The following is a 56,518-nucleotide window of genomic DNA, read 5'->3' as shown; positions in this document are numbered from 1 at the left end:
GTCCCGCCTCCCCGGAAACACCGCCACCGCTACCACGGCGTATTGGCACCCCATTCACCCCTGCGCCCGGCGGTGACGGCGTACGCGGGCTTGCCGCTGGACCGCCCGGCCCCGCCCGTCACGCCACCGGCGCCGAAGACTCCGGCCGAGCCGAAGCGCGCCTCGCCGGCCGCGTACCTCTGGGCCGTCCTGCTCGCCCGCATCTATGCGGCGTTGCCTTGGATCTGCCCCGAGTGTGGCAGCCCCATGCGACTCATTGCGGCAGTGACCGAGCGGGAACCGGTGCAGCGGATCCTCCGCCACATCGGCGAACCCGCGCTCCCGCCGCCAATTTCACCGGCCCGTTCCCCACCCGAGGAACAGTCCTTCGACTGGGATCAAACCTCCGGCGATGAATCGGCAGGCGGTGAGCCGTCCTTCGAACCGCCGCCGGAATTCGAGTTTGATCAAACCGTCAGTTGGTAACCGGTTCGCTGCCAATACCCCACGCCGCCTCGCTCGCCGAGCAGGGCGCAGACCCTCTTGCGCCGGCGCCGGTTCGACCCCACCCAAAGGTCGTTGCGGACGCCTTCGGACGACGCACTTCCCCCGCCCGAGGCCGTCCGAGGCCCGAAATGGTCCCCCACGCTCCTTAGCTGATCGACCCAAATCGTTGACAAGTCCTCACCACGGGCGCATCCTCCATTCCCAATGGGCGGCGGCGTCCATTGAAATTCCTATCCATACGACCCGCGGATGACCCGGCCCCTCAAGACCCACGGCCGCTACGAGTACAGCGCGATCATCCGTCGCCCGGACTATTCCTGGCCGGACGGCGCGCAGCTCGCCGTCTACCTCGGCTTCAACGTCGAGCACTTCGACTTCGGCGGCGGGCTCGGCGCCGCGCTCGGCCCGCGCTGCCCGGAGCCCGACGTGCTCAACTACTCGTGGCGCGACTACGGCAACCGGGTGGGCGTGTGGCGCTGCCTCGAGCTGTTCGAGGAGCTGCGGCTGCCGCTCGGCGTCCTGATCAACACCGCGCTGTACGACTACTGCCCCGAGGTGGTCGCGGCGTTCGTTCGCCGCGGCGACGAGCTGATCGGCCACGGCCGCACGAACTCCGAGCGGCAGGGGGAAATGACCGAGGCCGAGGAGCGGCGGCTGCTCGAAGAGTGCCGCGATCGGATCGCGAAGGAGTCGGGGGTCCGTCCGGCGGGCTGGCTCTCGCCGTGGATCTCCGAGAGCTTCGTCACCCCGGATCTGCTCGTCGAGACCGGCTATCGCTATACGCTCGACTGGTGCCACGACGACCAACCGACGCGCTTCGCGACGCGCTCCGGCCCGTTGTGGTCGATCCCGTATCCGCAGGAGCTCAACGACATTCCGATGATCGTCGCGCGCCAGATGGACGCCCGCGACTTCGCCGACCTGATCGTCGACAACTTCGACGAGATGCTCGCGCAGAGCCGGCATCAGCCGTTGGTGATGGGGATCGCGCTCCACCCCTACATCGTCGGGCAGCCCTACCGCCTGCGCCACCTCCGGCGCGCGCTCGTGCACGTCGCGGGCCGCGCCGGGGTCTGGTTCACCACCCCGGGCGCGATTTGCGCGCACGTGGACGCGCTGCCCGGTTGAGCACACGCGCGGCGATTCGCGAAGCCGGCGAGCGAAACGGTGGACGGCGCTCGCGCGGTCGCGGCGAAGACGCGCCGGGCGCCATCGTAAGTCGCTGATTACACGATCACTGCTCGGCCCGCCTCGCCGGTGGGGCGGCCGCGTCGATCGGCGCATCTGCAGGCCGGGGCTGCCACACTTCTCGGCGTGATACGCTTATTGCGGATCTCGCGTCGCGCCTGAATCCCGCACGTCCCGCCGGTTCGATTGGAGCGGGCCAGGCGCTCATCGAGATTCCCTCCACCACGCTGCTGGCGGAACATACGAAGGAAGCGGAACGAGGCCGGGCCTACGCCGCGTATTTCGCGCTGACCCACGCATGCTGGCTCGTCACTTACCCCGCCATCGGGCACGGAGTAAGCAGGCTCGGGGCACCGTTGCCATTTACCTTGGCCGGGGCGGTCTGCCTGTTGATCGCTATCGCCGCGATCCTTTCACGGAAACCCCATTATGATCATGTACATGAACCTTAAGCTGGCTACAGCTTTTCCCTGAATCTCCGAAAGGCCGACCACAGCGTCAAGTCGTAAGCTATCTTCAGCAGTCCACAGGCCACTAACCCGGATATTTCATCACCTCACCACACGACGCCTACAAAACCGAGCATGGTGCTGACCGGAGGGTCGTCAACGGCGATTGGGCGCGATTTGGGGTCAATGGGTGAACCAATAGACAGACTTCCCCCTACCCCTGGGGTGTCAGCGTGCCCGGGGCGCACTCCGCTGAGCCTATCCGGATGCAAAGCGTTCGGCCACACGCCAGAAGAGGTCTTGCCAGGGGTAGGCATCAGGCAGGAGGAATCGGATGCGGCGGGTATTGCGTAGAACCACGCCGCCGACTTTGAGGAGCCTGACTCGAAGGGTTGCGCACTGGGCAGACGCCAGTTCGGGACCAGCGAGCCCGAGGCGGCGGAGGGTCTCCAGCAGAATATAACCGAGCGAGGCCAGGAGCAGACGGAACTGATTCGCCCACCAATGATGGCAACTGGTGCGGTCGGCGAACAGGCCCAACTGCTGCTCCTTGATCCGATTCTCCATGTCTCCTCGAGCGCAATACACGTCCTCGTAGAGCGCTTGAGGTTCTCCCTCCCGATTCGTGACCAGAAACCGGGGGTTCTCGCCCTTCGGGCCGTGCTCGGCTTTGACGATCACCCGGCGTGGATGTTTCCAGGTGCCGGCGGCATAGGCCATTTCGCCAAAGACCCGTTGTTTTTCGGACTGAGCCGCAAACCGGGCCTGCGCTTCCTGCCGCCAGGGTTCGGCCTGTTTCATGAGCCGGGAATTTTTAGCCAGACCCACGAGATACCCCACCCCGTTCCGCTCGCACCAGCCCAGAATCCGCCGCCGACAAAAACCGGAATCCGCGCGGAAGAGGAGAGTCACTTCGGGCCAGACGGCGCGAAGCCGTTGCACCAAGCACTTCAGGATCGCCCCAGCATGCCGAGCCGCGTCGATCTTCGACGGGCGAAGATAGGCAACCAACAGCTGATTACCGCAGAACACGTAAAGAGGCAAAAAGCAGTACTGGTCATAGTAGCCATGAAAGAATCGCCCCTCCTGAGCTCCATGAACCGGATCGTCAGTGGCATCGAAATCCAGAATCAGCCGATCCGGTGGTGTCTCGAACGAGGCGATGAATGGCTCCAGGAAAACCTCATGGATCACCTTGGCCGTCAACCGATCCATGCGGTTCTCCAACCGACACAACGTCGGGCTGGACGCTCCCGGTGACACCCGTTCGCAGGACGTCTGCAAGGCCAGGTCATGGCGCCAGGTGTCATGATCATCGAGGTCTTCATAGCCTTGGCACAACCCATACACCCGTTGTCGAAGCAAGTGCAGCAGAGAATGGCGGCAGCGGTTCGGATCACGAGGGTCAGGCAGGCGCTCGGCCACACGCTGCAAAAGACCGATCCGCCGATCAACCTGCCGCAACAACAGCACGCCCGCATCGCTGGTCACGTCGCCTCCCTCGAATTTCACTTCCACCCAGCGACACCCCACCGGCGCAAACAGCTCAATTTGTTCGGTACAATCTGTCACGGTGGAACCTCCTCTAATTCAACTTAGGCGCTTGAATTTTAAGGACTTTCAGGTTCCGCCGCCCTTCCCTCATGAAATATCCGGGCTAGCTGCCCTGCAGATGGCCCGCTGGCGCCGCCGGCCCGGCAAGGGCCTGCTGGTGCATTCGGATCGCGGCAGCCAGTACGCCTCAGGCCGCTTCCAGGCGCTGCTGAAGGACCAGGGCTACGTCTGCAGCATGAGCCGCAAGGGCAACTGCTGGGACAACGCACCGGCCGAGAGCTTCTTCCCTACCCTCCAAACGGAGCTGATCCATCAGCGCCGTTTCGAGACCCGGGAGCAAGCCAAGCAAGAGATCTTCGAGTACATCGAAGTGTTTTATAACCGGCAGCGCAAGCATTCGACACTCGGTTATCGAACGCCTGCCGAGTTCGACACACTGCACCGAAAAGCTGCCTGACCTTGTGTCCGGAAAACTCTTGCCAGATCATTTTCAGTCGGCCAGCCAGCTCCGGAACCGGGGCAGCACCAGTAGGCCGGGTATGGCGAACAGGGCACAGAGGATGAAGAAGTTCTGCCAGCCGACGGTCGTGGCCAGCCAGCCGGAGGGGGCGGCGGCGATCACGCGCGGCACGCCCATCAGGCTGGACAGCAGCGCATATTGGGTGGCGGTGAAGCGGCGGTCGGTCTGGTTGGCCATGAAGGCGATGAAGGCGGCCGTGCCCATGCCTGCGGACAGATTCTCGAAACTGATCACCGCGGTCAGGGCCGGCAACTGCGGGCCGGTGTGCACCAGTACGGCGAAGGCGGCGGTGGAAAGGAGCTGCAGCAGGCCGAATTGCCACAGCGTGCGGTAGATGCCGTAGCGCAGGATCAGCGCGCCGCCGGCCAGGCCGCCGAGCACCGTGGCCCAGAAGCCGAATAGTTTGACCACCGCGCCGATCTCGGTCTTGCTGAAGCCCATTTCCAGGTAGAACGGCGTGGTCATCTGCCCGGCCACGGTATCGCCCAGCTTGTACAGCAGGATGAACAGCAGGATCCAAACGGCCTCGCTGCGCCGGAAGAATTCGACGAAAGGCAGCACAACAGCGTCTTTCAGGCTGTTCGGGTGAGCTTCGCTTGAGGCGGCTTCCGGGAGTAGCAAGGTCACGAGGATGCCGGAGGCCATCAAAACCGCCATCAGGCCGTACGTGTCGGAAAAACCGATCCAATCGGCCAGGATCAGGCCGCCGCCCGATGCCAACAGCATGCCCAAGCGATAGCCGTTGACATAGAGCGAGGCGCCCAGGCCCTGTTCGCGATCGTGCAGGCTTTCGCGCCGGTAGGCATCGATCAGGGTGTCCTGCGAGGCGGAAAAGAAGGCGACGGCCAGCGCCAGTGCCGCCAGTATCGGTGCCGATGCCCCCGGACCGTATATCGCAAGCCCGGCGATCGACACCGCCAGCAGGAGCTGCATCAGCAGCAGCCAGCCGCGCCGCCGCCCCAGCCGAGGCCAGTGAAAGCGGTCGAACACCGGCGCCCACAGGAATTTGAGGGTGTAGGGCAGGCCGACCAGAGCGAATAGGCCGATGGTGGTCAGATCGATACCGCGCTCCTTCATCCAGGCCAGCAGCACCGAACCGGTGAGAAGCAGTGGGGCGCCGCTATAGAAGCCCATGGCGAAGGCGGCCAGCATACGGCCGTTCAGAATGCTGCGCGCGATCGGTTCAGAAGGCGAGGTCATAGTCGATCGTAAGCGGCGCGTGGTCGGAAAAACGTTCGTCCTTGTAAATCGCTGCGGAGCGGATCAGACCACGCAGGGCAGGACTGACGACTTGGTAGTCGATGCGCCATCCGACGTTCTTGGCCCAGGCCTGCCCGCGGTTGGACCACCAGGTGTACTGCTCCGGTTCAGGATTCACCACGCGGAAGGCATCGACCCAGCCCCTTTCCTCGAACACCCGGTCCAGCCAGGCGCGCTCCTCCGGCAGAAAACCGGAATTCTTTTGGTTCGAACGCCAGTTCTTAAGGTCGATGGGCTTGTGGGCGATGTTCCAGTCGCCGCAGAAAATGTACTGTCGGCCGGAACGGGCGCATTCGTCCAGAAAGGGGAGGAAGCGGTCGAGGAAGCTGAACTTGACGCTTTGGCGCTCCTCGCTGGTCGAACCCGAGGGAATGTAGAGGGACACCACGCTCAGCGTGCCGAAGCGGGCCTCCAGGTAGCGCCCTTCCGCGTCCATGTCGTCCCACCCCAGTCCCTGGATCACTTCGTCGGGTTCCTTGGCGGCGTAAAGGGCCACGCCGCTGTAGCCTTTCTTCTCGGCTTCCAGGTAATAGCAGGCATAGCCTTCCGGCCAGAACAGCTCGTCGTTGAGCTGCGCTGTCCGGGCTTTGATTTCCTGCAGACAGACGATGTCGGCATTCTGCTTCGGCAGCCAGTCGAAAAAGCCCTTGCGGGCGGCCGAGCGGATGCCGTTCACGTTCAGGGTGATGATTCTCATGGACGGGTCAGGGAGTGTCGGGCGGTGCGGCTTGCTGCGATGATCCGATTACAGTACCATGCCAGATTTCGTCCGTTCGAGCCCCTTGGAGTATCTCGTACCATGAAGCCAGACATCCATCCAGAATACACGACGGTGACCGTAAGCTGCAGTTGCGGAAACACCTTCGAAACCCGATCCACGGTGGGCAAGGATTTCCACGTCGAAGTCTGCTCGGCCTGCCATCCATTCTATACGGGCAAGCAGAAGATCGTCGATACCGCCGGACGCGTCGACAAATTCCGCCGCAAATACGGCCGCGGCTGACGAAAGGGGGGCAGGGCGGGCAGCCGCTGCTCGTGCGGGGCTCAGCCCCTCTCCCCGTTTCCCGTGCCGGCCGGTTTCCCGAGCAGGGTGCGCAGTTCCCGTATCGATGCCGCACCTTCCCTGTTGCCCGCGGCGGCAGCCCGCCCGGCCGGCGTAGCCGGGAAGATGCACAGTTCCATCGGTGTCTCGTCCACGTAGAACGACAGTGCGGGGAATGCCGTGTTCTCACCCCGGAGGCGGCATCGGCAGGAGGTTTCGCGGAACGGTAAATGGGCGTCGAGCAGTTTGCGCATGACTTCTTCTGGCGCATCCGCAAACACCTGTAGTGTGATCACACTGTGCCGGCCGGCGGTCCCCTCCAGCGCCGCGCCGGTGAGGCGCGGATCGAACTCCGCGAGAAACTCCATGGCTTCCAGAGCCAGGACACGCTGCCTGGCCAGCTCGGCGTTCTGAGTGGCCGGCCGGAACAGCCGGTTGTACTCGATCAGGGCGGCGTCGATTTCCTCCGGTTCCGGCAATCGGTGTTTATCGATCGGGCCAAACCGCGCAACAGCCTTGTTCAGCGCCAGCTGGGGGTTGTCGATGCCTTGCTCGGCCATCAGGCGGGCAGCCGCCCAGGCCAGGTGAGCGCGTGTTTTCTGCCTGGTTTTCACGTTCCGTTCCCGTCTTCAAAACAAGGATTCCATCGGCTTTGGCGTTTCCGCCGGCCGCATGGGTGGAGCTTCCTCGACTTCTTCATCGCCCGGGAGGGCAGATTCCGGTGCCGCCGCGGCTGAAGCATCGGCCCGGGATTCCTCGGAGGCGGCTTCGGGTTCCTCACTAGTGGCGTTGAAGGCGGGAGGGGGCGTCGGCCGTGGCACCATTTCCACGATCCCGCCGGGGATGCTGGCGGGCAGGCGGTTGCCGGTTGCGGGATCGACCCGAGCAGACATGATCCCGGCAGGCTGGGGAAATTTGCGCTCGGGAACGTCGCGCAGTATTTCCTTCATAAATTCCATCCAGATGGGCAGCGCGGTTTGTCCGCCGGTTTCCTTGTCGCCGAGGGTCTGGTACGAGTCGAATCCTACCCAGGCCACCGTGACGAGGCCGGGCACGTAGCCGTTGAACCAGGCGTCGCGGTACTGATTGGTGGTGCCGGTCTTGCCCGCCAGATCGGAACGTCCGAGCTCCCGCGCTTTGGTGGCGGTGCCCCGGCGAACCACATCCTGCAGCATGGAATGCATCATGTAATGGACTTCTGCCGAGATGACCCTTTTCGCCCGGTTCGTCGTGGATCTTCCGTCGGCGCAGTCCAGGCAGGCGAGGGCTGGCGTGGCCTGATACAGCAGCCGGCCGTTTTGGGTTTCGATGCGACTGATGAGGAAGGGGTCGACGCGATAACCGCCGTTGGCGAAGACGGCATAGACCTGGGCCATCCGAAGCGGGGATGCAGTGCCGGAACCCAGCGCGAGCGTGAATGAGCGGGGCAGCTCCTCTGGCGTGAAGCCGAATTTTTCGGCCAGCTCGATCACTTTGGGCAGACCGACCGCACGCAGCAGGCGGATGGACACCATGTTGCGCGATTTGGCCAGGGCCTCCCGCAAGGGGGTGGGGCCGGCATATTTCATCGAGTAGTTGTGTGGCCGCCATATTCCCCCCGGGGACGCGGGGTCCGGAAAGGATAGCGGAGAGTCGTTGACCACACTCGCTGGAGTGAACCCCGATTCCAAGGCGGCGGCATACACCACCGGCTTAAACCCTGAGCCGGGCTGGCGTTGGCCCTGGGTGGCGCGGTTGAACTTGCTGAGACGATAGTCGAAACCACCGGCGACGGCGATGATGGCGCCGCTGTCGGCATCCAGTTCGACCAATGCACCCTGGACCTTCGGGATCTGGGTCAGCACCCAGTGGCCTTCCGCGTTCTTGCGAATGCGGATCACGTCACCGGGCTTGAGCACTTCCTTGACCGACGGGGGAGGTGCGCCATGGGCGTCGACACTGATGAACGGCTTGGCCCAGCGGACGGCGTCGTAGGAGAGTTCGGGTTCGCCGTGATTCACGGTATAGAGCCCCGCGGCCGTGTCGGTGACGGTGAGCACCAGCGCCGGGACAGTGTCGCCTGCGGGCCCTTGGTCTTCCAGTATCTGGTTCCACGCTGACTTGGCTTTCACCTGCTTGAGATCAATGTGAACCTTGGCTTTGCGGTAGCCGTGCCTTTCGTCGTAGCTTCGCAAGCCCGACTGCAGTGCCGATTCCGCCGCCCGTTGCGCATGGCTGTCGATGGTGGTGTAGACCGCGTAACCGCTCTCGTAGGCATCCTCGCCATATTGCTGATACATCTCTGCGCGTACCATCTCGGCGACGTAGGGAGCATCCAGTTCGATGGGACGGGTATGGATGCGGGCGGTGATCGGTTCATTCAGGGCTTTCTGGTAGGCCTCATCGGTGATGAAGCGTAGCTTGCGCATGCGCCGCAGCACGTAGTTGCGGCGGATCTGCGCCCGTTCGGGGTTGGCGACCGGATTGAAGGCGGACGGTGCCTTGGGGAGTCCTGCGATCATCGCCATCTCACCGAGGGTCAGCTCGCCCACATGTTTACCGTAGTACACCTGGGCCGCCGCCTCGATGCCGTAGGCGTGCTGGCCGAAATAAATCTTGTTCAGATAGAGTTCGAGAATCTGGTCTTTGGGCAGTTCCGAATCGATCCGGATCGCCAGCATGATTTCCTTGACCTTACGGAGAAAGGTCTTCTCACTGCTCAGGAAGAAGTTGCGCGCGACCTGCATGGTGATCGTGCTGCCGCCCTGGCGTTTTTCGCCGGTGCGGGCGAAGGTGAGCACGGCGCGCAGGATGCCCTGGTAATCCACCCCGACGTGGTCATAGAAGCGGTCGTCTTCGGCGGCTATGAAGGCGTGGACTAGATCCGGAGGGACGTCACTGATGGCGACGGGGCTGCGCTTTTTTTCACCGAACTGCGCTATCAACTTTCCGTCGCGGCTGTAGACCGACATCGGGATCTGATAGCGCACCTCCTTCAATACAGCGATGTCCGGCAATTGCGGTTCGAGATGGCGGTACAGCCCGAACAGCCCCAGAGCGATGATCAGGGCAACGACCAGCATGACTTCGAACGTCACCAGCCAGTAACGGGGCCTTCTGGGCTTTCGGGATGAAATTGCCACGACTTTAGTTTTGGCGATGGCGGTAAGTCCCGTCGGCATTCGACAGGCGTTCACCGGAGAGGATTTTGTAGAAGGAACGGACTTATATTTATTAAGGTTTGCATGATACTCCAGTTGCCCGAAGGGAGTGAACCGCTCCGGCGGACTTCTTCGGCCGATCGCTAGGTACCGTCCTCCAGCAGGTCCCGTTTTGGGGTATCCTAGAACTATCAATAATATTGTTTTCCAGTAGCATGTCGCAGCTTCTCGCGCCTCTTTCGATTTTTTTGTGACTATCAGGCATGTGGGGTTTCGGAAGGAAGAAACCGCCTCTGCTGGGGATCGACATCAGCGCGGCGGCGGTCAAACTGCTCGAACTGAGCAGAAAGAACGGCGGCTACCAGGTGGAAAGCTACGGCGTCGTGCCTTTGCCCCGCAACACGGTGGTCGATAATACCATTGCCGAGCCGGACAATGTGTCGGCCGCGGTACGGGCGGTGGTCAAACAGTCGGGAACCCCGCTCAGGCACGCGGTGGTGGCAGTGCCTGGCTCAGTGGTCATCACTAAGCGCTTCACCATCCCCGCTAACCTGGAGGGTGACCAACTCGAGGCGCAGATCGAACTGGAGGCGGACCAGTACATCCCTCATGCCAGGGAGGAGGTCAGTCTGGATTTTGAGGTGCTGGGGAAGAGCACGAAAAACCCCGATCTGGTGGATGTGCTTTTGGTGGCGACCCGCCGGGAGAACGTGGAGGATCGGGTCTCGGTTCTGGAAAACGCAGGGCTCGGCGTCGAAATCGTCGATGTCGAATCCTATGGCATCGAACGTGCCTTCGAGCTGGTCAAGGACCAGCTTCCGCCGCTCCTCCGCGACCGGGCGGTAGCCGTGGCCGACGTGGGGGCCGTGGCCACCACGCTCAACGTCATCCACGACGGTTCGATCATCTATACCCGGGAACAGGGTTTCGGTGGCATGCAGCTCACCGACGAGATCCAGCGGCGCTTCGGTCTGACCTACGAGGAAGCGGGGCTGGCGAAGAAAGAGGGGAGCCTTCCCGGCAACTACGCAGAGGAAGTGCTGGAGCCGTTCAAGCACGCTCTGGTTCAGCAGATCCGCCGGTCGTTCCAGTTCTATCTCTCGTCCACTGCTCAGCGTGGCTTCGATGCGGTGGTGCTGGCCGGCGGCTGCGCCATGATCCCGGAAATCGACCGTTACGTCGAGGCGGCATTGCAGGTTCCCACCGTCGTCGCCAATCCTTTCCGGAGCATGAGTTTTTCAGGGCGGGTGCGGCAGGAGCGGCTGAATTACGACGCTTCGGCCCTGATGCTGGCCTGCGGCCTGGCGCTGCGGAGTTTCGACCGATGACGCGCATCAACCTCCTGCCCTGGCGCGCCGCTCTTCGGCGCGAACGGCAGAAAGAGTTCGCCATCTGGACCGGGCTCGGCCTGGCCTTGACAGGGGCAATGATGCTGTTGGTCCGGACCCAGATTGGGGCCGCCATCGACAGCCAGAGCCGGCGGAATCAGTATCTCGAAGGCGAAATCGGGGCGCTGGAGCGCCAGATCGCCGAAATCCGGGACATGGAAGCCAAGAAAAGCCGGCTGGTGGCCAAGATGGAAATCATCCAGCAATTGCAGTTGAGCCGGCCCGAAGAAGTGCATCTGTTCGATGAAATCGCGCGGACGGTGCCGGAAGGAGTACGCCTGCGGGACCTGACCCAGGAGGATCGCGCCATCACGGTCAACGGTATCGCGCAGTCCAATGCCCGGGTTTCCGCCTATATGCGGAATCTGGAGGGATCGGAGTGGCTGTACGATCCAGTCCTGGAGGTCATCGAAAACAAGCCGGATGGACAGGTAAGGGGCAAGGAAAGGGGCAGCCGCTTTACCCTGCGGATGAAACAGGGTCCCAAGAGCCGGATCGGCGAGGACCCGCTCCCGACGGAGAAGAAGGCGCCGTGAACCTCGCTAAGATCAACTGGGACCTCGAGTATGCGGGGTCCTGGCCGACGCCGGTCAAACTTGCCGTCATCGGCCTACTGAGCGCCGTGCTCGCCAGCGTCTGGTATTACCTCGACACCCGCGCCCAGCTGGTCGAACTGGAAGCTCAGCAGCGCAGGGAGCTGGAACTCAAGGAGACCTTCGAGCTCAAGCAAAAGAAGGCGGTCAACCTGGAAGAATACAAACTGCAGCTGGCGGACATCGAGAAGACCTTCGGTGATTTGCTGAGGCAGCTTCCCGACCGCACCCAGGTGCCCGATCTGCTGGTGGATGTTTCCCAGACTGGCCTGGCGAGCGGTCTCGAATTCGAACTGTTCAAGCCCGGCGGCGAGGTTTCCAAGGAATTCTATGCCGAACTCCCGATCGAGATCCGCGTCGTCGGCACCTACATGGAGCTCGGAGCCTTCGTGAGCGGCTTGGCCTCGCTTCCCCGTATCGTCACCGTCCATAACGTGAAGATCGCTTCACGTTCCGTCGATGGCACAGCCCCCAAGCGCGGGGAGGCGGGGCTGGTCATGACGGCGCTGGTAAAGACTTATCGCTATCTCGACGACGGTGCCGCGACCTCCTCTTCGGCGGCTGAGCGCAGGCGGCGCTGATGGCGGTTCCGGCGAAGTACGCTTGGGCGCTGGCGGCACTGGGCTGCCTGTCCGGCTGCGCCGAGGATGAACTGGCCGACCTCAGGCGCTATGTGGCCGACGTCAAGGCGCGCCAGAAAGTCAACATCGAGCCGTTGCCGGAAATCAAGACGGTGTCGCCGTTTGTGTTCACCCCGGAGGGCTTGCATGACCCTTTCCAACCCATCGAAAAGCCCGACGAAGCCGAGACGGCCGCGAGGGACAACGGAATTCACCCCGATCTGTCCCGCCAGAAGGAGCAGCTCGAGAGCTACGAGCTGGATAGCTTGAGGATGGTCGGGACGGTCAGGATTTCCGGGACTATGTGGGCGCTGGTGCGCGCCGCCGACGGCACGATACACCGGGTTCGGACCGGTAACCACATGGGCAGGAATTTCGGCAAGATCACGCGCATCAGCGAAGACGGGGTCGAGCTGGTCGAAATCGTTCCAGACGCCCAGGGCGGATGGCTGGAGCGCAGCGTCACGATGACGTTGACGGAAGCGGGGGGTGAAAAAAAGTGAAGAGGGCGGTGTGAGAGGGTTGGTCATTCGAGGTTTGGCGGGGAGGAAAATTCCGCTGTGCTGGATCGTGGGGCTATTGGTCTTGGGGTTGGGCTGGACGGCGTCGGCGGCTGGAGCGGCGCTGCAGTCCATCGATTTCACGGCGCTGCCCGGCGAGAATTTCCAGCTCCGCCTCAGTTTCGACGGGCCGGCGCCGGAACCCCGGTCTTTCACCATGGAACATCCCGCCCGGATCGCGCTGGATCTGGCTGGTGTCCGAAGCAGCCTGGACAAAAAGCCGATCGCCGTGCACCAGGCCGGCGTCGAAACCGTCCAGGTGATTGCGGCCGGCGGCAGGACGCGGGTGATCCTGAATCTGGCCACGGTGGTTCCTTATACCACCCGCGTCGCGGAGCGTTTCCTGTATGTGATCCTGCAGGGCGGGAAGGCCGGGAGCGGAGCCGACAGCCCGGAATCGGCTCCGGTCGTGGTGGCCGAACGGCCGGTGGTCGGTGGGCCGCAGGTCGAGAACGTCGATTTCCGGCGCGGCGAGCACGGGGAGGGCCGATTGCTGGTCACCCTGAGTGATCCGAATACCGTCGTCAACCTCCGGGAAGAAGGGCGCAGCGTGATCGCCGACCTTCCCGGTACCAGTCTGCCGGGCCGGCTGGCGCGCAGGCTCGACGTGCTCGACTTCGCCACACCGGTGAAATGGATCGAGGCGATGCCCGTCGGTCGGGGTACCCGGCTGCTGATCACGCCGGTGTCGGACGAATACGATTACTCCTCCTACCAGTCCGGCAAAATGCTCACTGTGGAACTGCGCCCCTTGAGCCGGGCCGAGAAAGAGGAAGCCAAGAAGCGGCGACGGGTGTTTTCGGGGGAACGCCTTTCCCTGAACTTTCAGGACATTCCGGTACGCAATGTACTGCAGATTTTGGCGGACTTCACCAATCTGAATATCGTGGCTTCGGATTCCGTGCAGGGCAGCCTCACCCTGCGACTCAACGAGGTTCCGTGGGACGAGGCGCTGGACCTGGTTCTCAAGGCCAAGGGGCTAGGCAAGCGGCAGGAGGCGAACAGCAACATCATCCGCGTGGCTCCGATGGATGAGATCAACCGGCTCGAGCGCGACGAACTGGAAGCGTTGAAAGTCGTCGAGGACCTGGAGCCATTGCGGACCGAGATCATCCAGATCAACTACACCAAGGCCGACGATATCAAGAAGGTCATCATGGGCACGACCGAGAAGGCGGAAAAAGCCATCACCCGCCCGGAAGCGCTGACCGGCGGGCCGGGTGTGACTGCCACCGAGGCCTACGACGTGACCCAGTCGATCCTGTCGAGCCGTGGCAACGTGACCACCGATCCGCGCACCAATCAGCTCATCGTCCAGGATACGCCCAGGAATCTCGAACGCATCCGCGAATTGGTGCGGCAGCTCGACAAGCCGGTGCGGCAGGTGATGATCGAGTCGCGGGTGGTGATCGCCAACGTGGACTTCCTACGCGAGCTGGGCGCCAAGCTGGATTTCCGGCCCAAAAACCTGACCGCCGCGGAGCGCCTGAACCCTACCGGCAGCATGGCGGACCTGGGGGTCGACCTGGCGAGGCTTACCACCCTGTCGCCCTACGGCACGGCGCAATACGTGGTTTCCATGGGCGATTACCTGCTTGATCTCGAATTGTCGGCGGCCCAGAAGGAAGGCCGCGGCGAGATCGTCGCCAATCCGCGGGTGCTCACCGCCGACCAGTCCAAGGCCAAGATCATGCAGGGCGTGGAGCTGCCCTACCAGATCACCCAGCAGGGCACCGGCGGGGGCCTGCCGGTACAGAACGTCGCGTTCAAGCCCGCCGTGTTGGAACTGGACGTGACGCCGCACATCACGCCGGACGACCATATTCTGATGGATCTCATGATAAAGAAGGATGACAAGGGCGAACTCGCGCCCAATGGCAATTTCGCCATCGAAAAGCGCGAAATCGACACCGTGGCGCAGGTGGCCAACGGCGAAACGGTGGTGCTGGGCGGCGTGTACGAAGGCACGCGGCGCAACAACACCGACAAAGTGCCGTTTTTCGGCGACCTTCCCGGTATCGGCTTCATGTTCCGGCGCAACGCGGTCGAGGACAGAAAGAAGGAACTCCTCATCTTCATCACGCCGAAGATCGTCAAGCAGACGACCATGAATCCCTGAGATCGCCGGGATGCGGGCTGGTGCGTGTTATCATTTCCCGCTTGAGTTGGCGCAGGACACGATGCGAAACCGTCGAAACATCTTCCTGATTGGCCCGATGGGAGCGGGCAAGACCACGGTGGGCCGCCTGCTTGCCAGGGCTCTGGGGCTGGAGTTTTGGGACAGCGACAAGGAAATCGAGCGTCGGACCGGGGTCACGGTGCCAATGATTTTCGAATACGAGGGGGAGGCCGGGTTCCGGCGCCGCGAGTCGGAAGTCATCGCCGACCTGACAGGCAAGGAAGGGATCGTGCTGGCCACCGGCGGCGGTTCCGTGCTGATGCCGGAAAATCAGGAACATCTGGCGGCGCGGGGCTTGGTAATTTACCTGCAGTGCTCGGTCCAGAAGCAGTTGGAGCGGACCCAAAAGGACATCAACCGGCCCCTGTTGCGGACGGAGAATCCCCGGCAAAGGCTGGAAGAGCTGCTGCGGGTGAGGGATCCCATCTATCGCGAGCTTGCCGATTACATCGTCGATACCGGCCAGCAGTCGAGCCGCAATGCCGTCCGCCGTATCATCAACGCTTACGAGAAATCCGGAACCAGACTGCGGGCGGAATGAAAACCTTACACGTCGAGCTGGGGGATCGCAGCTACCCCATTCATATAGGATGCGGCCTGCTGGGCCGTCCGGACCTGATTCAGGCGCACCTGCCGGGCAGACAGGTCATGGTGGTGACCAACGAAGTGGTGGCGCCGCTGTACCTCGACCGCATGCTCGCGTCCCTGGCCGGCAAGGAAACGGGCAGTCTCGTGCTGCCGGACGGCGAGGCCCACAAGACCATGGACTCGGCGATGGCCGTGTTCGATGCGCTACTGAGTCGGCGCTTCGGTCGCAACGCCGCCATCGTGGCGCTGGGCGGGGGGGTGATCGGCGATCTGGCCGGTTTCGCAGCGGCCTGTTATCAGCGCGGCGTGCCTTTCATCCAGGCGCCAACCACTTTGCTGTCCCAGGTCGATTCTTCGGTGGGAGGCAAGACTGCGGTCAACCATCCGCGCGGCAAGAACATGATCGGTGCCTTCTACCAGCCGCGCTGTGTCCTGGCTGACACCGACACCTTGAATACCCTCCCCGACCGGGAACTGAGCGCGGGTCTGGCGGAAGTGATCAAATACGGTTTGATCCGCGATCCGGAATTCCTGGTCTGGCTCGAAGCGAACGTGGAAAGCCTGCTTCGGCGTGAGCCGGACGCCCTGGCCTATGCGATCGAGCGTTCCTGCATCAACAAGGCGGAAGTGGTGGCGGAAGACGAGACCGAAACCGGGGTGCGGGCAACGCTGAACCTGGGTCACACTTTCGGCCACGCTATCGAAACCGGCATGGGCTATGGCGTATGTCTACACGGCGAAGCGGTGGCGATCGGTATGTGCCAGGCGGCCGATCTGTCCCGCCGCCTGGGTTGGATCGGTGACGACGACGTGGCACGGGTGATCCGCCTGCTGGAGCGGGCGCGGCTGCCGGTCGTCCCGCCGCGCGAGCTGGATGCGGACGCCTTTCTCGAACACATGGCGGTCGACAAGAAAAACGTCGACGGCGGCCTGCGGCTGATTCTGCTCAAATCCCTGGGTGAGGCGACCCTGCCGGTGGCCGTGGACGCTGGACTGTTACGGGCCACCTTGGAATGCTACGGTCGCTGAGGCCACCGAACCGACGAAGGACATACCATGACTCATTGCTTCATCCGCGCCCTACTGCGCCAGCCGGTCGAGCGGACTCCGGTCTGGATGATGCGCCAGGCGGGCCGTTACTTGCCGGAATACCGCGAGGTCCGGGAGCGGGCCGGCAGCTTTATGAATCTCTGCACCTCCCCCGAACTCGCCTGCGAAGTGACTTTGCAGCCGCTGGAGCGCTACCGGCTGGATGCGGCGATCCTGTTCTCCGATATTCTGACCGTCCCCGACGCCATGGGGCTGGGTCTGGAATTCGTCGAGGGCGAGGGACCGAGGTTCCGCAATCCGATCCGGGGCGCCACAGACATCCACCGGCTGGGTGTGCCGGATCCGGAAGCGGAGCTGGCCTACGTGCCGGCCGCAGTGCGGCTGATCAAGCAGCACCTGGGCGATCGGGCGCCGTTGATCGGTTTTTCGGGCAGTCCCTGGACTCTGGCCACCTATATGGTGGAAGGGGGCAGCAGCCGGGAGTTCCGCAAGATCAAATGCCTCATGTATGAGGAGCCGGCGCTGATGCATGAACTGCTGGAAAAGCTTGCCGATGCGGTCGCCTTGTATCTGAACGCCCAGATCGCGGCGGGCGTCGATGCCGTGATGGTGTTCGATACCTGGGGTGGCAATCTGGACGCGGAGCACTATCTGACATTTTCGCTGCGCTACGCCGAGCGCGTGCTCCAGCAGCTTCGGCTGACCGCGCGGGGCCGCATCCCCGCGATCTTCTTCACCAAGGGCGGCGGGCAATGGCTGGAGGCGATGGCGGACGCCGGTTATGACGCGCTCGGTCTGGACTGGACCACGGACATCGGTTCAGCGAGACAGCGGGTCGGCGACCGGGTGGCTTTGCAGGGCAACCTCGATCCGGTGGCGCTCTATGCCAGGCCCGAAGTCATTCGCGGGGAAGTCCGGAAGATCCTCGAGCGTTACGGTACCGGCAGCGGCCATGTGTTCAACCTCGGCCATGGGGTCACGCCCGACATCAAGCCCGAGCACGTCGGCGCGATGATCGATGCGGTGCACGAATTCAGCCCGGCGTTCCACCGGATTTGATCCTGTGGCGGAGTCGAATCCCTGGCGCCTGCTAAGCCGGCGGGAGATCTACGACAACCCCTGGATCCACGTGGATGAGGACAAGGTCGTCAATCCCGGCGGCGGCATCAGCCTGTACGGCCGCATTCACTTCAAGAACCGGGCGATCGGTATCATCCCCCTCGACGGCCGGGGCAATACCTGGCTGGTCGGCCAGTATCGCTATGTACCCGATACCTGGTCCTGGGAGATTCCGATGGGCGGTTCGCCCGAAGGTGAATCCATACTGGAATCGGCCCGGCGCGAGCTGAAGGAGGAAACCGGTCTTACCGCCGCCTCCTGGACGTTCCTCATGCGACTCCACACCTCGAATTCCGTCACCGACGAGGAAGGTTTCGTGTTCGTCGCAGAAGACCTGGAGGAAGGTGAGCCGGAATTCGAGGAAACCGAAGACCTGCGCATCTGGAAGCTCCCGCTGGCCGATGCTGTCGCCATGGTGATCTCCGGGGAGATCACCGATGCCATCAGCGTTGCCGGTTTGTTACGCTTGGCTTTGGGTCGCGCCTCGAGTCAGGTCGGATCCGGCCTCAAGTGACGTTCCAGGTAGTCTCGCAGGGCGACGGCGCTATTGCATTTGCTATTGCGGGCACTGTAGAGCAGCGTCACGGTACCGCGGCTGCAGGCTTCCAGCAGGAGGGTCAGCGCTGCTGGCGCGCGGTCCAGTTCAGCAAAGTAGCGCTGCCTGAATTCCTCCCACTTGCGGGGATCGTGCCCATACCAGCGTCGTAGTTCATTGCTGGGCGCGATGTCTTTTAGCCAGCCATCCAACGCCAGCGCTGGCCGCGACATGCCGCGCGGCCATAGCCGTTCCACCAGGAAACGCTCGCCGTCTTCCGGGGAGCTTGGCTCGTAGACCCTTTTCAGCCGAATCGCCACGGCCGCCTCAGGTCTGCCGGCTCAAAAGCCAGTCCAGCCAGAGCGCCGACAGCTTCTCCTGCACCGAATTCTGCCGCAGCCGGGCCCGGAGATTCGGGAAATCCACACGGTCCAGTTCCTGATCCTGGTTGTAGCAGGAATACACGAAATACTCGCGTCCCGTTTCCGGATCCACGTGTTTGCACAGGCACTGGGCGCACACGCCTTTCATCATGCACTGCATCGGTGAGTTGATCGAGCCGATGGCGGCGTGGTGCGGCTTGAGGTAAGGCGCCAGCAGACCGTGGCGGGCATGCTTGACCGCTTCCATCATGCGGTCCGAGCCGATCACGATCATGTGGTCGACGTCGTCGAGATGGATGGGGGTGGGGCCCAGTTCGCCCTTGGTATAGGCCAGCATGGCCTCGACGATGTTGCCCATGAAGGACTTGTCGTCGGGGCGGGTGATCGGAATGGGGGTGTTGCCCTCACGCTTGTCCACCGTCCAGACCAGCAGATCCGATGCCGCTTCGAGTTCTTCAACCTTGAAAACGTCCGAGCTGTTACGGTAGCCAGCGAAATAGATCACCTGATTGCCGGCGCTTCGCAACGCCTTGCCGATCGAGAACAGCACCGCGTTGCCCAAGCCTCCCCCGACAAGCGCTACGGTTTGACCCGAAGGGATTTCGGTCGGCGCGCCGGTGACACCCATCACCACCAGCGGATCACCGGGTTTCCATTGCGCACACAGCCTGGAAGAGCTGCCCATTTCCAGCGCGATCAGCGAGATCAGGCCGTTGTCCTTGTCCACCCAGGCGCCGGTGAGCGCGATGCCCTCAGTGGCCAGCACCGTGCCTTCCACCACCGGGGCCAGCGCCTCGTAGTTCTGCACCCGGTAGAACTGGCCGGGCTGGAAGTGTTTGGCGGCGGCCGGGGCGCGGACGACCACTTCGATGATGGTCGGTGTCAGACGATTCACCGCGACGATGCGAGCGGTCAAAGCGTCGTCGATCACCGCCTGGAATGCCTGGAGGTTCCGGTCGCGGTGGGACTGTTCCGCCGGGTCCAGCCGCTTTAGCTCCTTTTCGAACAGACGGACGATATAGGGGTACCCGTCTTTGGCGCTGGCCATGGCCTTGACCACGTTGCCGGCATAGACCGGATGGTTGTCGCCGTAGAAGGTGATGAACTTGCCGCCACGGTGATAGGAGGTGAAGGGGGCTGGCTTGCCGATCTTAGGCCATGGCTCGTCCTGTACCGGCACCAGACCGGGTGTCTCACCGACCCATTCGGGCACGTGGCGCTTGTAGAACTTGTGATCCATCTCGAAGGTTTCCGGATGCTCGGATTCGTAGATGGTGTTGGGCGAGGTGCCCGCGGCGATGAAGAGGCTCCGCAGCGGAACCTCGATTTCACCGACGGGTTGCCAGCGACCATCCCGTTCCTCCAGCTTTTCGAAGCGCAGCGCCTTGAGGTGGCCGTACTCGTCTTCCAGCGCCTCCAGCGGGCTCAAGCCTTCCGCCAGTACGATGCCTTCGTCCATGGCTTCCTTGATCTCTTCATGGTTCTGGCGGTAAGCGGGCGAGTCCTTGATACCCTTGCGGTAGAACAAGGTGGCGCCGCCCCACTGGTTCAGCAGCGGCAAGAAATCCGGTGTCTCGCCGGCGGCTTCGGCGCGCCGCCGCTCGGTCTGGATCGCCCGGCCGTGCGCCAGGAATTCGTCGAGTATCCCGAGTTCCTCGGCGTCGTAGCGGGCGCGCACGGCCGGCTCGCCATAGGCCGCGCAGAGCTTTTCGTAGCGGTGCAGGATCTTCTCGACCTGGACCGGGTAATAGGCCAGCAATTCGGTGGCGGTATCGATGGCGGTGAGGCCGCCGCCGATGACACCGGCCGGCAGCCGAACCTGCAGGTTCGCCAGCGAGGATTCCTTGGCCGCGCCGGTGAGCTGCAAGGCCATCAGGAAATCGGAAGCCTTGCGGATGCCCCGGATCAGGTTGTTTTTCAGCTCGATCAGGGTGGGCTTGCCGGCACCCGAAGCGATGGCGATGTGGTCAAAGCCCAAATCCCAGGCTTCATTGATCGTGATCGCTCCGCCGAAACGCACTCCTCCGTAGCAGCGGAAATTCCTGCGCCGCAGCAGGTTCAGGTAGATGACCTTGAGGAAGTTCTTGTCCCAGCGCACCGTGATGCCATATTCGGCAACACCGCCGAAGCCGAGCATGATGCGTCGGTCCAATCTCTCATAGAGCGCGCCGAAGTCACGGATCGGCTGGGGCGGATGGTGTTCGTCGCCGATCAGCTCGGCCGGCAGCGGCTCGATCTTGAGTCCGTCGATGCCCACCACACCGAAGCCTTCGTTCACCAGATAATGCGAGAGGGTGTAGCCAGCCGGTCCCATGCCAGCCACCAGCACGTTCCGGCCGTTGTATGGCAGGGCGTAGGGGCGCTTGATGTTGAGCGGATTCCAGCGCGTAAGCAGGCTGTAGATCTCGAAGCCATAGGGCATGAACAGCACGTCGGTGAGGACGTTGGTCTCGATCTGCGGAATGTTGACCGGCTCGGTCTTCTGGTAGATACAGCCTTTCATGCAGTCGTTGCAGATGCGGTGGCCGGTGCCGGGACAGAGCGGGTTGTCCACCGTGATCAGCGCGAGGGCTGCAATGTTGTCGCCCTGGCGCTTGAGCCAGTGCATCTCGGAAATCTTTTCCTCCAGCGGACAGCCGGTGATGGGGATGCCCAGCGGATTGGTCTTGAAGCCGCCGTCCTTCTTGTTGCGCATACCCTTGGAGCAGGAATCGGCATCCCGGTCGTGGCAGTAGATACAGTGATCGACCTCGTACAGAACCCGGCGCTCGGGGAAGCGCGGATCGGTCAGGGCGAAACCGTCGCGGCGGCGGTGGTGGCCGGGTTCGGCGGTCCAGACGCTATAGCCATTGCGGTATTCCACGAGGTGGTGGACCAGGTGCCCGAAGTCGGTCTTGGCCGGAACCTTGAAGCTCACCCAATCCTTGACCTGAGATCTAAGGCACTCATCGCGGCTGGCGGCAAAGCACCAACGCTCGAATTCCCCGAACAGGCCGGCGGCGAAATCGGCATCGCCCAGGGAGGTCACATCCTTCCAGGCGGCAGCCCGCGGATGGGCGCCGAGCTGGGCACGAAGTTTGGCGATGCGCGCTTCAGGGTCGGGGAGCGGGCCACCGCCCGGCTGTTTCGATTCCGCCTCGTAGTGCGTGTGCAGATTCTGCAATGCCAAGCCAACCCTGGCCACCGCCGCTTCGCGGTCCGAGGCCGCGTATTCCGGCGCGAAGGCTTCGACGAGAATGTCGATCTTCGCCGCCAGTGCTGCCACATCCCAGTCTTCGGTGGAGACATTCTTGAAGCGGCTCGGCAGCTTCACCACGATTTCCGAGCGGAAGGCGAAGATCGTGGCGAAGCTGTCCCGAATTTCGGCCATCTGCCGTTCGCGCTCCACCTCGACGCCAAACAGGCGGGCGACGAACTCCCCGACATGCGGCGCCATCCTCACCAAAAGTTCCGAGATGGCCTCGGGCGCCATGTCGGTACCGTTCGATGCACGGTAGCCCTGGAATGCCGCGATCAGGTCGGGCTCCCGCTGCCGTGCCCAGTCTTCGAACGCCTGGTGCAGAAGCCGAAGCTTTTCGGGATCGTGGAGGTCGGGGTAGCGGAAATCGGCTATGCCGAGGCCGTGCATGGCGTCGTCGTTCATCAAGAGTGTCCCTGGGGAGAAATGTCAATACAATAACGTGTTAAAGGCCGTACCGCCTAGGGGGCCGCGGATCGGCAAGCCTTCGCTGTGGAGTCTTTTTGGTATTCCTCCGCTGCTGCGGAGGATTTCAATACGTCCGATTCGTTCTTTAAAATAGGGAGAGGAATCGATGAGTTCTGACAGTAATTACAAACACTAGCTGAGGGTCCGGGTCAAGGGATTCAACATGCCCCCGATTTCCGACGGCGTCGTGCTCAGCCGCGAGGCGCCGATCGGTTGGGTGGCCTTCCGGAAGGCAGATGCGGCCGGTTTTTTCGCCGTGTGAATAAAATGGGCGTCTTTCGCCCTAGGAATGAACAACGTCCAGCGGATATCGTAAGGTGTTCCGTGGTTCGCGCCCGCCTCTTGGGCGGGCCGCGAACATAACCGGCTCCCGGTTTTCTACCGCTCGAAGCTCTTGCTCAGGCTGTGGCAGAGATCGCAGGCCACCGGCTGGCCGGCTTTGACGCTCACGGTCTTGCCTTCCACCGAAAAGCTGCGGTCGGTGGCGGCGCGTGAGAGGACGGTACCGAGGTGGTCGCTGCCATGGCAGGCGCCACAGGTGCCGCCGCCGGGCTGCCCGTTCTGATCCTCCGCCAGATCTCCATGGGCATCGTTGTAGAACCGGCTGTCGTTGACCAGGTGCATGCCGTGGGGGCCGCCCTGGGTGCTGCTCGGCAGGCTGCCGGCGGTGTGGCAGGTCGTGCACTCGGCGATCGTGCCGGTATGGCCCTGCAACTGCGAGGCGGCCAGATTGTCGTTGGCATTGGCCGTGGCGTTCGGCCACTCGGCGTGGGTCGCGCCGTGGCAGCCTTCGCACATCACCCCGCCGTGGCCAGTACTCACCCGGTACAGCTTGGGATTACCCGCGCCCGGGTTGTTGAAGCCGTTGAACTGGACGGGAATGGCCGGCTCGGCGAAGCGCTTGTTGGTGGGTACGATGGGCGTGGCCTTGGCATCGCCCGTGCGGAAGGCTTGGCGCAGGCGGATGCCGTCCTGGTTGCCCTTGCTATCGACCTTGTTGACGATCACGTTGGCCGAGCCCGTCAGGTTGCCATTGGCGTCGCCCGTGTGACAGGAGCCGCAGCCGGGTTCGTTGGCCCAAGGTACCCGGGGCTGGCGGCTGGCCGGATTGTAGAAGTTGCCCTGGTTCAACACGAAGGCTCCAGGGTTGGCGGGGGAGACGCCGGTGGAGAAGTCGGCGCCGATCTGCTTCATGTCGCCGTGGCAGTCGCTGCACAGCATGCCGCCGTTGAACATGGCGCCGCGCAGGCATTTGGTTTCCTTGCCCGGATGGCACTGGTAGCAGTTCTGTTCCAGCGCCGTCAATCGTTCGGCCTGATTCCGGATGGCGCCGGTCGCAGGATCCTGATCGGGCGCCGGAATGGCCGTGAACAGGTCGGTGAAGGCGCCGTGGTGGTTGTGCATCACCCGCGAATTGCTCTGGTGCGCCAGCTGGTTGCGGCCGTTGGCGGGGCCGCCGACGGCGCCGGCCTGCGGGCCGACCTGGGCCAGGTCCAGGGCGGGGGTGTAATGGCAGCTCTGGCATACCACCGGCTTGTTCTGTACCACCGCCTTGTAGGTCAGGCAGTTGGCATCACCGTTGGAACTGGCAGGGAGGCCCGACTTGATATCGCAGGGCGTTTTCGCGCCGGTGGGATCGACGTAGTTCGCGCCCTGACGGAGGTCATGCAGGCGCAGGATGTTGATGTCGGCGGCGTATTCCACGCTGACCTTGCGGGGGTTGTTGGTGTCTGGGTCTTGGACCCCGGTGGCGACTGCCAGGCCGGCACCCCGCAATACGTCGGTCGGCCGGCTCGACCGGCTGGTCGTGACGTCGGCTGGATCGGAGTGGCAGTTGGTGCAGCTCGCTTCGCTCGATACCGGAAGCACCGTATCCACGGTGGCAAGCACGGTGTTGCCGCTCTTCGCCTGCACTCTCACCAGCGGGAAAGGGTTCTGCCGGCCGAAATCATCGAACGGCGCCAACGGGATGCCCGCTGCCTCGAACCAGTTGACGTCGTTCGCGACGTAGCCGAAGGGGAAATTTACGAACATCGGCTTGTGGGTATAACGCTCTTCGACGCGCTGCGGAGCGTTGGCGGCATACGGACTGGAAAATCCCGGCATCGCATGCTGAGCGACGGCGAGCTGTTCGTCGCCGCTGTTGACCCTACCGTCGCTGCCGATATAGAGCTTTTCCGCGTTGGGCACCGGAAGCCCTTTGTCGACGGGCACCAGATCGGCCAGTTTCGTGCCGGGGGGGAGGTTAAGCGGCGGCTGGTCCAGGGGCGGATAGAAGGCGTCATAGGCGCCATGGGCGAGGCTGTCCCAGAAATTGGTTTTGAAGGTCGTGCCGTCCGCGGCAATGCCGTTGAACAGGTCGTTCCGGGACAGGATGGGATCTTTGGGGTTCGATACCGCCGAATAATACAGCTCGACCCCCTGCGGGTTGATGACCGGTTTCGCGCCTTTCTGGACGACCTGTCCCAGCATCACCTGGAAGGGCGGCAGGATGTTGACAATGCGGGTGTCGAGATCGACACAGTGCATGCCCAGATCATTGACCGCCAGCACGCTGTAGTTGCTGCTGGTGACCTTGGACGGTTCGGCTACCGGGGTGGTCACCTTGGCCAGCGAGCCAGCACTGGTGGAATTGATCGAACCGGCGGAGGCGGCGGGCGGCGCGGCAACGGTGACCTGGACCGTATCGGCGGCGCTGGTCGCCCCCTTATCGTCGGTGACAGTGAGTGTGAAGACATACGTGCCCGCGGTCAGGGTGACGCTGGGGCTGACCGTGTCGGCGGGATCGGGATTGCCGGTCCATTGGTAGGATGCGATGCTGCCGTCCGGGTCGGAGGAGCCGCCGCCGTTGAGGGCCACGGCGATACTGCTCTGGCCCGGGGCGAGGGTGACGGACTGGTCCGGGCCGGCATTGGCGATCGGCGGCTGGTTGGGGGCGCTGCCGGAGCAATTGGCGGGAGCGTTGGAGACGTCGCGTTCGGTCGCCGAGTCCTTGGAAGTCGCGCGAACGCGGCAGGGCACGGTCGCCGGTTTCGAGAGCGTCTTGCTCCAGGCGCCTTTCGCGTTGGCCGTCGCCGACCCGAGTTTCGCATTGGTCCGGGCGTTGTACAGGGTGATCGTGGCCCGGTTTTCGCTGCTCCCCGCCAGGCTCAGACTCTTGGTTTTCGCATTCCACGATGCCGAACTGATGGTCAGCTCCTTGGCCTGGACCATGCCGGCAAGAGCGGCCAGGGAGACGGCGAGGACGCTCGCCATCCCCTGTTTGAAATGGGGGTTCATCGTATACATTGTGCGGTCCCCTTCTTTGTCCGCCCGGGCGCTGTCTAAGGAAGAGGCGGTACCCGGTGTTTTGTTGTCAAAGCGCCGACAGGATGTTCCCGAGCCCAATGTGCCGGCCCTGGAAAGATTAGACTATTTCCAATATTAATGAAAGGTAATTGATTTGACTGAAGGACTTGCCCTCTATGTTGCTGTTGCACTTCTCGCCGGGATCATGCTGCCCTTATGGCTGTGCCTGTTCCTTTGTTTGCGCCAGGGGCGGCGGCTGGCGTCGATTGCCTCAGAGCGTGAACGCATGGAACGCCTCCTGCGCGAAGAGCTGAACCAGGTCCGCGCCGAGATAGGCCGCGCTTCCCGTGACAACCGCGAGGAGATCGGCGGGGCGATCGGCCGGTTCCAGGCGGCGCAGCAGGATCAGGCCGAGCGGATGCGGCTGCTGATGGACGAAAAGCTCGTGCGGGTCCAGGCCGATGCCCGCGAGGGACGGGAGGAGATGAGCCTGGGGCTGAAGCGTTTCGGCGAGGTACAGAAGGAACAGCTCGACAGCGTCGGCCTGCTGCTGAAAAACCAGCTCGAAGCCCTCGCCGGGACCAACGAAAAGAGCATCGAACGCCTACGGCTCACCATCGAAGAAAGGCTCCAGGCGCTGCAGCACGACAACGGCCAGAAGCTGGAGCAGATGCGCCAGACCGTCGATGAGAAACTCCACAATACGCTGGAGCAGCGGCTGGGCGAGTCGTTCAAGCTGGTCAGCGAACGCCTGGAGCAGGTGCACAAGGGCTTGGGGGAAATGCAGACCCTCGCTTCCGGCGTGGGCGACCTGAAGCGCGTGCTGACCAACGTCAAAACCCGGGGTACTTGGGGCGAGGTGCAGCTCGACGCCTTGCTGGAGCAGATTCTGACGCCCGAGCAATACGGCAAGAACGTGGCGACCCGGCCGAACGGCGGGGAACGGGTCGAGTTCGCGATCCGGCTACCCGGCCGCGACTCGACCGACGCGCCGGTCTGGCTGCCGATCGACGCCAAGTTCCCGATCGAGGATTACCAGAAGCTGCTGGATTCCCAGGACAGCGCGGACCATGCCGGTATCGAGGCGAACGGCAAGGCGCTGGAACAGCGGCTGAAGACCGAAGCCCGGACCATCCGCGACAAATACGTGGAGCCGCCGCATACCACCGACTTCGCCATCCTCTACCTGCCCATCGAAGGACTGTACGCCGAAGCCCTGCGGCGGCCGGGGCTGGCCGAAACCCTGCAGCGCGACTACCGGGTGACTCTGGCCGGTCCGACTACCCTGGCCGCCATGCTGAACAGCCTGCAGATGGGTTTCCGGACCCTGGCGATCGAGCAGCGCTCGTCGGAGGTGTGGACCATCCTGGGAGCGGTCAAGACCGAATTCACCAAGTTCGGCGATGCCCTGGCCTATACCCGCAAGAAGCTGGAGGAGGCCACCAGCTCCATCGACAAGGCCGAAACCCGCACCCGCGTGCTGACCCGCAAACTCAAGGAGGTCGAGGCCATCCCGGCGCAGGAGGCGCGGTGGTTGCTGCCCTCGACGGCAGAGGCGGACGACTGAAGACTCAGTCGGCGCTCAGTGCCTCCAGGTCGCGGTCCAACTCCAGCCGCATCTCGCCGTCGCGCCACAGCGCCCGGCCGACGTCCTGCCAGGGTTGGCCGAGGTTGTACCGGCGCAGGCCCGGCTCCCAGTCCATCGGTGCTTTGACCGTTTTGAGCTTGAGCACGAACGTGGTCCGGTTCAGATCCAGCCCGAGCCGGGTGCCCCAAAACGCAGTCACTTTGCGCACGAATTTGTCCAGCCGGCGTGGGTCCATGTGACGGGTCACCGCGACGTTGGCCCACATGGAATGTACCCGGCCCCAGTTCGGCGACACGATCCGGCCATCCGCAGCGACGAACGGGAGCCAATGTTCCTTACCATCGGCATCGAGCCAGGTGATACCCAGGATGTGCTCGTAGCCCTGGAAATGGTCGTGCAGATAGAGCGGATGCGGGGTGATGCCGAGGAACGTGTGCGAGGCCGAAATCAGCGCATTGCTGAGCATCGTCAGCACCTGTCCGGCTTCATTGGCCTTGGTGTCCACGCCCAGTCGATAGAGGATGGCGTAGTGCAGGGTGCAGTTGATCTGCAGGATCAGCACGACCACCAGCATCCGGCTGATGCGGTTGGCCCGCTGATGCAGGTTGCCGCCGACCCATCGGGAGATGCGCTGGGCCAGATCCGGCTCTGTCCGCCCGGGCGCGGGGGCGCAGGACGCATCGCAGCCCAGCCGGACGCGGTTGTCGGCGATACGCCGGTAGATCCCGTTGGCGATTGCGTTCAGGCCCGGCAGCCGCATCACCAGTCCCACCAGCGCCGGATAACGCATGGCAACCAGGATGCGGGCGTAGGTCGCCACCCCAAAGTGGCGCTGTCCTTTGCAGTCGACGGCATAGAGATCCCCCAGCAAGTCCTGTTCGGGAATGTCCTTGAGCGCCGGTGCCGTCGCGGCATGGGTCTGCAGTCCGCGGAATTCCACGGCACGGAATACATCGAAATGCTCGACGGCGAGCACGGTCTTGAGGCATAGCGGACAGCGTTCATCGTAGAACACTTGCAACGTCGGTTCCGCCGGGCGCAGGGTTCGCGCGAGGGTCCGCCACCAGCGGAACGGCACCATCAGGAGATAATGCACCAGCATGCCGAAGCCGAACGGGTAGATGTTCAGCGATACGATGATGCCTGCGTGCAGCGACGTGCCGACCAGCATCAGCGGCACGCGGAAGCGGCGGAAATACAGCAAAAACGGGAAGCCGAACTGGAACGCGATGATCGTGTAGCCGATCGCCCGCTGCAGAGGCTCGATTTCCAGCAGCCAGCTCATGTCCAGCGGCGACATGTAATATGGCAGCGAGGAGGGCAGCCAGGGCCCCAGGCCATTGCGCCAGAATTCGGCGAACAGCTTGTGGATCACGGAATCGAAGTAAATGAACCCCAGCGACACCGCCAGCGGCAGGAAATAGCACAGCACCGGCACCGTCTGCGGCAGGGCGTACCGCCGATCCACCGTCGAATGGCGCCAGGCCAGGCGTAGCCGATCCAACGACCAGGCGCGTTCCGAGGGCAGGAAGATCAAGAGGAGGCTCGATCCCAGCATGAGCTGGTCGAAGCCGCCGTCGAAGTCCTTCCACATCGGCGTGAACACCGTGAAGATCAGCCAGAGCAGGTAGTTGGCGATGGCGGCGAGCCGGGTGTAAAGCCCCAGCGCCAGGCACAGCGCAGCCATGCCCCACAGCACCAGGAACAGATGGACGGAGGGCGAAGCGATGTCCAGATAGGGTACCGGATCGAAGATCAGCTGGCGGAAGTAATACAGGAAGCAGATTTCCTGAAACGCGACCAGGCCGAACGCCAACCGGAACAGGCCGAGGCCGGTGGCAGGCACCTGCTTCTCCAGGCCGCGCAGGACGAGATTGAACAAGGCTTTTTGCATGGGGGTTCTTCGATGGTTCGCCGGATTTTCCTACGCCCGGTGCGGGAATTCGGGCGGGTAATGGTATGCGCAGCAGGGGATCGCCTCAAGTTCGGATCGGCGGGCGTGACTGGTCTGCGCTTCGGGTTGAATGCGCAATATCGACTTTGCGCATAGAATGCGCATCAGAGGTGCGCAATGAAAACTATCGTCCATTCTCAGGTTCGCAAGCGCCCGGTCAACCTCAGTCTCAACGAGGAACTGGTGGCCCAGGCGCGCCAGCTGACTGATAACCTGTCCGGGGTTGTCGAATCCCTGCTTGCCGATTTCGTCGAATGCGAGCTGCAGCGCCAGCGCGAGCAATCTCGACGCGTCGAAGCGACCGTTGCCTTGTGGAATGACTTCGAGGAAAAACACGGTTCTTTTGCCGACGAGTATTCGACGCTTTGATGGCCCAGTTCGATGTCCACCGGAATACCGGCCCACACAGGGATGCCGTCCCGTTCGTAGTGATCGTCCAGTCGTCGCTCTTCGACGCTTATCGGCGCCGGGTCGTGGTGCCGCTGGTGCGTCGGGACCGGCTTGGCGCAGTTCCCGATCCGGGTTTCAATCCGGCCTTCACCCTCGAAGGCGTCGATGTCGTTCTGCACCCGCTGGAGATCGTGTTGGTGCCGGTCGCCCGATTGGGAGGGCGGGTAGGATCGTTATCGGATGTCGGAGACCAAATCATCGGGGCCATAGACCAAATGCTGAGCCAGGCTTGGCGGTAAGCCGTACCTGGAAAACGGCTGCGGAGAGGATGGCCGGGGCTGTGGCTTTTGCCTTCCTTTGCCGAACCGGTTCAAAATTGCGCTTTGTCAATCGAGCGAGGGCGGTACAGTGGAATCCATCGATATCCGGGGCTACCCGACGATTTTGAGATCCGACGGCAAGGAGCCGCCCAAGATTCCTTCCGTCGCGCCGGGGCACACTGGCGCGTCGGTGCTGGACGAACAGGCGTTCCGCGTCATCGAGGTGGATAAGCTGTTCGAGGCCGTTGACCATGCCACCACGGTCATCGGGCGCGCCGTGCTGTACCGCTCGCTCGCGCAGCCGCCGGTCGATCCCGGACTGATCCGCGCCAAGCAGGATGCGGTGCGGGAACTGGAGCGGAACGCAGAACTGCGAGCGGGACTGGAAGTCCTGCTGGCCGAAGCCGCCAGGCTGGAAGGGGAGTTCTACAATCTCCTCTACGCCCAGTTTCTGGGGCTGATCGGTTCGCCTGCGCATCCCCTGGAAGTCGAAGGCTACGGCTATGCCACTTATATCAAGGGCACGCGCTTCATGCTCGACCTGGTCGAGCGTGCCAACCGTTTGCCCGAACCGGGCAGCGCCTATCTCAAGGCACTGGTGCAGGAAGTCCGGGATTTCGCCCGGTCACGCGCCTACGCCCTGATGAAGGGGCCGGTGTACCGGACCGAGAAGCGGGTCTGCACCCGGGCCGAAAAGGGCTGGTTCACGCCGGGCATTCGGTTTCGGCCATCGCTGTTCAAGCCGGTCGGCCTTACCGTCACGGTGCTGCTGTTTCTGGCCGCAATGGAGTTTTTGCCGTTCGCGCTAGACATCGCGGCGTCGATCGCGCCGGTGTTCTGGCTGTTCCTGCTGCCGATCGGCTTCGTCTATGTGCCTATCGTCGGCGGCATGGACCGTGATGGCATCATCTATCCTCTGCGCGAGGTTTTCCGCCGCTCGGAGGAAGTGCAGGCCACGCTGGATACGCTGGGCCAGATCGATGAACTGATGAGCTTTCTCCGCTTCCGCGAGTCCTTCGGGCATTTCATGACGCTGCCGGATATCTTGGACGGAGAGCGGCACCGGATGTCGCTGCGCGGGGTGCGCAATCCGGTGTTGGCCAAGAACAGTCCGCTCTATGTGCCCAATGACATCGACCTGACCGAGCACCGGCTGACTTTCATCACCGGTCCCAACAGCGGCGGCAAGACTGCATTCTGCAAGACCCTGGCGCAGGTCCAGATCCTGGCCCAGGTCGGCTGTTACGTGCCGGCGGAGCGGGCCGAACTGACCGTCGCAGACCGGGTGTTCTACCAGGTGCCAGAGATCAGCCATCTGACGGACGGCGAAGGCCGCTTCGGCACCGAACTCAAGCGGACCAAGGACATCTTCCTGGCCTCGACGCCGCGCAGCCTGGTCATCATGGATGAGCTGTCGGAAGGGACGACCAATGAGGAAAAGATGGACATCTCCATCGCGATCCTCGACGGCTTCCGGGAGAGGGGCAACACCACGGTGCTTATTACTCACAACCATGAACTGGTGGACGTCTACCAAGGGAGGCGGATCGGGCAGGCGCGACAGGTGGAATTCCGCAATGAACAGCCGACCTACCGCCTGATCGAAGGGGTGTCGCGGGTCAGCCATGCCGACCGCATCGCCAGGAAGATCGGTTTTTCCAAGGAGGACATCGCCAGATACCTACAAGGCAAGTCCTGATGCTCGAAATCCTTCAAATCCCCGTGCTCGAAGACAACTATGTCTATCTCCTCCACGAGCCCGACAGCGGCGCCACCGCCGCGGTGGACCCGGCCGTCGCTGGACCGGTACTGGAAGCGCTCGATGCCAGAGGCTGGCAGCTCAGCCATGTACTCAATACCCATCACCACGGTGACCACGTCGGCGGCAATCTGGAGCTCAAGGCGGCGACCGGCTGTACCATCGTCGGTGCGGCAGTGGATCGTCGCCGCATCCCGGGAATCGATGTGGCGTTGAAAGACGGTGATGCATTCACGCTCGGTGCTGCATCGGCGCGGATGCTGGAGGTTCCGGGGCATACCTCCGGCCACGTCGCTTTCTGGTTCGAGGATGATGCCGCCCTGTTCTGTGGCGACACGTTGTTCGCGTTGGGCTGCGGCCGTTTGTTCGAGGGCAGTGCGGAGCAGATGTGGCATTCCCTGGAGCGGCTGCGCGCGCTGCCGGCGGAGACGAAAGTTTTCTGCGCCCATGAATACACCCAGGCCAATGCCCGATTCGCCGTTACGATCGAGCCCGGCAACGCGGCCTTGCACGAGCGCTTCGAGCGGGTCGAGGCCCTGCGGCGTGAGAAACGGCCCACGGTACCCTCTTGCCTGGGCGAGGAGTTGGCGACCAACCCGTTCCTGCGTCCGGAAAGTCCGGAAATCAGAGACGGGCTGGGTTTGCGAGATGCACCGGACGTGGAGGTGTTCGCGGAAATCCGGCGCAGGAAGGATGGTTTTCGCTGAGCCCAATGGCTGCGCGGCGACTCTCCCAGACCTCCTTTCCACGGATCGAGTCTGGGACCGCTAGTCCGCCAGCCTGCTGTGGCGGTAGGAATAGGCGAAATAGATCATGATGCCCAGCCCCAGCCAGATCACGAAGCGCAGCCAGGTCAGTGCCGGCAGGAAGGCCATCAGGGCACTACAGGACAGGGCGCCGAGGATCGGAAACCAGGGCACGACGGGTGTCTTGAAGGGGCGGTGCAGCTCCGGCCGCGTGACACGGAGCACGATCACGCCCAGGCACACCAAGACGAAGGCAAACAGGGTGCCGATGTTGACGAGTTCGGCCAGTTCGCCCAACGGCACGAAGCCGGCCACCAGAGAAATGAACAGGCCGCACAGGACGATGACCCGTACCGGCGTCTGGGTGCGGCGGTTCACGGCGGAAAACCAGGGTGACAGCAGCCCGTCGCGGGACATGGCGAAGATGATGCGGGTTAGCGCGTAATAAAGCACCAGCATGACCGTGGTGAGCCCAGCGATCACTCCGGTGGCGACCAGCCCGGAAGCCCAACGGATGCCCAGCAGCTGCAGCGCGTGCGCGACCGGCGAGGAGACGTTGAGTTCGGTATAGGGCACCACCCCTGTGAGGAGTCCCGCCACCACGATGTAGATGAGGGTGCAGAACACCAGCGAGCCGATGATGCCGATCGGCACGTCACGCATCGGATTGCGCGCTTCCTCCGCAGCGGTGGAAACCGCATCGAATCCCACGTAGGCGAAAAAAACGATCGAAGCTCCGGCCAACACCCCGACCGGTTTACCGTTGGCATCGTGGCCGAACCAGCCGAAGGGCAGGAACGGGTCCCAATAGGCTGGATCGACGTGGGCGCTGGCGACGGCGACGAACACCGTGATGGCCAGCACCTTGATCGACACCATCACGGTGTTGAGGCGGGCGCTCTCCTTCACACCGACGATGAGCAAGAGCATCAGCAGGAAGATGATCGCTGAGGCCGGCAGGTTGATGAGTCCTCCCTTTTCCGGCGCCTTGGTCAGCGCATCCGGCAATTCCAGACCGATTGCGGTCAGAGCGTTGGCGAAATAGCCCGACCAGCCGTTGGCGACCGCGGCTACCGAGATCGCGTACTCCAGAATAAGGTCCCAGCCGATGATCCAGGCAATCAGCTCACCGAAAGCCGCGTAGCTGTAGCCGTACGCGCTGCCGCAGCCGCCCACGCAGGCCGCCAGTTCGGCGTAGGCCAGAGCGGCGAAGGCGCAGGCCAGTCCTGCGAAGACGAAGGAAAGAACTACGGCGGGGCCGGCCTGGGTCGCGGCAGCGATGCCGGTCAGCACAAAGATGCCGGTACCGATGATGGCCCCGATCCCGAGCAGGGTCAGGTCGAGCGCGCCCAGGCAGCGCTTCAAGCCGCTGCCTGAGCAGTCGGCCGTGGAAACCGCCTTGGTCCGAAAAATTCGCATGTCGCCTCTCCGTAACATTATTTTGAAATGTGGGGCGATTATGCCTGAACCGGTGTCTCCGCCGAACGGCGCTCGCCGTTGGTGAGGTGGAATATTGCAAGACGTTGAAATTCTCCATCCGGGCACCATGTTAAAACCATGAGACGCCCGCGATTTATGGGCGGGGAGAGTTTCCGATGACTAACGAAATTACGATGTATCTGCTGTTCCTGGCGGTCGGTTTTGGGCTGGGTGTCGTGGTGAGCCTGAACCATTCCGCGCAGCGGCTGGAGAAACGAATCCAGCGGCTGAGCGAGCCTGCGCCGCCGCGTGTCGAGATCAACGTCAGTGAAGAACTGGTGGCGCGGTATCTCGATTCGTTCGATCTGGTCGCGATCCCGAAAGACCTGGTGGTGCGGGTGGGGCAGGCGCCGACCCGGCACTGACTTGGGCGTGGGGCGGTTGCAAACTGGCGCGTAATTCCCTATAAGAACTCGCTGGACGCGGCGACACCGCCGTTTGAAAACAACACCACACCGAGGAGGAAGTCACCATGTTCACTCTACGTTTGCTGACCTGCGCCCTGCTCACGGCCGGAGCGTCGGCGGCGGTTGCCGATTGGCAGGCGCTGCCCGCCAAGGCCCCCGAGCCCGCGGCCAATCCGAGCACCCCGGCCAAGGTGGAACTGGGCAAGATGCTTTACCTGGACCCGCGCTTGTCCTCGACCGGCACGGTCTCGTGCAATTCCTGCCATAACGTGATGCTGGGTGGCGAAGACAACCGCGGCGGCTCGGTCGGCGTCCACGGCCAGGTCGGCGGCCGCAGCGCGCCGACGGTCTGGAATTCCGCCTTCAACTCCGTGCAATTCTGGGACGGCCGCGCGCCCAGCCTGGAAGCCCAAGCCAAGGGCCCCGTGACCAATCCCATCGAGATGGGCATGAAAAGCTGGGATGACGTCGTGGCCCGGCTCAAGGCCATTCCGGGTTATCCGGAAGCCTTCGCCGCCGCCTTCGGCAGCGGGGACGTAGTCACGGCGGACAATGCCGCCAACGCCATCGCCGCCTACGAGCGCACCTTGATCACGCCCAACAGCGCCTATGACAAATACGTCAGCGGCGACAAGACCGCCCTGACCGAACAGCAGGTGCGGGGTATGAACACCTTCGCCGAGACGGGCTGCTCCAACTGCCACAGCGGGCCGGCATTCAACGGTCCCACTCTACCGGAGGGAACGCCGTTCTTCATGAAGTTCCCGACCTTCGAGAACGGCATGTTCGAGGCCAAATACGGATTCAGCCAGGATAAAGGCCGCGCCGAGGTCACGAAGAAGACCGAGGACGAACATTTGTTCAAAGTGCCGACCCTGCGCAACGTTGCGCTGACCGCACCTTATTTCCACAACGGCAAGGTCAAGACACTGGACGAGGCGGTGCGGGTGATGGCGAAGCTGCAGCTCAACAAGGATCTGAGCGATCAGCAGATTGCGGACATAGTCGCCTTCCTGAACGCCCTGACCGGTGAATTCCCCAAGCAGCAGATGCCACATCTGCCCGGCTTGCCGAACAAGACCTTCGATTACGACTAAAGGCCTCCCGGTTTTTTCGGCTTGCGGAGCCAGCCCCCGGGGCTGGCTTTTTTGCGCCGGTTGCCTGGTGCGTCAAGGAGGGGTGTAAAGGGAAAGCCGGTCGATCCGCTCGTCGATGAGCTGTTTCAGCCGTTCGAACTCCGGGCTGTGGACATCCCGGAAGCGCTCGAAAAATTCGGCGCTGCGAAGGCGTTCCGGTAAATCACCGACATTCGGCATGAAGACCGTGTCGTCGGTACTGGCGGCCAGTACACCCTGGATCCTGCGGGCATAACGCGGCTGGGCTGCACGCTTGCCGAATACCGTGCCGGCGCGGTCGGCGGCCAGGTCGGTGAAGCTGAACCCGCTGCCGCTGTGCGTGTCGTTCAATTCCTTGATGAGACCAATGGCATCGGTGAGGGTGCGCTGGCCCGCAAGGGCGAACGCGGCGGAGGTCATGAAATGCCTGCCGAGGTCCTGCCGTCCCTGCAGCAGCACGGATCGTACGGGCAACGGAGTCGCTTCGCTGTCAGGGCCACTCATCAAATCATAGCCGTTCACATAAGCCGCCAGCAGCAGAATGACTGCCCGGTTTTCCGCCGCCGGATCTGCCGTACCGGACCGTTGTTCCGCCAGTGCGAACAGCGCCCGTGTCAGTATCCCAAGACGGATGAATTGTCGGGTGTTGGATTCGTTCAAAGCTGTGGCGAGCCGGCCATGATAGGCATGGACCCGTTCGGCACCGGCAGTTTCGATGATTAACGCGCGAAGGCTTGCGGTCGTCCGGGATTCGCCGGCCAAAGTCAGTTCCAGCTTCCCTTCGCGGATATGCGCCGACAGGATGAGCCCTCGATCGTCCGGCGTGTTCCGCAGCAGGCCCTTTTTTTCCAGTTGCCGGATCATGACGACATTCACCGCTTTGGACGGGAGCGGGAGCGACCCTACCCGCAGGCTGGTCAGGGCAGGCAAGGGATCTGCGTCTTCGACGGTCAGCCGGAAGTTCAGGAACAAGCCCGCCAAGTAAGGGAACCGCAGGGTAACGGCTGCCGTCAAGCGCCCCCCTTTCATCTCGGTGCGGACGGCGCCCTCGAGTTTCTTCCGGGCTAGCAGATCGTTGATTGAGGTTTCGATGTCGCCCGCTGTCAACTCGACCGTTTTGTCTTCTCCTTCCCGTTTGCGGACCTTCAGCAGTTCCTGTCCGTCATAGGGCCGGGCGGCTGGGGGCGGAGTATTCACCAGCGGTTGCGGCTCCAGGGCGAACCAGAGTGCCGCCACCGGCAGGAGGGCGGGAACGACCAGGACGGCGCGGACGATGGCTACTCGGCTGAGGCGTTTCACGCGGTTTGGTTGGCGGAGGCGAGGATGGCCATGGGGGCGAATGGTCCGTACGCGGGGATATTAACAGAGGGACGGTCAAACGGTTGCGACGTAGAACAGGCGGCTGGCCAAGATAGTGCCTGGGGAATCGCAAGCGATGACGCGGCTCGATCTGGGTGAAATGCCCTTGACATAGTGAGTGAGGTCACACCAAGGGGTGAGCGAAATAACTCACAAAGTGAGTGAAATGCCGCATTTCGCGATGACCTGTCATCGGGATATGTCGTTTTATCATTGACTTGCGGTAAATCTGACTCTGGCATGCTTAGTGTTTGATCCAATGGGCGCCGTCCTTGTCAAAAACACAAAATCCAATAGAGAGATAACGATGTCCACTATGAACAAAATCCTGTCACTATCCCTGCTGGGCGCGGGAATCGCACTAAGTGGAGGCCAGGCCCACGGACACGCCGGTTTCCAGGCTTTCCCTGACGGCTCGCCGGTGAAGTACATCGAAGGCAAGACCGTCTATCCGACGGCGATCATTCCTCACGACTGCAGCGAAGGCGAAAAGCACTTCCCGGTCGTCGAGGTCGTCGTGATGCCGCCTCAGGGGCACACCCTGAACCGCATCGCCAAGCCGGTTTCGGGTCAGCCCGTCCAGGTCATCGAGAACGCCATGATGTGGGACTGGGGTACCGCGCTTCCCTCGATGACCGCAGGGTTCGGCAAGGTCGAAACCCGTAACGGCCCCCTTCATCCGAGCGGCGAGGGCACCCGGGCGATGGTCTGGAAAAATGGCAACCTTCCCGGCAGCCGATACGCCGGTTTCTCCTTCCGGGTCAAGGCCGGCTGGCAGACGAAGCTCTTCCCCGCCGACGCATGTGTCAACCAGGCGGTGTACTACATGCCGGCGGTCCAGTACTGCAGCAAGAAGAAGGTCGAGGCCTGGCTGCTGGAGCCGACCACGGCATTCCCTTCCTCCACCTTGGGCGATCCCAACGGTGCATCCCCGTCCGTGACCGTGGTGCGCGATACGGCCAGCAATCCGTTGCCGGACGGCTGCACGTCGCCCGAGACTTGGTACTTCTACCCCTCTCCCAGCGACATTGATCAGTTCCTGTATCGCTGATCGCGCCACGCCCGTTCCGGGCAACAGGCCCTTCCGGCCGTGAGGCGGAAGGGCTTTTTACCGTTATGTTTCGAAGTCAGCGCCGGGATGCATCCGGCGCTGCCGGTTTCCAGGCCAGATCCGGATGGCGGGCGGCACGCACTTCATCCAGTCGGCGGACGGGCGTTTGGTGCGGCGCTTGTTTGAGCCGTTCCGGCTCCTCGGTGGCTTCCTTCAAGATCGCCGCCATGGCGTCGACGAAAGCATCCAGGGTCTCTTTGTTCTCGGTTTCCGTGGGTTCGATCATCAGGCATTCGGGGATCAGCAGCGGGAAATAAACGGTCGGTGCATGGAAGCCATAGTCGAGCAGTCGCTTGGCGAAGTCCAGAGCGGTGACCTGATGATCTTTTTTCTGCCTCTGCAGGCTGAGGATGAATTCATGGGCGGCACGGCGGGCCGGAAAAGCAGTGTCGAATCCGGCCTCCGCCAGTTTCTTCTGCAAATAGTTGGCGTTGAGGGTGGCGTATTCGGCCACTCGCCGCAGGCCTGGATACCCAAGCAGGCGGATGTAGATATAAGCCCGCAGCAGCACGCCGATATTGCCGGCGAAGGCGGAGAGCCGGCCGATGCTTTGCGGGCAGTCGTTTTCGGTGAGCCAGCGGCAGCCGTTCGAGCTTCTTGCCACTATCGGCAGGGGCAGGAAGGGTTGCAGCTTGGCGTTGACCCCGACCGGCCCGGCACCGGGGCCGCCGCCGCCATGCGGAGTCGAGAAGGTCTTGTGCAGGTTCAAGTGGATGACGTCGAACCCCATGTCAGCGGGGAGGACCTTGCCGAGGATGGCGTTGAGGTTGGCTCCATCGTAATAGAGCAGGCCGCCCGCGGCGTGGACCTGCGCAGCGATCTCGGGGATGCGACGTTCGAATACACCCAGGGTCGAGGGATTGGTGAGCATGATGCCGGCGGTTTTCGGTCCCAATGTCTGCTCGAGGGCATCCCGATCGACGTCGCCTTCCGGGTTGGTGGGGATTTCCCGGACCACGTAGCCGCACATGGCGGCCGAGGCGGGATTGGTACCATGGGCCGCATCGGGGACCAGGATTTCGTTGCGCTCGTGGTCGTTGCGGGCGGCATGGTAGGCACGGATCATGGCGACGCCGCAGAATTCGCCCTGGGCACCGGCGGCGGGGCTGAGGCTGACGGCGGTCATGCCGGTGAGCGTTTTCAGATATTCCTGCAACTCGTAAAGGCAGCTCAGGGTGCCTTGGCCGAAGCGCTCGGCCCCGTGGGGATGGACCGCTGCGAAGCCGGGCTGCCGCGCCAGTACGTTCGCCGCCTTGGGGTTGTATTTCATGGTGCAGGAACCCAAGGGGTAGAAGTGGGTGTCGATGGAAAAATTCTTCTGGGACAAACGGGTGTAGTGCCGTACGACGTCGAGTTCGGTCACTTCCGGCAATGGCAGCGGGGTTCGGCGCAGCAGGTGGCTTGGCAGGCTGGGGACTTCGGCGGGGATTTGCGGATACAAGCTGGCGCAGGCGCGGCCTTCACGGGAACGGTCGAAAATCAGCATTGGAGTACCTCCGCCAGCGCGGCTGCATAGCGGTCCATATCCTCCGGACCGCGGGTTTCGGTGGCGCACACCAGGAGGGCGTCGCCGAGTTCGGGATAGTCGGCCGAAAGGGCGAGGCCGCCGAGTATCCCCCGCTCGGCCAGCGCTGCCAGCACGCGGTCCGCCGCCTGCGGCAGGCGGATCGCGGCTTCGTGGAAGAACGGAGCCGGGAAGACCGGTGCGACGCCGTCGATGCGGGTCAGCCGCTCGATCAGCGCCGAGGTGTTGGCGTGGCAGGCGGCGGCGACGCCGCGCAGTCCCTTGGGGCCCATCAATGCCATATAGAGAGTTGCCGCCGTCACCATCAGTCCCTGGTTGGTGCAGATGTTGGAGGTCGCTTTGCCGCGGCGGATGTGCTGCTCGCGGGGTTGCAGCGCGAGGGTGAAGCCCTCGCGGCCGTCCACATCGACGGTACGGCCGACCAGGCGTCCGGGAAGCTGGTGGACGAAGGTCTGGCGGCTGCAGAGGAACCCGAAGTAAGGGCCGCCGGCGGAAAGGGGAATCCCCAGGGGCTGGCCTTCGCCGCAGGCCAGGTCGGCGCCGTGCTCGCCCCATTCGCCCGGCGGTTTCAGCAGAGCCATGGCGGTCGGGTTGACCACGGCAATGCTGCGGGCGCCATGGCAATGGGCCCAGTCGGCGAGGACGTCCACCTCTTCAAGCACGCCGAAGTGGTTGGGTTGCGGAATGACCACGGCGGCGAATTCCTCCCCCTCGAACGTTTCCAGCGCGTTTTCGGCGATCCGCCCCAAGCTCCCGTCGTAGTCCAGATCGACCAGTTCGACCTGCTGGTTGCGGGTAAGCGTCCGGGCGACGCGCTTGTAGACCGGATTGAGGCTTCGCGGCAACAGGACCTTGCGCGAACGGGATTCCGGGTTCGTCCGCAGCGCCATCAGGATCGCTTCGCCCAGCGCGGAGGCGCCGTCGTAGAGCGAGGCATTGGACACGTCCATGGCCATCAGGCCGGCCATCATGGACTGGTACTCGTAGAACACCTGCAGGCTGCCTTGGCTGGCTTCGGCCTGATAAGGCGTGTAGGCACTGTAAAACTCACCGCGCAGGGCGATTTCCCACACCGCCGCCGGAATGTAGTGCTCGTAGGCGCCGGCGCCCGCGAAGCAGAGGGCGCTGCGGTTCTCGGCCGCACGCGCCTCCATCAGCCGGCAGACCTCCCTTTCCGACAGCGCTTCGGGCAGGTCTTTCAGCTCGCCGCAGCGTAGGTCCAGCGGGATTTCGGCGAACAGCTCGTCGATCGATCCGGCGCCGATGGCCGCGAGCATGTCGCGGACTTCCGTTTCGGTGTGGGGGATGAATGGCATGGCGAAGTTTCCTCGCTGTTTCAGCAGGCGGTTTCGTAGCCGCATGATGACCGGTCTTTGGCGTTCTTTCGACCGGCACCCCTCGTAGCGATGCTATCAGATATCGATCAGCGAATTGCCGCGGTGGACAAAGCGCGGTTTCACCACCTTTGCGCGCTTGAGGCTGCCGCGGATTTCCACCCAGCAATCGCGCCCGGTCGCCGCGGGTACCCTGGCCAGGCCGATCGAACGCCGCAGGGTGGGGGAGAAGCCGCCGCTGGTCACGACGCCCTCGCCGACATTTTCGACGGCCACCTTCTGCCCGCTGCGAAGGATTCCCGCTTCCTCCAGGATCAATCCGACGAATATCGAAGGCGAACCCCCGATGCGCTCCCGCTCCAGGGCCCCGCGGCCGATGAAATCGCGATCTTCGGGTTCCCAGGCCACCGTCCAGCCGAGGCCGCAGGCAAGGGGCGTGACGGTCTCGTCCATGTCCTGCCCGTAGAGGCGCATGCCGGCTTCTAGCCTGAGGGTGTCGCGGGCGCCGAGTCCGCAGGGCTGGACGCCGGCCGTCAGGACCTGGCGCCACAGCGAGCCTGCTTCGGCCTGGGGCAGAAGGATTTCGAAACCGTCCTCTCCGGTATAACCGGTGCGGGCGATGAAGCGGTCGTCTCGCTGCATGGCGCTGAACGGTTTCAGTCCGGAGCTTCCGGTGGCGATCACGGCATCGGCGATGCGGGGGGAGTCCGGGCCTTGGACGGCGATCATGGCCAAATCGTCACGGGGAGTGACGTCCGCCGAAAAGGCGGCCGCCTGGCGGCGAAGCCAGCTCAGGTCTTTTTCCCGTCTTCCGGCATTGAGGATGAGGCGGAAGCGCCGATCGTCGACGAAGCCCGCGACGAGGTCGTCGAGGATGCCGCCGTCCTGGTTGAGCATGCAGGCGTAGAGTATCCGTCCCGGCTCGGCGAGCCGGGCGATGTCGTTGGCGAGGATGCGGCGCAGGAACGGGGTGGCCTGAAGTCCATCGACGTCGACCACGCCCAGATGGGAGACGTCGAACATGCCGGCGGCCCGGCGCACGGCATGGTGTTCAGCGATCTGCGAGCCGTAATGGAGCGGCAATTCCCAGCCCGAAAACTCGGTCATCCGGGCTCTCAACGCCAAGTGTTCTTCGTAGAGTGCGGTGCGTCTGCCCATGGTGTCGTGTCCTCGCAGCTCCGGGGTTGGGGGATCCCTCGGCGGAGCGTAGTATTGGCACGGTGTGCCGGCTGGGGAAGGATCGAATGGCCGAAGCGTCCCGAACAAAGTCCGCAAGCCAATACGGAGAGACCATTATGAACAAAGACAGGCTTCCGAAAAATTATGTGCTTCTGCAACACGAGTACCCCGGTTTCATGGCGGCAGTGGAACGGCTGGGTGCGGTCTTGAAGGAGCAAGGTCCCATCGACGACAAGACCGCCCATCTCATCCAGCTCGCGGCGGCCGTGGCGATCCATTCGGAAGGCGCGGTTCACAGTCACGTAAGAAGAGCGTTGGCCGCGGGCGCCTCGCGTGAGGAAATCAACCATGCCATCATCTTGCTGACCAGTACGCTGGGGTTTCCGACCGCCAGCGCCGCGCTGAGCTGGGCTCAGGATATCTTCGGCGAGGGCAAGGACTGAGAAACCAGCGGATGTGCCCGCAGCATTCGGCGGAATGCCGAAACCCAAATCACCCATGATTGATACAGGAGGACCCATGAAAACATTGATCATTTCCGGCAGCCGGGGAACCGACGATCCGACGATGGCGACCCTTCCGTTCATCGCTGCCAAAGCGGCCCATGAACAAGGCCACGACGTGATCCTTTGGCTATGGAACGAAGCCGTCACGCTGGCTCGCAAAGGCACTGCCGATCACGTGGTCGGCGTCAACCTGACGCCGCTCAAGGATCTGCTGGCGGCCGTTCAATCGGCGGGAATCCCGATCTGGGTCTGCGGCGCCTGCGCGGTGGCACGCCAGATAGGCGAAGCCGATTTGATCGGCGGGGCGGCGATCAAGGGCATGCCCGACTATATCGTTGCCGTGCTGGAACGCGACCGGAACATTGCATTCTGATCCGGCTGAAACGACGGAGGATTTCCGCGGATCGATAGCGAGCGGTTCCTCGTAACCATGACAAGGTGGGAGAAGGAATCCACATGCGCTACTGGCTGATGAAAACCGAGCCTGGCGAGTTCGGAATCGACGATCTTGCGGCACGTCCGACCCAGACCGAACCCTGGGACGGGGTTCGCAACTACCAGGCCCGCAACATGATGCGGGATGAAATGAAAGTGGGAGACGGCGTGCTGTTCTACCACTCGAACTGCGATGTGCCCGGCGTGGTCGGCATCGCCGAAATCGCGCGGGAAGCCTATCCGGATTTCACGGCCTTCGACCCCGACCACAAGCATTACGATCCGGCCAGCAAGCCGGAGGCTCCGCGCTGGTTCATGGTGGACGTTCGCTTCGTGCGCAAGCTGCGCCGCACCATCGCCCTGAGCGAATTGAGGAACCGGTCGGAACTGGAAGGGCTGCCCCTGGTGCGTAAGGCCAACCGGCTGTCGGTGATGCCGGTCAGCCCGGATCAGTGGAACTTCATCCTGTCCCTGGAGTGATCTCTCCAGGGGCAGTTGACGTAGATCCGATCAGCGCAGCGTCATCGGGCGATATTTTGATGCAAGGATCATCACCCCCGCTCGCTACCCCCCGCGAACAGCCGGTAGGCGGGATTTTGGGTTTCCTCCTTGAAGGCGTAGCCGATGGCTTCGAGGAATTCCCGGAAGGCTTTGCGTTCGGGCTTCGGCACCTGGATGCCCATCAGTACCCGGCCGAAGGCGGCGCCGTGGTTGCGGTAGTGGAACAGGCTGATGTTCCAGCGCCCGCCCATGATGGACAGGAAGCGCAGCAGGGCGCCGGGGCGTTCCGGGAATTCGAAGCTGTAGACCTGTTCGTCCAGCAGTTTCGGCGCGTGGCCGCCGACCATGTAGCGGATGTGTTCGATGGCGAGTTCGTTGCCGGTCAGGTCGAGCACGCCGAAGCCGTGGCGCTCGAATTCGCGTACCAGGCTTTCGCGGTCGATCGAGCCGCTCGCCACGGGGAGGCCGACGAAGACCTGCGCGGCCTTTTCGTCGAAGAAGCGGTAGTTGAATTCGGTGATGTTGCGGCGGCCCAGCACCCGGCAGAATTCGAGGAAGCTGCCGGGCCGCTCGGGGATCGTCACCGCCAGCAGCAGTTCGCGCTTCTCGCCGATCTCGGCGCGCTCGGCGACATGGCGCAGCCGGTCGAAGTTGATGTTGGCCCCGCTTTCGATCGCCACCAGGCAGGCTTTGCGGAGGCCAGTTTCCGCCGCGTATTTCTTGAGTCCGGCGATGCCCAGCGCGCCCGCCGGTTCGGCGATGGAGCGGGTATCGTCGAAGATGTCCTTGATGGCGGCGCAGATTTCGTCGGTGTCGACGGTGACCACGTCGTCCACCCACTGGTGGGCGATATGGAACGGCTCCTTGCCCACCTGCTTCACTGCGACGCCGTCGGCGAACAGGCCGACCTGCTTCAGGATCACCCGCCGCTTGGCTTTCAGCGCACGGTGCAGGCAGTCGGCGTCTTCCGGTTCCACGCCGATGATGCGGATGTCCGGGCGCACGAACTTGACGTAGGCGGCTATGCCGGCGATCAATCCGCCGCCGCCCACCGGCACGAAGATGGCGTGGATGGCGTCCTGCCGCTGGCGCAGGATCTCCATGCCGATGGTGCCTTGGCCGGCGATGACTTCGGGATCGTCGTAGGGGTGAACAAAGCTCAGGCCCTGCTCGCGGGCCAGTTCCAGCGCGTGTTCGTAGGCTTCGTCGTAGGCGTCGCCGTGCAGTACGGCTTCCCCCCCGCGGTTGCGCACGGCATCGATCTTGATTTGCGGGGTGGTGCAGGGCATCACGATCACGGCCCGGATGCCCAACCGCTGCGCCGCCAGCGCCACGCCCTGGGCATGGTTGCCGGCGGAAGCCGCGATCACGCCGGCCGCGCGTGCCTCGGGCGTCAACGATGCGATTTTGTTGTAGGCGCCGCGCAGCTTGAAGGAGAACACCGGCTGCAGGTCCTCGCGCTTGATCAGCACCGTGTTGTCCAGCCGCCGCGACAGGCCGGGCGCCGGTTCCAGCGGGGTTTCCTGGGCCACGTCGTAGACACGGGCGCGCAAAATCTTTTCTATGTATTTCTGCAGCATGGTTCGGGGCAGGGGGCCATCATGGCAGCGGGACGGTTTTCCCAGTATCATCCGCCACCGGTTTGATCATGCAACGATGGCAGATAAGGCAATGACTCAAGACGAACTCAAACGGAAAGTCGCCGAAGCGGCATTGGACTATGTCAAGGACGTCACCATCCTGGGGGTGGGAACTGGCTCGACCGTGAACCATTTTATTGATTTGCTGGCCGATCTCAAAGGCAGCATTGAAGGCGCCGTATCCAGCTCCCAGGCCAGCTCAGAGCGCCTGAAGAAGATCGGCATCCCGGTGCTCGACCTCAACGCCGCCGGCACCCTGGACGTCTACGTGGACGGCGCCGACGAAGTCAACGCGGCCAAGCAGATGATCAAGGGGGGCGGCGCGGCCCTGACCCGCGAGAAGATCGTGGCGGAGGCCAGCCGCAAGTTCGTCTGCATCGTCGACGAGACCAAGTATGTCGACGTGCTGGGCAAGTTCCCGCTGCCGGTCGAAGTGATCCCGATGGCGCGCAGCCTCGTCGCCCGCCGTCTGGTGGAACTGGGGGGCACGCCGGTGTGGCGGGAAAACTGCATCACCGACAATGGCAACGTAATCCTCGACGTGCACAACCTCAGTATCACCGATCCAGTTGAATTGGAACGCCGGATCAACGATATTCCCGGGGTGGTCTGCAACGGCGTGTTCGCCCTGCGGCCTGCGGACGTGGTGTTGATCGGATCGCCCATCGGCGTGCGCACGCTTCTCTGAGGTCGGCATATCGTCCCGACATCGGGGGCTTCGCTGGGCCTAAGACCGGTGTGCCGGCCATGGGTCTGGCGGGATCGGCGCGGGCACGGTGGCGCCGGGACCAACCGTTCGGTTCGCCGGGCGACATGGCCGTGATCCCGGCCAAAGACGGTCGGCGGTGAACGGTGACCCGCAAGCCCCGGGAATAAATCCTCCGTCGCCCTACGCCCGGCGACTTGCCTGGGATGGTTAAAGTACGCCTTTCTTCTGGGCATCCCGGATGAACCGACCGATACAATCAGCCATGGCAAGCTCAATCGGTTCCGAGGCGTCTTCCAGCTTATAACCTTCCTTTCGGGCTTCCCGCGTGGATTCAATGAGATTCGAGTAAACGACCTTGCCGTTCTTCGTCACTGTGAAGTGAACGGCAATATCGAACCTCATGCCGGCCATGCCAACCCAATCGAAACTGAAGCGCTGGATTTCACCGGATACGCTGCGCGAACCACCATCCGACAGCGCATAGCCGGAGAAGCCGAGCTCTTTTTTAACGGCACTGGTGAACAAGGTATCAACGTTGTCCTGGAAAAAGGTATATGCCAAGCCCGATTTTTCCTGCTGAGCCTCATCCGGTTCGACATCGCCCTTGGTGGCAGGGAGATATTCAAACGTTTTCACCTGGATCTGACCCGTCCCTTTAGACAGGTTGGCGGGTTGATATGAGATATCGACATGCTGGGCGCATCCGCCGACCAGACAGGCAAAGGTGGACGCGGCTATCAATTTCTTGAGCGAAAATGTGAGCATGGGCGGCTCCTAAGTCTCTTGATTGGGTGGCGAGGTTTGAGGGAAGTCAATCATGGGAATGTCTGTGGCTGTACGGGGCACTGATCGGCCAGCGGTATCAGGATCTCCGCTGGCAGTCCGTCAACGCGGTCTGACCGATGATAAAGGCCGTTGGAAGGGTGATCAGAGCCAGCCCAGACGTTCGCAAGCGCCATAGATGAGGTAAATCCCGACGATCCATACGAAAATGCCGAACATGAGGCGAAGATAGGGGCCTGGAATCTGATTGGCGAAATAAGCGCCCACCCAGGAACCGATCAGCATGGTCACGGCCAGAATGATGGCGGCACGGACATCCACGTTTCCGTGCCGGTAATACTCGGCCGCCGCCGCGAGGCCGATGGGAGGGAGCAGGACCGCCACGGATGTTCCGGTTGCCATGTGCTGAGAATAACCTGCCCAGTAAATGAGCGCCGGCACGATCACCAATCCGCCGCCGATTCCGAAAAAGCCGGCGGCGAGGCCGCCGAGAATACCGATGATTACCAGGATCAGCCATAACGGCATGGAAGCGCCCTTCGATGAGTTGAAATTCTTGGTTCGACTGGTGGATCAGCCGCCATTCACCTCGCTCCAGCGGAAGCAGTCGACCAGGTGGTCATTCACCAGCCCCGCCGCCTGCATGAAGGCGTAGCAGATGGTGGAGCCCACGAAGTTGCAGCCTCGCCGTTTGAGGTCCCTACTGAGTGTATCCGATAGTGGCGTGCTCGCCGGGATTTCGCACAGATCGCGCCAGGCGTTCCGTACCGGCATGCCGTCGACGAAACGCCACAGATAGTTGTCGAAGCTGCCGAATTCGTCCTGGATGCGCAGATAGACCCGGGCATTGCGCACGGCGGATTCGATTTTCAGACGGTTGCGCACGATGCCGGGGTTGGCCAGCAGGACGGCGATCCTGGCCTCGTCGTAGTGGGCGACGGCTGCCGGATCGAAGCCGTCGAAAGCCTGCCGGTAGGCTTCCCGCTTCTTGATGATGGTGGTCCAGCTCAGTCCGGCCTGCGCCCCGTCCAATACCAAGTATTCGAACAGTTTCACGTCGTCATGCAAGGGAACTCCCCATTCCGTATCGTGGTAGACGGTTTCCTCTGGGCTACGCAGCGCCCAGGCGCAACGGTGCAGGGAGGTCATTGCGCGGTCTCCCAGCGGGTCCAGACCGGCGTGAGGCCGGCCGGCAGCGGCGGAATTTTTCCGAGCCTCAGCCAGACCTGCTCGGGGCCATGGTAATCGGAACCGACCGATGCCAGCAGCCCGTAACGGCGGGCTATGCCTGCGTTGGTCTGGATGTCGGATAAAGTGGCGTTGCCGGAAACGACTTCAATCGCTTGGCCTCCGGCGGCCTTGAAGTCGCCGGCGAGGCGGCCGATCCAGCTTCCGGTCATCTTGTAGCGTTGCGGATGCGCCAGCACCGCAACGCCCCCTGCATCGATAATCCAGCCGACGGCGGCGGTCATTTCGGCCCACACGGTGGGAACATGGCCCGGCTTGCCCTGTGTCAGGAACTTGTCGAAGACGTCCCGCACGTTCGCGGCCTGGCCGAGCTGCACCAGGGCGCGGGCGAAATGGGTGCGGGTGACCATGCCGGCGCCGGCCAGCCTTGCCGCGATTTCGAGGGTGCCGGGAATGCCTTTCTTCTCCAGTCGACGGTCCATTTCCTGCGCACGTTCGAAGCGTACGGCCTGGAGTCGGCGCATACCTTCGTCCAGGCCGGGGTGATCGGGGGCGATGTTCAAGCCCACGATGTGGATGGTCCGCGACTCCCAGGTGACTGACAGTTCGACGCCGGGAATCAGGCGCAGTCCCGCTTCCACCGCCGCCGCGCCGGCGTCGGCCAGGCCGGCCACCGAATCGTGGTCGGTCAGGGCGAGCGTGCGGATGCCGCTGGCGACAGCGGTGCGTACCAGTTCGGCGGGGGAGAGCGTGCCGTCGGAGGCGGTCGAATGGGAGTGGAGGTCGTACAATGGGTTCTAATCGCGGATCAGGAGGCTGTCCGGCCCTAGCGTTTCCACGTGTAGGCCGAAGGCGCCGCTGCGCCGGTCCTGGAAGAACAGGGTGAGCGAGCGGCGTACGGTTTCGAAAGCCAACTCATCCCAGGGGATTTCGTTTTCTTCGAACAGTCGCGTTTCCAGGCTTTCCAGGCCGGCGGCCACGTCCGGGCTGAGCAGCTCGGCCCGGAAGAAGGCATAGATCTGCGACAGATGCGGCAGGCTGAACAGAGTGTAAAGCGAACCGATCCGCACCCGGGCAGTGGCTTCCTCGTAGGACTCGCGCTCCGCCGCCTGTTCCAGCGTCTCTTCCAGCTCCATGAAGCCGGCGGGCAGAGTCCAAAACCCGTAGCGTGGCTCGATGGCGCGCCGGCACAGCAGGACCTGGCCGTTCCACACCGGGATGCAGCCGGCGATCACTTTGGGGTTGCGGTAATGGATAGTGCCGCAGGCGTCGCAAATGTGGCGGGGCCGGTCGTCTCCCGCTGGAATCCCCAGGCGCAGCGGCGCGGCGCACTGGCTACAGTACTTCATGCTTTTTTACCCAACTGCCGGCACATAAGCGGTGTGGCTGTCGGATCATCATCCGCGTGGCTTGTATCATCCATGCCGCACAGTATGCCATGTCCAGGCCGGCCCAGCGCGTATAATTGCGGTCACCTCATCCGAAGCGGAAAGCGCGATGTCCGATCTATTGCGGGCGTAGACCCATGTCCTTCCGTGCGGAGAGCAAGCAGTTTCCAAAATCGATCCGGAGTCTCGTATCTCATGAAAATCCTCATTGTCGGCAGCGGTGGCCGCGAACATGCCCTGGCCTGGAAGGCCGCGCAGTCACCCCGCGCGCGTAAAGTATTCGTGGCGCCTGGCAATGCCGGCACGGCCCTGGAGCCGGGCATCAAGAATGTGGCCATTGCGGCAGATGATGTGGCCGGCCTGCTGGCATTTGCGAAAGAGGAGGGGGTGATGCTCACCATCGTCGGCCCCGAGGCACCGCTGGTTGCCGGTATCGTCGACGCCTTCCGTGCCGCGGGACTGGCCTGTTTCGGACCGACCCGGCAGGCGGCCCAGTTGGAAGGCTCCAAGGCCTTTTGCAAGGACTTCCTGGCCCGCCATGGCATTCCGACTGCGGAATATCAGGTTTTCACCGACGCCGGGGAAGCCGAGGACTACATCCGCCAAAAAGGTGCGCCCATCGTGGTCAAGGCCGATGGGCTGGCGGCCGGCAAAGGCGTGATCGTGGCGCAGGGGGAGGATGAGGCGATCGCGGCCGTGCGCGACATGCTGGCCGGCAACGCCTTCGGCAGCGCCGGGCACCGGGTCGTGGTCGAGGAGTTCCTCCAGGGGGAGGAAGCCAGCTTCATCGTCATGGCGGATGGCGAGCATGCCCTGCCGATGGCGACATCGCAGGATCACAAAGCGCGCGACGAAGGTGATCGGGGCCCGAACACCGGTGGCATGGGGGCCTATTCTCCGGCGCCGGTGGTGACGCCGGAAATCCACCAGCGGGTGATGGAGGAAATCATCCTGCCGACGCTTGCCGGCATGAAGGCGGACGGGATGCCCTATACCGGGTTTCTCTATGCCGGACTGATGATCGCTCCGGATGGCGGCTGCAAGGTGCTGGAGTTCAACTGCCGTTTCGGCGATCCGGAAACCCAACCCATCATGATGCGGCTGCGCAGCGACTTGGTGGACCTTTGCTGCGCCGCGGAGGAGGGCAGGCTCGATGTGGTGAAGGCCGACTGGGATCCGCGCGTGGCGCTCGGAGTGGTGATGGCCGCCGGGGGTTATCCGTTCGATTATCGTAAAGACGATGTGATAGAAGGGCTGGGACTGGCTATTGCGCCTGGCGCCAAAGTGTTCCATGCGGGAACCCGTCTGGACGGCGGTCGGGTGGTCACGGCCGGCGGCCGGGTGCTCTGCGTCACGGCGTTGGGGAAGACCGTCGCGCAGGCGCAGGCCGCCGCCTACCGGCTGGTGGGGAAGATCCACTGGCCGGATGCGTATTGGCGCCGGGACATCGGTCACCGCGCCATCGCGCGCGGCGTCTGAGCGAACCGGCTGCAGCGCACATGATGGAATCCTGCGCGGGTGAGTATGCGGTCGCCGAGTATGCCCTCGTCGCCTGCCACGACTGCGATCTGCTGTTCCGCAAACCCCGGTTGCGGCCGGGGCAGAAGGCGCGTTGCCCCCGTTGTGGCGCGGTCCTGTTTCAGCGCAAGCGCAGCGGGATGGATCAGTCGCTCGCGCTGGCATGCACCAGCCTGGTCCTGTTCATTCTGGCCAATGCTTATCCCTTGCTGCGGATGAACATCGCGGGCCGGGTACAGGAAGGCTCGTTGCTGACGGGAATCGAGGAACTCTATTCGCAAGGCTATTGGGAGATTTCCGTGCTGGTGTTCGTTGTCACTTTTCTGGCGCCACTGGCCAAGATGCTTTGCCTCTTCTACGTGCTGCTGCCGCTGTGGCTGTTCGGACGGCGGGCGCCGAAGGCCGAGCGGGTATTCCGCTGGATGGAGCAGTTGTCGCCCTGGGCCATGACGGAGGTGTTCATGCTGGGCATCCTGGTGGCTGTGGTCAAACTGGCCGATCTGGCCGCTCTCACCCCAGGCATTGCGCTTTATTCCTTCGCTGGCCTGATGGTGACCATGGCAGCGGGCGATGCCATGCTGGACGACCATGAGGTTTGGGAACGGCTGGAGGCCGCGGATGGCTAAGCATGCGATTACGGCCGCCGAGGCCGGGTATCTGCTCTGCCACTGCTGTCATTTGCTCTGTCGGCCGCAGCCCGGATCGATCCATTCCCGCTGCCCGCGCTGCGGCGCGGTCCTGCACCGGCGCAAACCCAACAGCCTGGCGCGGACCTGGGCGCTGACCCTGACGGCTTATATTCTTTACATTCCCGCCAATCTGCTGCCGATCATGACCGTGACGATGTCCGGCCGGGGCGAGCCTGACACTATCCTCAGCGGCGTCAAGGAACTGATCGTGGGCGGCATGTGGCCGTTGGCCCTCCTGGTGTTCTTCGCCAGCATCACGGTGCCGGTGCTCAAGCTCCTGGCGCTGACCTTCCTGCTGCTGTCGGTCCGGTTCGGTTCGCACTGGCGGCCGTGGGAACGCACCGTGCTTTACCGGCTCACCGAATCGATCGGGCGCTGGTCGATGATCGATGTTTTCGTGATCACCATCCTGGTGGCCGTGGTCGAACTGGGGACTCTCGCAACCATTGAAGCCGGCGCCGGTGCCGTGGCGTTCGGCGGCGTGGTCGTGGTGACCATGTTCGCGGCGATGAGTTTCGATCCGCGCCTGATCTGGGATTGCATGGCGCCGAAAGACGGCGAGGTTTCTTCCCATTCCCGCCCCGAGGGCGCCTACAGGATGCAGCGATGAACGAATCCCCGAAGGAAGGCGCTGGCGATGCTCCGGAATACGATGCCTGGGAGGCGGAGGTCAAATCCTCACGCGGCCTGCCGCTGGTATGGCTGATTCCTCTGGTGGCGCTGGGCATAGGCATCTGGCTGGCCTATAAGACGCTGAGCGAGGAGGGGCCGACCATCACCCTGCTGTTCAAGGAGGCGCCGGGGCTCGAGGCGGGAAAAAGCAAGATCAAGTTCAAAGACGTGGAAATCGGCACGGTCGAATCGGTCGTGCTCAACGAGGATCTGACGGGGGTCGTCGTCACCGCCAAGATGGAGAAGCACGTCGCCACTCACCTCGGTGAAAACACCGCCTTCTGGGTGGTGAAGCCGGAACTGGGGCTGGCCGGCGTCTCCGGCCTGGACACCCTGATGGCAGGAAACTACATCGCCGTCGAGTTCGGTGGCGGCAAGGTGGTCCGCAGCTTCGTCGGACTCGAACATCCGCCACGGATCAAAGCCGACACCCCGGGCCGCACTTTCTTCCTGGCAGCGGACAGCGCGGGCCCCTTGAAATACGGTACGCCGATCTACTTCCGCGACATCCAGGTCGGACAAGTGGTCGACGTCGGCTTGGCCGAGGATAACCAGAGCGTCCAGGTCGAAATCTTCATTGATGCACCCTATCACCGCATGGTGCACAACAGCACGCGCTTCTGGCAGGTCAGCGGGATCGATCTGTCCCTCAGTGCCCAGGGCGTCAACCTCAAGGTCGGTTCGATCATGTCCCTGCTCCAAGGCGGCATCACCTTCGAAACGCCGACGCTCAACGATCCCAAGGTGCAGTCCAGCGAGCCCAACACCCATTTCAGGCTGCACAAGGATTTCGCCAGCATCGCCGAAGGGACCTATACGCTGCGCCAGCCTTATCTGCTGTTCTTCGATGACTCCGTCCGGGGGTTGAGCGTGGGCGCGCCGGTCGAACTCAAGGGCATCAGGGTCGGCACAGTGACCGAGCTGAAGCTCGCGCTGGATTTCGGCGCGCATAAGATTCGGATTCCCGTCGTCATCGAAATCGACCCCGAGCGGCTCATTCCCTATGGTGCGGAGGAAGTCATCCAGCGGGTCAAGGAAGAATACAAGGCGGCAATGGAGAGCGGCCGGCGTCCGTTCATGGAAAAGCTGGTGGAGCGGGGCCTCCGCGCCCGCCTCAAGACCGGTAACCTCTTGACCGGACAACTTTACGTCGACCTCGATTTCTACCCGGAGAGCCCGCTGAAAAGTCTGGATTACAGCGGTCAGTACCCCGAGCTGCCGACCCTGCCCTCGGTGGCGGACGAGTTGCAACGGAACGTCACGGAGATCGTGGCGAACTTGAAAAAGCTGCCTCTGGACAAGATCGGCCAGGAGCTGCTCGGCACCGTACAAGGCAGCAATCGCCTCATGAATTCGCCGGAGCTCAAGGAGGCCATCGTCTCCCTGAACGCCGCCATGAAGGACCTGCGCCATCTGGCCCAGACCGCGGACCGGGAAATGGTGACCCTCAGCACGGAGGCGGAAAAGAGCCTCAGCGCCACCGCCAGGGTGCTGGAGCAACTCGAACCCGGATCGGCGATGGCGGTGGACATCAGCAACGCGCTGGAAGAACTCGCCGCCTCCGCTCGTTCCATCCGCGCCTTGACCGACTATCTCGAACGCCATCCGGAAGCCCTGTTGCACGGCAAGGGCGGCTCGGGAGGCAAGCCATGAGGGAACCCATGATGCGATCCACCTTTCTGGCGGCGAGCCTCGCCGCGCTGCTCCTCGGCGGCTGCGGCACCAGCCCCGACACCCGCTTCTACGTGCTGTCAGCCGCCCAGGAGCCGGTCCGCGCGCTTGCCGGTCAGGAGCGCGAGATCGCACTCGGCGTGGGCCCGGTCGAATTGCCGGAGTACCTGGACCGTCCCCAGATCGTGACGCGTACCGGCCAGAACGAGCTCCAGCTCGCCGAATTCGACAAATGGGCGGCATCGCTCAAAGACAGCGTGACCCAGGTGCTCGCGGAAAACCTCGCCACGCGCCTTCCGAGTCGGAAAGTAGTGACCTACCCGTGGAAGCGTTCGGCCCAGGTGGATTATCAGCTCGTGGTGAAGGTAATCCGGTTCGAAGGGAGCGGGGGGGAGGCCGTGCTGAACGTGCGCTGGTCGGTGGTCAGCGGCGACGGCAAGACCGAGCTGCTGGTCCGTGAGTCCAGCTATGCGGAGCCTGCCGCCGGGACGGACTACCGCGCGACCGTGGCCGCCATGAGCCGGGCGCTGGCCCGGTTCAGCCGGGACGTGGCCGAAGCGGTAAGGGGGCTGAGCCGAGGCTGATCACGCAGGCCGGAGCCGATCGGGTCCCGCCAGACCCTGTCCTATCGTTCTATCTTTCCCATCCATCGCCCGGGCGATCTTCTCGTGGCCGGGCTTCGCCTCATGCTCGAGGCGCGGAATCTCGGTGGTGTGTCGCATGGAACTCCTCTTTGCCGGCACGTCCCCCCTTCGAAAGAAAAAGGGCGGCTCTATGCCTGTGTACGCCCGACATGGGCATGAACTGATGGGGTGAAAGTCCCCTGTAGGAGTACCTGTAATGCCCATTCTTTGGGCTAATATGACGACTAGCCGACGGCAAGGGCAATCCCGCGAGCCGGTTGCTTGCAGCATGCAGGCCAGATCGCGCTCCAGGCCGCCCGTGGCTTCCATGACGATCAGATCGACCGTCATGCCGAAGAGCTTGGCGACGAAGGCATCGTGACCGGCGTCGTCATTGGCGAAGGTCCCGATGCGGCCGGTGACGCCAAAAGCGGCATCGAAGGTCTGTTTGGCGATGTCGATGCCGACAACGATTGCTTCAGGCATGTTCCTCATCTCCCCTCCTTGCAAATGCGATCTTGGGTCAAACAACTGTTCGGGCTCCAACGGAACGGTCACGGCGGCGCGCCATCGGCTCGCGGACGGGTTTGGTGGCCCCAGGGGGGAACAGGCTGCGCCGCCGTGCCCGAAACAACGGACGCCGTGGATTTGTGGGCAGCCGGCTGCGCCGATTCCCGCCTAACCGGCAAAGCGCGGTTCCCCAGGGACAAGCCGTGGAAAACGCTGCGCGTTTCCCACCGCTTGCCCACAGGTCGGCGGCTGCCCACAAGCTCCACTCCGTATCATCAGCAACTTTCATATTCATGATTCGGAAGATACAAGGGGTGGTCTGAAGGAAGTCCGAGCGCAAAGGTGCGAGCCGACGAACAGACAAAATCGCCGGGAGCGATTTTGAACAGCCGGAGGCTGGCCCGAAGGGCGAGCCGCAGGGACGTGGCGAGTAAACCGCATAGAAGGCTCAGTCTCCGGGCGAGTCAGCACAAGATGACAAAGCCCACCGGGTGCAGGAGATAGGGTAAATGCGGCGGTTGTGCACCGAGAGTTCATGTTCTTATTCGGGGGTGAGAAGCACTGCTTCGAACGCGCAGGCAGGATGCCGAAGCTGGGCTTTTCTGTGAAGCAGGATGCGAAGCAGAAAAGTCTGTCCGGCGAGCGGCTGGGGCAGGTTATGGGAGCCGGACTGAGGGCCACGGCGAAAGCCGTGGAGAAACCACCGGACCCTACGGTCTGTTCTTGGCAGCGCGCCGTGTGGTAACACACGACGTGACCGGGCAGAAGTCAGCAGAGGCCATACTAGCCGTGTTGGTCTGGAAGACCGGGCGGTGAAGGGCCTAACACGAGAAGACAAGGAGGAGCCATGAGTCACTCGCAGCCGTTGATGAACCCGACCGGGGGAGACGGCCTGCGGCGTGGTCGCATGCAGCCAGCCTTGCACGATGAGCTGATGGCGCGGGTCTTGGACCCTGTGAACTTGCGACGGGCATGGAAGCGGGTGAAGGCCAATCGGGGCGCGCCCGGCTGTGATGGGATGCGCATCGAGGACTTTCCAGAGTTTGCGCGTTCGCAGTGGACCGAGATTCGCCAGCAATTGAACGATGGCCGCTACCAGCCTGAACCGGTGCGCCGGGTGTCGATCCCGAAGCCGGGAGGCGGTGAGCGACTGCTGGGTATGCCGACCGTCGTGGATCGGGTGAGCCAGCAGGCCATGGCGCAAGTATTGATGCCGATCTTCGATTCGGGCTTTTCCGAATCGAGGTTGCGAATCCCTTCCTTGGGATTCGTCCTTCGGACCCGCCTTCGGCTGTCCAAAATCGTTCCCGACGATTTTGTCGGCTTTCGACCGGGACGCTCTGCCCATGGAGCGCTGAGACAGGTACAAGCCCATCTTGAGGCCGGTTACCGTATCGCTGTCGACCTGGACTTGGCGAAATTTTTCGACCACGTTCAGCACGATGTCTTGCTGGCCCGCGTGGCCCGCAAGCTCGGCGACAAGCGGTTGTTGGCATTGATTGGCCGCTACCTGCGGGCAGGTGTTCTGGTCGGAGAATCCATCCAGGCAACGGAATTGGGGACGCCGCAAGGCGGCCCACTGTCGCCGTTGCTCACCAACATCCTGTTGGAGGATATCTGGACAAGGAATTGGAAGGGCGTGGCCACCGATTCGTCCGCTATGCGGACGACCTGGTGATTCTGGTGAAGAGTCAGCGGGCCGGTGAGCGGGTCAAGGACAGCGTCACACGCTTCCTGACCCGCAAGCTCAAGCTGGTGGTCAACGAGCAGA

Annotated in this window: 53 protein-coding genes and 1 pseudogene (2 of these 54 cut by a window edge); 33 read left to right on the top strand and 21 right to left on the bottom strand. The window is 63.0% G+C overall.

Annotated features, from left to right (window positions below):
- The 3 genes from N4J17_RS02495 to N4J17_RS16555 all read left to right on the top strand — a co-directional run.
- Nucleotides 1-465, top strand: the 3' portion of a protein-coding gene (locus N4J17_RS02495; RefSeq protein WP_198322326.1) for a transposase. It extends 993 nt beyond the left edge of the window; 465 of the gene's 1,458 nt are visible here — the last part of the coding sequence; its start codon lies beyond the left edge, outside the window; its stop codon occupies nt 463-465.
- 270 nt (nt 466-735) lie between these two features.
- Nucleotides 736-1,614, top strand: a complete 879-nt coding sequence (locus tag N4J17_RS02490; protein ID WP_198322325.1) for a polysaccharide deacetylase family protein — start codon at nt 736-738, stop codon at nt 1,612-1,614.
- A 146-nt stretch (nt 1,615-1,760) separates the two neighbouring features.
- On the top strand, nt 1,761-2,126 hold the full coding sequence (locus N4J17_RS16555; RefSeq protein ID WP_370525835.1) for an MFS transporter: 366 nt from the start codon (nt 1,761-1,763) through the stop codon (nt 2,124-2,126).
- Between the two features lie 255 nt (nt 2,127-2,381).
- Here the strand turns inward: N4J17_RS16555 and N4J17_RS02485 are convergent, their stop codons facing one another.
- Nucleotides 2,382-3,695: an IS1380 family transposase gene (locus N4J17_RS02485; protein ID WP_198322324.1), complete on the bottom strand. Its 1,314-nt coding sequence runs from the start codon at nt 3,693-3,695 to the stop codon at nt 2,382-2,384.
- Between the two features lie 91 nt (nt 3,696-3,786).
- Between N4J17_RS02485 and N4J17_RS02480 the strand changes: the two are divergent.
- Nucleotides 3,787-4,134 (top strand): annotated as a pseudogene (locus N4J17_RS02480) (transposase); the annotation flags it as partial.
- 33 nt (nt 4,135-4,167) lie between these two features.
- On the opposite strand, the gene N4J17_RS02475 reads toward N4J17_RS02480, so the two are convergent.
- Together N4J17_RS02475 and N4J17_RS02470 are read right to left on the bottom strand one after the other, a co-directional pair.
- On the bottom strand, nt 4,168-5,397 hold the full coding sequence (locus N4J17_RS02475) for an AmpG family muropeptide MFS transporter (RefSeq protein ID WP_198322322.1): 1,230 nt from the start codon (nt 5,395-5,397) through the stop codon (nt 4,168-4,170).
- On the bottom strand, nt 5,381-6,154 hold the full coding sequence (locus N4J17_RS02470; protein WP_198322321.1) for an exodeoxyribonuclease III: 774 nt from the start codon (nt 6,152-6,154) through the stop codon (nt 5,381-5,383). The genes N4J17_RS02475 and N4J17_RS02470 overlap by 17 nt, the downstream gene beginning before the upstream one ends.
- Before the next feature lie 102 nt (nt 6,155-6,256).
- On the opposite strand from N4J17_RS02470, the gene rpmE reads away from it, so the two are divergent.
- Entirely contained in the window at nt 6,257-6,460 is a 204-nt protein-coding gene (rpmE, locus tag N4J17_RS02465) for a 50S ribosomal protein L31 (RefSeq protein WP_198322320.1), read from the top strand.
- Nucleotides 6,461-6,501: 41 nt separating this feature from the next.
- On the opposite strand, the gene N4J17_RS02460 is transcribed toward rpmE, so the two are convergent.
- Both N4J17_RS02460 and N4J17_RS02455 read right to left on the bottom strand, forming a co-directional pair.
- Nucleotides 6,502-7,113, bottom strand: coding sequence for a hypothetical protein (locus N4J17_RS02460; RefSeq protein ID WP_277458151.1), 612 nt, complete (start codon nt 7,111-7,113; stop codon nt 6,502-6,504).
- 15 nt (nt 7,114-7,128) lie between these two features.
- Nucleotides 7,129-9,576 (bottom strand): penicillin-binding protein 1A, encoded by a 2,448-nt coding sequence (locus N4J17_RS02455; RefSeq protein WP_277458150.1) that lies wholly within the window; start codon nt 9,574-9,576, stop codon nt 7,129-7,131.
- 326 nt (nt 9,577-9,902) lie between these two features.
- Here N4J17_RS02455 and N4J17_RS02450 point away from each other — a divergent pair, with 326 nt between their 5' ends.
- The 9 genes from N4J17_RS02450 to N4J17_RS02410 all read left to right on the top strand — a co-directional run bounded on the left by N4J17_RS02450 (nt 9,903) and on the right by N4J17_RS02410 (nt 18,250).
- Nucleotides 9,903-10,967 (top strand): pilus assembly protein PilM, encoded by a 1,065-nt coding sequence (locus tag N4J17_RS02450; RefSeq protein ID WP_198322318.1) that lies wholly within the window; start codon nt 9,903-9,905, stop codon nt 10,965-10,967.
- Entirely contained in the window at nt 10,964-11,563 is a 600-nt protein-coding gene (locus N4J17_RS02445) for a PilN domain-containing protein (protein ID WP_198322317.1), read from the top strand. Before N4J17_RS02450 ends, N4J17_RS02445 begins: the two co-directional genes overlap by 4 nt.
- Nucleotides 11,560-12,201, top strand: coding sequence for a type 4a pilus biogenesis protein PilO (locus tag N4J17_RS02440; protein WP_198322316.1), 642 nt, complete (start codon nt 11,560-11,562; stop codon nt 12,199-12,201). The genes N4J17_RS02445 and N4J17_RS02440 overlap by 4 nt, the downstream gene beginning before the upstream one ends.
- A complete protein-coding gene (locus tag N4J17_RS02435; protein ID WP_198322315.1) occupies nt 12,201-12,743 on the top strand; it encodes a pilus assembly protein PilP in 543 nt (180 codons plus the stop codon). The genes N4J17_RS02440 and N4J17_RS02435 overlap by 1 nt, the downstream gene beginning before the upstream one ends.
- Complete coding sequence (gene pilQ, locus N4J17_RS02430) at nt 12,730-14,919, top strand: type IV pilus secretin PilQ (RefSeq protein ID WP_198322314.1); 2,190 nt, start codon at nt 12,730-12,732, stop codon at nt 14,917-14,919. Before N4J17_RS02435 ends, pilQ begins: the two co-directional genes overlap by 14 nt.
- Nucleotides 14,920-14,980: 61 nt before the next feature.
- The gene (gene aroK / locus N4J17_RS02425) at nt 14,981-15,520 is read left to right on the top strand and encodes a shikimate kinase AroK (protein ID WP_198322313.1); all 540 of its coding nucleotides are present in this window, start codon (nt 14,981-14,983) and stop codon (nt 15,518-15,520) included.
- Nucleotides 15,517-16,596, top strand: coding sequence for a 3-dehydroquinate synthase (gene aroB / locus N4J17_RS02420; RefSeq protein WP_198322312.1), 1,080 nt, complete (start codon nt 15,517-15,519; stop codon nt 16,594-16,596). The genes aroK and aroB overlap by 4 nt, the downstream gene beginning before the upstream one ends.
- 27 nt (nt 16,597-16,623) lie before the next feature.
- On the top strand, nt 16,624-17,676 hold the full coding sequence (hemE, locus tag N4J17_RS02415) for a uroporphyrinogen decarboxylase (RefSeq protein WP_198322311.1): 1,053 nt from the start codon (nt 16,624-16,626) through the stop codon (nt 17,674-17,676).
- 4 nt (nt 17,677-17,680) lie between these two features.
- On the top strand, nt 17,681-18,250 hold the full coding sequence (locus N4J17_RS02410) for an NUDIX domain-containing protein (RefSeq protein WP_198322310.1): 570 nt from the start codon (nt 17,681-17,683) through the stop codon (nt 18,248-18,250).
- Here N4J17_RS02410 and N4J17_RS02405 read toward each other — a convergent pair.
- The 3 genes from N4J17_RS02405 to N4J17_RS02395 form a co-directional block, all read right to left on the bottom strand.
- Nucleotides 18,226-18,591, bottom strand: a complete 366-nt coding sequence (locus N4J17_RS02405) for a DUF488 domain-containing protein (RefSeq protein WP_198322309.1) — start codon at nt 18,589-18,591, stop codon at nt 18,226-18,228. The two genes, N4J17_RS02410 and N4J17_RS02405, sit on opposite strands and share 25 nt — an antisense overlap.
- A 7-nt stretch (nt 18,592-18,598) precedes the next feature.
- Nucleotides 18,599-22,297 (bottom strand): pyridine nucleotide-disulfide oxidoreductase, encoded by a 3,699-nt coding sequence (locus N4J17_RS02400; protein WP_198322308.1) that lies wholly within the window; start codon nt 22,295-22,297, stop codon nt 18,599-18,601.
- 441 nt (nt 22,298-22,738) lie between these two features.
- Nucleotides 22,739-25,648, bottom strand: a complete 2,910-nt coding sequence (locus N4J17_RS02395) for a PKD domain-containing protein (RefSeq protein ID WP_198322307.1) — start codon at nt 25,646-25,648, stop codon at nt 22,739-22,741.
- 154 nt (nt 25,649-25,802) lie between these two features.
- On the opposite strand from N4J17_RS02395, the gene N4J17_RS02390 reads away from it, so the two are divergent.
- On the top strand, nt 25,803-27,215 hold the full coding sequence (locus tag N4J17_RS02390; RefSeq protein ID WP_232470331.1) for a DNA recombination protein RmuC: 1,413 nt from the start codon (nt 25,803-25,805) through the stop codon (nt 27,213-27,215).
- A 4-nt stretch (nt 27,216-27,219) separates the two neighbouring features.
- Here N4J17_RS02390 and N4J17_RS02385 read toward each other — a convergent pair whose 3' ends face one another.
- Nucleotides 27,220-29,130: a DCC1-like thiol-disulfide oxidoreductase family protein gene (locus N4J17_RS02385; RefSeq protein ID WP_198322306.1), complete on the bottom strand. Its 1,911-nt coding sequence runs from the start codon at nt 29,128-29,130 to the stop codon at nt 27,220-27,222.
- Between the two features lie 177 nt (nt 29,131-29,307).
- Here N4J17_RS02385 and N4J17_RS02380 point away from each other — a divergent pair, with 177 nt between their 5' ends.
- The 4 genes from N4J17_RS02380 (at nt 29,308) to gloB (ending at nt 32,366) form a co-directional block, all read left to right on the top strand.
- Entirely contained in the window at nt 29,308-29,559 is a 252-nt protein-coding gene (locus N4J17_RS02380) for a type II toxin-antitoxin system CcdA family antitoxin (protein WP_198322305.1), read from the top strand.
- Entirely contained in the window at nt 29,559-29,879 is a 321-nt protein-coding gene (locus tag N4J17_RS02375) for a CcdB family protein (RefSeq protein WP_232470343.1), read from the top strand. The genes N4J17_RS02380 and N4J17_RS02375 overlap by 1 nt, the downstream gene beginning before the upstream one ends.
- A 109-nt stretch (nt 29,880-29,988) precedes the next feature.
- On the top strand, nt 29,989-31,599 hold the full coding sequence (locus tag N4J17_RS02370; protein WP_198322303.1) for a MutS-related protein: 1,611 nt from the start codon (nt 29,989-29,991) through the stop codon (nt 31,597-31,599).
- Nucleotides 31,599-32,366 carry a hydroxyacylglutathione hydrolase gene (gene gloB / locus N4J17_RS02365; RefSeq protein ID WP_198322302.1) on the top strand — a complete coding sequence of 256 codons (768 nt, stop codon included), beginning with the start codon at nt 31,599-31,601 and terminating at the stop codon, nt 32,364-32,366. Before N4J17_RS02370 ends, gloB begins: the two co-directional genes overlap by 1 nt.
- A gap of 60 nt (nt 32,367-32,426) precedes the next feature.
- Here gloB and N4J17_RS02360 read toward each other — a convergent pair whose 3' ends face one another.
- Nucleotides 32,427-33,824 (bottom strand): amino acid permease, encoded by a 1,398-nt coding sequence (locus tag N4J17_RS02360; RefSeq protein ID WP_198322301.1) that lies wholly within the window; start codon nt 33,822-33,824, stop codon nt 32,427-32,429.
- 176 nt (nt 33,825-34,000) lie between these two features.
- On the opposite strand from N4J17_RS02360, the gene N4J17_RS02355 reads away from it, so the two are divergent.
- On the top strand, nt 34,001-34,249 hold the full coding sequence (locus N4J17_RS02355; protein ID WP_198322300.1) for a hypothetical protein: 249 nt from the start codon (nt 34,001-34,003) through the stop codon (nt 34,247-34,249).
- A 107-nt stretch (nt 34,250-34,356) separates the two neighbouring features.
- Nucleotides 34,357-35,388, top strand: a complete 1,032-nt coding sequence (locus N4J17_RS02350) for a cytochrome-c peroxidase (RefSeq protein ID WP_198322299.1) — start codon at nt 34,357-34,359, stop codon at nt 35,386-35,388.
- 72 nt (nt 35,389-35,460) lie between these two features.
- Here the strand turns inward: N4J17_RS02350 and N4J17_RS02345 are convergent, their stop codons facing one another.
- Nucleotides 35,461-36,705 (bottom strand): hypothetical protein, encoded by a 1,245-nt coding sequence (locus N4J17_RS02345; protein ID WP_232470330.1) that lies wholly within the window; start codon nt 36,703-36,705, stop codon nt 35,461-35,463.
- Nucleotides 36,706-37,081: 376 nt separating this feature from the next.
- Between N4J17_RS02345 and N4J17_RS02340 the strand changes: the two genes are divergently transcribed.
- The gene (locus N4J17_RS02340) at nt 37,082-37,816 is read left to right on the top strand and encodes a hypothetical protein (RefSeq protein WP_277458148.1); all 735 of its coding nucleotides are present in this window, start codon (nt 37,082-37,084) and stop codon (nt 37,814-37,816) included.
- A gap of 76 nt (nt 37,817-37,892) precedes the next feature.
- Here N4J17_RS02340 and gcvPB read toward each other — a convergent pair whose 3' ends face one another.
- From gcvPB to gcvT, 3 genes are all read right to left on the bottom strand, one after another.
- Complete coding sequence (gene gcvPB, locus N4J17_RS02335; RefSeq protein ID WP_198322297.1) at nt 37,893-39,362, bottom strand: aminomethyl-transferring glycine dehydrogenase subunit GcvPB; 1,470 nt, start codon at nt 39,360-39,362, stop codon at nt 37,893-37,895.
- The gene (gcvPA, locus tag N4J17_RS02330; RefSeq protein WP_198322296.1) at nt 39,356-40,717 is read right to left on the bottom strand and encodes an aminomethyl-transferring glycine dehydrogenase subunit GcvPA; all 1,362 of its coding nucleotides are present in this window, start codon (nt 40,715-40,717) and stop codon (nt 39,356-39,358) included. Before gcvPA ends, gcvPB begins: the two co-directional genes overlap by 7 nt.
- Nucleotides 40,718-40,813: 96 nt before the next feature.
- Nucleotides 40,814-41,893 carry a glycine cleavage system aminomethyltransferase GcvT gene (gcvT, locus tag N4J17_RS02325; protein WP_198322295.1) on the bottom strand — a complete coding sequence of 360 codons (1,080 nt, stop codon included), beginning with the start codon at nt 41,891-41,893 and terminating at the stop codon, nt 40,814-40,816.
- 137 nt (nt 41,894-42,030) lie between these two features.
- Between gcvT and N4J17_RS02320 the strand changes: the two genes are divergently transcribed.
- The 3 genes from N4J17_RS02320 to N4J17_RS02310 all read left to right on the top strand — a co-directional run bounded on the left by N4J17_RS02320 (nt 42,031) and on the right by N4J17_RS02310 (nt 43,335).
- Nucleotides 42,031-42,357, top strand: coding sequence for a carboxymuconolactone decarboxylase family protein (locus N4J17_RS02320; RefSeq protein WP_198322294.1), 327 nt, complete (start codon nt 42,031-42,033; stop codon nt 42,355-42,357).
- Nucleotides 42,358-42,433: 76 nt separating this feature from the next.
- A complete protein-coding gene (locus N4J17_RS02315) occupies nt 42,434-42,793 on the top strand; it encodes a DsrE family protein (RefSeq protein WP_198322293.1) in 360 nt (119 codons plus the stop codon).
- Between the two features lie 83 nt (nt 42,794-42,876).
- Entirely contained in the window at nt 42,877-43,335 is a 459-nt protein-coding gene (locus tag N4J17_RS02310) for an EVE domain-containing protein (RefSeq protein ID WP_198322292.1), read from the top strand.
- A gap of 71 nt (nt 43,336-43,406) precedes the next feature.
- Here the strand turns inward: N4J17_RS02310 and ilvA are convergent, their stop codons facing one another.
- Nucleotides 43,407-44,936, bottom strand: a complete 1,530-nt coding sequence (gene ilvA / locus N4J17_RS02305; RefSeq protein WP_198322291.1) for a threonine ammonia-lyase, biosynthetic — start codon at nt 44,934-44,936, stop codon at nt 43,407-43,409.
- Nucleotides 44,937-45,027: 91 nt separating this feature from the next.
- Here ilvA and rpiA point away from each other — a divergent pair, with 91 nt between their 5' ends.
- Nucleotides 45,028-45,684, top strand: coding sequence for a ribose-5-phosphate isomerase RpiA (gene rpiA / locus N4J17_RS02300; protein ID WP_198322290.1), 657 nt, complete (start codon nt 45,028-45,030; stop codon nt 45,682-45,684).
- Nucleotides 45,685-45,912: 228 nt separating this feature from the next.
- Here rpiA and N4J17_RS02295 read toward each other — a convergent pair whose 3' ends face one another.
- The 5 genes from N4J17_RS02295 to N4J17_RS02275 all read right to left on the bottom strand — a co-directional run bounded on the left by N4J17_RS02295 (nt 45,913) and on the right by N4J17_RS02275 (nt 49,025).
- On the bottom strand, nt 45,913-46,470 hold the full coding sequence (locus N4J17_RS02295; RefSeq protein WP_232470329.1) for a hypothetical protein: 558 nt from the start codon (nt 46,468-46,470) through the stop codon (nt 45,913-45,915).
- A 162-nt stretch (nt 46,471-46,632) separates the two neighbouring features.
- A complete protein-coding gene (locus N4J17_RS02290) occupies nt 46,633-47,016 on the bottom strand; it encodes a sulfite exporter TauE/SafE family protein (protein ID WP_198322289.1) in 384 nt (127 codons plus the stop codon).
- Nucleotides 47,017-47,061: 45 nt separating this feature from the next.
- Nucleotides 47,062-47,637: a DNA-3-methyladenine glycosylase I gene (locus N4J17_RS02285; RefSeq protein ID WP_198322288.1), complete on the bottom strand. Its 576-nt coding sequence runs from the start codon at nt 47,635-47,637 to the stop codon at nt 47,062-47,064.
- Nucleotides 47,634-48,467 carry a PHP domain-containing protein gene (locus tag N4J17_RS02280; RefSeq protein ID WP_198322287.1) on the bottom strand — a complete coding sequence of 278 codons (834 nt, stop codon included), beginning with the start codon at nt 48,465-48,467 and terminating at the stop codon, nt 47,634-47,636. The genes N4J17_RS02285 and N4J17_RS02280 overlap by 4 nt, the downstream gene beginning before the upstream one ends.
- Before the next feature lie 6 nt (nt 48,468-48,473).
- On the bottom strand, nt 48,474-49,025 hold the full coding sequence (locus N4J17_RS02275; protein ID WP_198322286.1) for an NUDIX hydrolase: 552 nt from the start codon (nt 49,023-49,025) through the stop codon (nt 48,474-48,476).
- Between the two features lie 234 nt (nt 49,026-49,259).
- Here N4J17_RS02275 and purD point away from each other — a divergent pair, with 234 nt between their 5' ends.
- Genes purD through N4J17_RS02250 form a run of 5 tightly spaced genes read left to right on the top strand, consistent with a single transcriptional unit; the run spans nt 49,260 to nt 54,198 of the window.
- Complete coding sequence (gene purD, locus N4J17_RS02270) at nt 49,260-50,543, top strand: phosphoribosylamine--glycine ligase (RefSeq protein WP_198322285.1); 1,284 nt, start codon at nt 49,260-49,262, stop codon at nt 50,541-50,543.
- 20 nt (nt 50,544-50,563) lie between these two features.
- Nucleotides 50,564-51,208: a paraquat-inducible protein A gene (locus N4J17_RS02265; RefSeq protein WP_198322284.1), complete on the top strand. Its 645-nt coding sequence runs from the start codon at nt 50,564-50,566 to the stop codon at nt 51,206-51,208.
- Nucleotides 51,201-51,881 carry a paraquat-inducible protein A gene (locus N4J17_RS02260; protein WP_198322283.1) on the top strand — a complete coding sequence of 227 codons (681 nt, stop codon included), beginning with the start codon at nt 51,201-51,203 and terminating at the stop codon, nt 51,879-51,881. The genes N4J17_RS02265 and N4J17_RS02260 overlap by 8 nt, the downstream gene beginning before the upstream one ends.
- Nucleotides 51,878-53,596: an intermembrane transport protein PqiB gene (locus N4J17_RS02255; protein ID WP_198322282.1), complete on the top strand. Its 1,719-nt coding sequence runs from the start codon at nt 51,878-51,880 to the stop codon at nt 53,594-53,596. The genes N4J17_RS02260 and N4J17_RS02255 overlap by 4 nt, the downstream gene beginning before the upstream one ends.
- An 8-nt stretch (nt 53,597-53,604) precedes the next feature.
- Complete coding sequence (locus N4J17_RS02250) at nt 53,605-54,198, top strand: PqiC family protein (protein ID WP_232470328.1); 594 nt, start codon at nt 53,605-53,607, stop codon at nt 54,196-54,198.
- Here the strand turns inward: N4J17_RS02250 and N4J17_RS02245 are convergent, their stop codons facing one another.
- Nucleotides 54,199-54,723 carry a hypothetical protein gene (locus N4J17_RS02245; protein WP_198322280.1) on the bottom strand — a complete coding sequence of 175 codons (525 nt, stop codon included), beginning with the start codon at nt 54,721-54,723 and terminating at the stop codon, nt 54,199-54,201. It lies immediately after the preceding gene.
- 871 nt (nt 54,724-55,594) lie between these two features.
- Between N4J17_RS02245 and N4J17_RS02240 the strand changes: the two genes are divergently transcribed.
- Both N4J17_RS02240 and N4J17_RS02235 read left to right on the top strand, forming a co-directional pair.
- Nucleotides 55,595-56,425 carry a reverse transcriptase domain-containing protein gene (locus tag N4J17_RS02240; RefSeq protein WP_198322279.1) on the top strand — a complete coding sequence of 277 codons (831 nt, stop codon included), beginning with the start codon at nt 55,595-55,597 and terminating at the stop codon, nt 56,423-56,425.
- Nucleotides 56,422-56,518: the 5' end (the start) of a group II intron maturase-specific domain-containing protein gene (locus tag N4J17_RS02235; RefSeq protein ID WP_277458145.1), read on the top strand. Its footprint extends 251 nt past the window's final position; only the first 97 of its 348 coding nucleotides appear in the window; the start codon lies at nt 56,422-56,424; the stop codon falls past the right edge of the window. The genes N4J17_RS02240 and N4J17_RS02235 overlap by 4 nt, the downstream gene beginning before the upstream one ends.

The sequence above is a fragment of the Methylococcus capsulatus genome (assembly GCF_036864975.1).
Taxonomy (GTDB): domain Bacteria; phylum Pseudomonadota; class Gammaproteobacteria; order Methylococcales; family Methylococcaceae; genus Methylococcus.
The sequence above is the reverse complement of the archived record's forward strand: the minus strand, read 5'-3'. Positions and strand labels throughout refer to the sequence as shown.

Excerpts from the sequence above, each read along its gene's own strand:
- N4J17_RS02490 (WP_198322325.1), top strand. The coding sequence starts at position 736 with ATGACCCGGCCCCTCAAGACCCACGGCCGCTACGAGTACAGCGCGATC.
- N4J17_RS02475 (WP_198322322.1), bottom strand. The coding sequence starts at position 5,397 with ATGACCTCGCCTTCTGAACCGATCGCGCGCAGCATTCTGAACGGCCGT.
- N4J17_RS02470 (WP_198322321.1), bottom strand. The coding sequence starts at position 6,154 with ATGAGAATCATCACCCTGAACGTGAACGGCATCCGCTCGGCCGCCCGC.
- rpmE (WP_198322320.1), top strand. The coding sequence starts at position 6,257 with ATGAAGCCAGACATCCATCCAGAATACACGACGGTGACCGTAAGCTGC.
- N4J17_RS02450 (WP_198322318.1), top strand. The coding sequence starts at position 9,903 with ATGTGGGGTTTCGGAAGGAAGAAACCGCCTCTGCTGGGGATCGACATC.
- N4J17_RS02445 (WP_198322317.1), top strand. The coding sequence starts at position 10,964 with ATGACGCGCATCAACCTCCTGCCCTGGCGCGCCGCTCTTCGGCGCGAA.
- N4J17_RS02435 (WP_198322315.1), top strand. The coding sequence starts at position 12,201 with ATGGCGGTTCCGGCGAAGTACGCTTGGGCGCTGGCGGCACTGGGCTGC.
- aroK (WP_198322313.1), top strand. The coding sequence starts at position 14,981 with ATGCGAAACCGTCGAAACATCTTCCTGATTGGCCCGATGGGAGCGGGC.
- aroB (WP_198322312.1), top strand. The coding sequence starts at position 15,517 with ATGAAAACCTTACACGTCGAGCTGGGGGATCGCAGCTACCCCATTCAT.
- hemE (WP_198322311.1), top strand. The coding sequence starts at position 16,624 with ATGACTCATTGCTTCATCCGCGCCCTACTGCGCCAGCCGGTCGAGCGG.
- N4J17_RS02400 (WP_198322308.1), bottom strand. The coding sequence starts at position 22,297 with ATGAACGACGACGCCATGCACGGCCTCGGCATAGCCGATTTCCGCTAC.
- N4J17_RS02395 (WP_198322307.1), bottom strand. The coding sequence starts at position 25,648 with ATGTATACGATGAACCCCCATTTCAAACAGGGGATGGCGAGCGTCCTC.
- N4J17_RS02385 (WP_198322306.1), bottom strand. The coding sequence starts at position 29,130 with ATGCAAAAAGCCTTGTTCAATCTCGTCCTGCGCGGCCTGGAGAAGCAG.
- N4J17_RS02380 (WP_198322305.1), top strand. The coding sequence starts at position 29,308 with ATGAAAACTATCGTCCATTCTCAGGTTCGCAAGCGCCCGGTCAACCTC.
- N4J17_RS02375 (WP_232470343.1), top strand. The coding sequence starts at position 29,559 with ATGGCCCAGTTCGATGTCCACCGGAATACCGGCCCACACAGGGATGCC.
- gloB (WP_198322302.1), top strand. The coding sequence starts at position 31,599 with ATGCTCGAAATCCTTCAAATCCCCGTGCTCGAAGACAACTATGTCTAT.
- N4J17_RS02360 (WP_198322301.1), bottom strand. The coding sequence starts at position 33,824 with ATGCGAATTTTTCGGACCAAGGCGGTTTCCACGGCCGACTGCTCAGGC.
- N4J17_RS02355 (WP_198322300.1), top strand. The coding sequence starts at position 34,001 with ATGACTAACGAAATTACGATGTATCTGCTGTTCCTGGCGGTCGGTTTT.
- N4J17_RS02350 (WP_198322299.1), top strand. The coding sequence starts at position 34,357 with ATGTTCACTCTACGTTTGCTGACCTGCGCCCTGCTCACGGCCGGAGCG.
- N4J17_RS02340 (WP_277458148.1), top strand. The coding sequence starts at position 37,082 with ATGAACAAAATCCTGTCACTATCCCTGCTGGGCGCGGGAATCGCACTA.
- gcvPB (WP_198322297.1), bottom strand. The coding sequence starts at position 39,362 with ATGCTGATTTTCGACCGTTCCCGTGAAGGCCGCGCCTGCGCCAGCTTG.
- gcvPA (WP_198322296.1), bottom strand. The coding sequence starts at position 40,717 with ATGCCATTCATCCCCCACACCGAAACGGAAGTCCGCGACATGCTCGCG.
- gcvT (WP_198322295.1), bottom strand. The coding sequence starts at position 41,893 with ATGGGCAGACGCACCGCACTCTACGAAGAACACTTGGCGTTGAGAGCC.
- N4J17_RS02320 (WP_198322294.1), top strand. The coding sequence starts at position 42,031 with ATGAACAAAGACAGGCTTCCGAAAAATTATGTGCTTCTGCAACACGAG.
- N4J17_RS02315 (WP_198322293.1), top strand. The coding sequence starts at position 42,434 with ATGAAAACATTGATCATTTCCGGCAGCCGGGGAACCGACGATCCGACG.
- N4J17_RS02310 (WP_198322292.1), top strand. The coding sequence starts at position 42,877 with ATGCGCTACTGGCTGATGAAAACCGAGCCTGGCGAGTTCGGAATCGAC.
- ilvA (WP_198322291.1), bottom strand. The coding sequence starts at position 44,936 with ATGCTGCAGAAATACATAGAAAAGATTTTGCGCGCCCGTGTCTACGAC.
- rpiA (WP_198322290.1), top strand. The coding sequence starts at position 45,028 with ATGACTCAAGACGAACTCAAACGGAAAGTCGCCGAAGCGGCATTGGAC.
- N4J17_RS02295 (WP_232470329.1), bottom strand. The coding sequence starts at position 46,470 with ATGCTCACATTTTCGCTCAAGAAATTGATAGCCGCGTCCACCTTTGCC.
- N4J17_RS02290 (WP_198322289.1), bottom strand. The coding sequence starts at position 47,016 with ATGCCGTTATGGCTGATCCTGGTAATCATCGGTATTCTCGGCGGCCTC.
- N4J17_RS02285 (WP_198322288.1), bottom strand. The coding sequence starts at position 47,637 with ATGACCTCCCTGCACCGTTGCGCCTGGGCGCTGCGTAGCCCAGAGGAA.
- N4J17_RS02275 (WP_198322286.1), bottom strand. The coding sequence starts at position 49,025 with ATGAAGTACTGTAGCCAGTGCGCCGCGCCGCTGCGCCTGGGGATTCCA.
- purD (WP_198322285.1), top strand. The coding sequence starts at position 49,260 with ATGAAAATCCTCATTGTCGGCAGCGGTGGCCGCGAACATGCCCTGGCC.
- N4J17_RS02265 (WP_198322284.1), top strand. The coding sequence starts at position 50,564 with ATGATGGAATCCTGCGCGGGTGAGTATGCGGTCGCCGAGTATGCCCTC.
- N4J17_RS02260 (WP_198322283.1), top strand. The coding sequence starts at position 51,201 with ATGGCTAAGCATGCGATTACGGCCGCCGAGGCCGGGTATCTGCTCTGC.
- N4J17_RS02255 (WP_198322282.1), top strand. The coding sequence starts at position 51,878 with ATGAACGAATCCCCGAAGGAAGGCGCTGGCGATGCTCCGGAATACGAT.
- N4J17_RS02250 (WP_232470328.1), top strand. The coding sequence starts at position 53,605 with ATGATGCGATCCACCTTTCTGGCGGCGAGCCTCGCCGCGCTGCTCCTC.
- N4J17_RS02245 (WP_198322280.1), bottom strand. The coding sequence starts at position 54,723 with ATGCCTGAAGCAATCGTTGTCGGCATCGACATCGCCAAACAGACCTTC.
- N4J17_RS02240 (WP_198322279.1), top strand. The coding sequence starts at position 55,595 with ATGAGTCACTCGCAGCCGTTGATGAACCCGACCGGGGGAGACGGCCTG.